At 56.5% G+C, this 48,090-nt stretch carries 50 protein-coding genes; 25 read left to right on the forward strand and 25 right to left on the reverse strand.

Annotation, left to right across the window (positions count from 1 at the left end):
- Positions 1–65: 65 nt before the first annotated feature.
- Entirely contained in the window at positions 66–755 is a 690-nt protein-coding gene (locus KGB03_RS19380) for a GNAT family N-acetyltransferase (protein ID WP_192410681.1), read from the reverse strand.
- A gap of 84 nt (positions 756–839) precedes the next feature.
- Positions 840–1,409 carry a YceI family protein gene (locus tag KGB03_RS19385; protein ID WP_223528330.1) on the reverse strand — a complete coding sequence of 190 codons (570 nt, stop codon included), beginning with the start codon at positions 1,407–1,409 and terminating at the stop codon, positions 840–842.
- A 206-nt stretch (positions 1,410–1,615) separates the two neighbouring features.
- Here KGB03_RS19385 and KGB03_RS19390 point away from each other — a divergent pair, with 206 nt between their 5' ends.
- Entirely contained in the window at positions 1,616–2,371 is a 756-nt protein-coding gene (locus KGB03_RS19390) for an SDR family oxidoreductase (RefSeq protein WP_223528333.1), read from the forward strand.
- Position 2,372: 1 nt separating this feature from the next.
- On the opposite strand, the gene KGB03_RS19395 is transcribed toward KGB03_RS19390, so the two are convergent.
- The 3 genes from KGB03_RS19395 to KGB03_RS19405 form a co-directional block, all read right to left on the reverse strand.
- Positions 2,373–3,056 carry a phosphoribosyltransferase gene (locus KGB03_RS19395; RefSeq protein WP_223528335.1) on the reverse strand — a complete coding sequence of 228 codons (684 nt, stop codon included), beginning with the start codon at positions 3,054–3,056 and terminating at the stop codon, positions 2,373–2,375.
- Between the two features lie 123 nt (positions 3,057–3,179).
- Positions 3,180–4,523 carry a sensor histidine kinase gene (locus tag KGB03_RS19400; RefSeq protein ID WP_223528338.1) on the reverse strand — a complete coding sequence of 448 codons (1,344 nt, stop codon included), beginning with the start codon at positions 4,521–4,523 and terminating at the stop codon, positions 3,180–3,182.
- Positions 4,520–5,179, reverse strand: a complete 660-nt coding sequence (locus tag KGB03_RS19405) for a response regulator transcription factor (RefSeq protein WP_218536144.1) — start codon at positions 5,177–5,179, stop codon at positions 4,520–4,522. Before KGB03_RS19405 ends, KGB03_RS19400 begins: the two co-directional genes overlap by 4 nt.
- Before the next feature lie 132 nt (positions 5,180–5,311).
- Between KGB03_RS19405 and KGB03_RS19410 the strand changes: the two genes are divergently transcribed.
- The 5 genes from KGB03_RS19410 to KGB03_RS19430 all read left to right on the forward strand — a co-directional run bounded on the left by KGB03_RS19410 (position 5,312) and on the right by KGB03_RS19430 (position 10,130).
- On the forward strand, positions 5,312–5,635 hold the full coding sequence (locus KGB03_RS19410; protein ID WP_223528341.1) for a PepSY domain-containing protein: 324 nt from the start codon (positions 5,312–5,314) through the stop codon (positions 5,633–5,635).
- Positions 5,636–5,727: 92 nt separating this feature from the next.
- Complete coding sequence (locus KGB03_RS19415) at positions 5,728–6,198, forward strand: DUF2271 domain-containing protein (RefSeq protein ID WP_218536140.1); 471 nt, start codon at positions 5,728–5,730, stop codon at positions 6,196–6,198.
- Positions 6,199–6,223: 25 nt separating this feature from the next.
- Positions 6,224–8,404, forward strand: a complete 2,181-nt coding sequence (locus KGB03_RS19420) for a PepSY domain-containing protein (RefSeq protein WP_223528344.1) — start codon at positions 6,224–6,226, stop codon at positions 8,402–8,404.
- Complete coding sequence (locus KGB03_RS19425; protein WP_223528348.1) at positions 8,388–9,359, forward strand: FAD:protein FMN transferase; 972 nt, start codon at positions 8,388–8,390, stop codon at positions 9,357–9,359. Before KGB03_RS19420 ends, KGB03_RS19425 begins: the two co-directional genes overlap by 17 nt.
- A 69-nt stretch (positions 9,360–9,428) precedes the next feature.
- Complete coding sequence (locus tag KGB03_RS19430; protein ID WP_223528350.1) at positions 9,429–10,130, forward strand: VIT family protein; 702 nt, start codon at positions 9,429–9,431, stop codon at positions 10,128–10,130.
- A gap of 38 nt (positions 10,131–10,168) precedes the next feature.
- Here KGB03_RS19430 and KGB03_RS19435 read toward each other — a convergent pair whose 3' ends face one another.
- Positions 10,169–11,527, reverse strand: coding sequence for an MATE family efflux transporter (locus tag KGB03_RS19435; protein WP_046046668.1), 1,359 nt, complete (start codon positions 11,525–11,527; stop codon positions 10,169–10,171).
- 197 nt (positions 11,528–11,724) lie between these two features.
- Here KGB03_RS19435 and KGB03_RS19440 point away from each other — a divergent pair, with 197 nt between their 5' ends.
- Entirely contained in the window at positions 11,725–11,961 is a 237-nt protein-coding gene (locus KGB03_RS19440; protein ID WP_192410669.1) for a hypothetical protein, read from the forward strand.
- A 199-nt stretch (positions 11,962–12,160) separates the two neighbouring features.
- Positions 12,161–13,480 carry a DUF5677 domain-containing protein gene (locus KGB03_RS31210; RefSeq protein WP_223528352.1) on the forward strand — a complete coding sequence of 440 codons (1,320 nt, stop codon included), beginning with the start codon at positions 12,161–12,163 and terminating at the stop codon, positions 13,478–13,480.
- A gap of 85 nt (positions 13,481–13,565) precedes the next feature.
- Here KGB03_RS31210 and KGB03_RS19450 read toward each other — a convergent pair whose 3' ends face one another.
- Positions 13,566–15,515: an AAA family ATPase gene (locus KGB03_RS19450; RefSeq protein WP_223528354.1), complete on the reverse strand. Its 1,950-nt coding sequence runs from the start codon at positions 15,513–15,515 to the stop codon at positions 13,566–13,568.
- A 794-nt stretch (positions 15,516–16,309) separates the two neighbouring features.
- Here KGB03_RS19450 and KGB03_RS19455 point away from each other — a divergent pair.
- The 3 genes from KGB03_RS19455 to KGB03_RS19465 all read left to right on the forward strand — a co-directional run bounded on the left by KGB03_RS19455 (position 16,310) and on the right by KGB03_RS19465 (position 17,776).
- Positions 16,310–16,582 carry a hypothetical protein gene (locus KGB03_RS19455; protein ID WP_008154643.1) on the forward strand — a complete coding sequence of 91 codons (273 nt, stop codon included), beginning with the start codon at positions 16,310–16,312 and terminating at the stop codon, positions 16,580–16,582.
- Positions 16,583–16,896: 314 nt separating this feature from the next.
- Positions 16,897–17,262, forward strand: coding sequence for an NIPSNAP family protein (locus KGB03_RS19460; protein WP_223528356.1), 366 nt, complete (start codon positions 16,897–16,899; stop codon positions 17,260–17,262).
- A gap of 82 nt (positions 17,263–17,344) precedes the next feature.
- Complete coding sequence (locus KGB03_RS19465) at positions 17,345–17,776, forward strand: hypothetical protein (protein ID WP_317851239.1); 432 nt, start codon at positions 17,345–17,347, stop codon at positions 17,774–17,776.
- 46 nt (positions 17,777–17,822) lie between these two features.
- On the opposite strand, the gene KGB03_RS19470 is transcribed toward KGB03_RS19465, so the two are convergent.
- Together KGB03_RS19470 and KGB03_RS19475 are read right to left on the reverse strand one after the other, a co-directional pair.
- The gene (locus KGB03_RS19470; protein ID WP_223528359.1) at positions 17,823–18,521 is read right to left on the reverse strand and encodes an ion channel; all 699 of its coding nucleotides are present in this window, start codon (positions 18,519–18,521) and stop codon (positions 17,823–17,825) included.
- Between the two features lie 143 nt (positions 18,522–18,664).
- Positions 18,665–19,519 carry a LysR substrate-binding domain-containing protein gene (locus tag KGB03_RS19475; RefSeq protein WP_223528362.1) on the reverse strand — a complete coding sequence of 285 codons (855 nt, stop codon included), beginning with the start codon at positions 19,517–19,519 and terminating at the stop codon, positions 18,665–18,667.
- Positions 19,520–19,625: 106 nt separating this feature from the next.
- On the opposite strand from KGB03_RS19475, the gene KGB03_RS19480 reads away from it, so the two are divergent.
- Positions 19,626–20,306 (forward strand): FMN-dependent NADH-azoreductase, encoded by a 681-nt coding sequence (locus KGB03_RS19480; protein WP_223528365.1) that lies wholly within the window; start codon positions 19,626–19,628, stop codon positions 20,304–20,306.
- 90 nt (positions 20,307–20,396) lie between these two features.
- Here the strand turns inward: KGB03_RS19480 and KGB03_RS19485 are convergent, their stop codons facing one another.
- The 4 genes from KGB03_RS19485 to KGB03_RS19500 form a co-directional block, all read right to left on the reverse strand.
- Positions 20,397–20,741, reverse strand: a complete 345-nt coding sequence (locus KGB03_RS19485) for a cupin domain-containing protein (RefSeq protein WP_223528367.1) — start codon at positions 20,739–20,741, stop codon at positions 20,397–20,399.
- A gap of 180 nt (positions 20,742–20,921) precedes the next feature.
- A complete protein-coding gene (locus tag KGB03_RS19490; protein ID WP_218536121.1) occupies positions 20,922–21,695 on the reverse strand; it encodes a nuclease-related domain-containing protein in 774 nt (257 codons plus the stop codon).
- A gap of 103 nt (positions 21,696–21,798) precedes the next feature.
- Positions 21,799–22,377: a hypothetical protein gene (locus KGB03_RS19495; protein ID WP_218536119.1), complete on the reverse strand. Its 579-nt coding sequence runs from the start codon at positions 22,375–22,377 to the stop codon at positions 21,799–21,801.
- A 203-nt stretch (positions 22,378–22,580) separates the two neighbouring features.
- Positions 22,581–23,150: a DJ-1/PfpI family protein gene (locus KGB03_RS19500; protein ID WP_218536116.1), complete on the reverse strand. Its 570-nt coding sequence runs from the start codon at positions 23,148–23,150 to the stop codon at positions 22,581–22,583.
- A 172-nt stretch (positions 23,151–23,322) separates the two neighbouring features.
- On the opposite strand from KGB03_RS19500, the gene sseB reads away from it, so the two are divergent.
- The 3 genes from sseB (at position 23,323) to KGB03_RS19515 (ending at position 25,224) form a co-directional block, all read left to right on the forward strand.
- Positions 23,323–24,255, forward strand: coding sequence for an enhanced serine sensitivity protein SseB (sseB, locus tag KGB03_RS19505; RefSeq protein WP_223528369.1), 933 nt, complete (start codon positions 23,323–23,325; stop codon positions 24,253–24,255).
- Positions 24,252–24,860 carry a hypothetical protein gene (locus KGB03_RS19510; RefSeq protein WP_223528371.1) on the forward strand — a complete coding sequence of 203 codons (609 nt, stop codon included), beginning with the start codon at positions 24,252–24,254 and terminating at the stop codon, positions 24,858–24,860. The genes sseB and KGB03_RS19510 overlap by 4 nt, the downstream gene beginning before the upstream one ends.
- Positions 24,861–24,924: 64 nt before the next feature.
- Positions 24,925–25,224 (forward strand): hypothetical protein, encoded by a 300-nt coding sequence (locus KGB03_RS19515; protein WP_218536112.1) that lies wholly within the window; start codon positions 24,925–24,927, stop codon positions 25,222–25,224.
- A gap of 66 nt (positions 25,225–25,290) precedes the next feature.
- On the opposite strand, the gene KGB03_RS19520 is transcribed toward KGB03_RS19515, so the two are convergent.
- Positions 25,291–26,211: a LysR family transcriptional regulator gene (locus KGB03_RS19520; protein WP_223528373.1), complete on the reverse strand. Its 921-nt coding sequence runs from the start codon at positions 26,209–26,211 to the stop codon at positions 25,291–25,293.
- Positions 26,212–26,716: 505 nt separating this feature from the next.
- Between KGB03_RS19520 and KGB03_RS19525 the strand changes: the two genes are divergently transcribed.
- The 6 genes from KGB03_RS19525 (at position 26,717) to KGB03_RS19550 (ending at position 31,516) form a co-directional block, all read left to right on the forward strand.
- The gene (locus tag KGB03_RS19525; RefSeq protein ID WP_218536110.1) at positions 26,717–27,112 is read left to right on the forward strand and encodes a nuclear transport factor 2 family protein; all 396 of its coding nucleotides are present in this window, start codon (positions 26,717–26,719) and stop codon (positions 27,110–27,112) included.
- Between the two features lie 51 nt (positions 27,113–27,163).
- Positions 27,164–27,631 (forward strand): nuclear transport factor 2 family protein, encoded by a 468-nt coding sequence (locus KGB03_RS19530; RefSeq protein ID WP_218536108.1) that lies wholly within the window; start codon positions 27,164–27,166, stop codon positions 27,629–27,631.
- A 435-nt stretch (positions 27,632–28,066) separates the two neighbouring features.
- On the forward strand, positions 28,067–28,342 hold the full coding sequence (locus tag KGB03_RS19535; protein WP_069900955.1) for a metal/formaldehyde-sensitive transcriptional repressor: 276 nt from the start codon (positions 28,067–28,069) through the stop codon (positions 28,340–28,342).
- 23 nt (positions 28,343–28,365) lie between these two features.
- On the forward strand, positions 28,366–29,283 hold the full coding sequence (gene dmeF, locus KGB03_RS19540; RefSeq protein WP_223528375.1) for a CDF family Co(II)/Ni(II) efflux transporter DmeF: 918 nt from the start codon (positions 28,366–28,368) through the stop codon (positions 29,281–29,283).
- A gap of 53 nt (positions 29,284–29,336) precedes the next feature.
- On the forward strand, positions 29,337–29,519 hold the full coding sequence (locus KGB03_RS19545; RefSeq protein WP_081757405.1) for a DUF1289 domain-containing protein: 183 nt from the start codon (positions 29,337–29,339) through the stop codon (positions 29,517–29,519).
- Positions 29,520–29,656: 137 nt separating this feature from the next.
- Positions 29,657–31,516, forward strand: a complete 1,860-nt coding sequence (locus KGB03_RS19550; RefSeq protein WP_223528377.1) for an ABC transporter ATP-binding protein — start codon at positions 29,657–29,659, stop codon at positions 31,514–31,516.
- 73 nt (positions 31,517–31,589) lie between these two features.
- On the opposite strand, the gene KGB03_RS19555 is transcribed toward KGB03_RS19550, so the two are convergent.
- From KGB03_RS19555 to KGB03_RS19580, 6 genes are all read right to left on the reverse strand, one after another.
- Positions 31,590–32,921, reverse strand: a complete 1,332-nt coding sequence (locus tag KGB03_RS19555; RefSeq protein WP_223528380.1) for an LLM class flavin-dependent oxidoreductase — start codon at positions 32,919–32,921, stop codon at positions 31,590–31,592.
- A 64-nt stretch (positions 32,922–32,985) separates the two neighbouring features.
- The gene (locus KGB03_RS19560) at positions 32,986–33,750 is read right to left on the reverse strand and encodes an ABC transporter ATP-binding protein (protein ID WP_223528384.1); all 765 of its coding nucleotides are present in this window, start codon (positions 33,748–33,750) and stop codon (positions 32,986–32,988) included.
- Positions 33,751–33,775: 25 nt separating this feature from the next.
- Positions 33,776–34,561 carry an ABC transporter permease gene (locus KGB03_RS19565; protein ID WP_223528387.1) on the reverse strand — a complete coding sequence of 262 codons (786 nt, stop codon included), beginning with the start codon at positions 34,559–34,561 and terminating at the stop codon, positions 33,776–33,778.
- Positions 34,558–35,463 carry an ABC transporter permease gene (locus KGB03_RS19570; protein WP_223528390.1) on the reverse strand — a complete coding sequence of 302 codons (906 nt, stop codon included), beginning with the start codon at positions 35,461–35,463 and terminating at the stop codon, positions 34,558–34,560. Before KGB03_RS19570 ends, KGB03_RS19565 begins: the two co-directional genes overlap by 4 nt.
- Positions 35,464–35,467: 4 nt before the next feature.
- The gene (locus tag KGB03_RS19575) at positions 35,468–36,574 is read right to left on the reverse strand and encodes an ABC transporter substrate-binding protein (protein ID WP_223528393.1); all 1,107 of its coding nucleotides are present in this window, start codon (positions 36,572–36,574) and stop codon (positions 35,468–35,470) included.
- 35 nt (positions 36,575–36,609) lie between these two features.
- Positions 36,610–37,521: a TauD/TfdA dioxygenase family protein gene (locus KGB03_RS19580; RefSeq protein ID WP_223528396.1), complete on the reverse strand. Its 912-nt coding sequence runs from the start codon at positions 37,519–37,521 to the stop codon at positions 36,610–36,612.
- Positions 37,522–37,760: 239 nt separating this feature from the next.
- On the opposite strand from KGB03_RS19580, the gene KGB03_RS19585 reads away from it, so the two are divergent.
- Positions 37,761–38,654, forward strand: coding sequence for a LysR family transcriptional regulator (locus tag KGB03_RS19585; RefSeq protein WP_218536087.1), 894 nt, complete (start codon positions 37,761–37,763; stop codon positions 38,652–38,654).
- Here the strand turns inward: KGB03_RS19585 and KGB03_RS19590 are convergent.
- The 3 genes from KGB03_RS19590 to KGB03_RS19600 form a co-directional block, all read right to left on the reverse strand.
- Entirely contained in the window at positions 38,642–39,817 is a 1,176-nt protein-coding gene (locus KGB03_RS19590; RefSeq protein ID WP_223528398.1) for a cupin domain-containing carboxymuconolactone decarboxylase family protein, read from the reverse strand. The genes KGB03_RS19585 and KGB03_RS19590 overlap by 13 nt on opposite strands.
- Positions 39,818–39,836: 19 nt before the next feature.
- On the reverse strand, positions 39,837–40,892 hold the full coding sequence (locus KGB03_RS19595; protein WP_223528402.1) for an alpha/beta hydrolase: 1,056 nt from the start codon (positions 40,890–40,892) through the stop codon (positions 39,837–39,839).
- 61 nt (positions 40,893–40,953) lie between these two features.
- On the reverse strand, positions 40,954–42,048 hold the full coding sequence (locus KGB03_RS19600; protein ID WP_223528404.1) for an alpha/beta hydrolase: 1,095 nt from the start codon (positions 42,046–42,048) through the stop codon (positions 40,954–40,956).
- A gap of 433 nt (positions 42,049–42,481) precedes the next feature.
- On the opposite strand from KGB03_RS19600, the gene KGB03_RS19605 reads away from it, so the two are divergent.
- Complete coding sequence (locus KGB03_RS19605; protein WP_223528406.1) at positions 42,482–43,495, forward strand: acyltransferase family protein; 1,014 nt, start codon at positions 42,482–42,484, stop codon at positions 43,493–43,495.
- Positions 43,496–43,533: 38 nt separating this feature from the next.
- Here KGB03_RS19605 and KGB03_RS19610 read toward each other — a convergent pair whose 3' ends face one another.
- Positions 43,534–44,823, reverse strand: a complete 1,290-nt coding sequence (locus KGB03_RS19610) for an NAD(P)/FAD-dependent oxidoreductase (protein WP_223528408.1) — start codon at positions 44,821–44,823, stop codon at positions 43,534–43,536.
- Between the two features lie 189 nt (positions 44,824–45,012).
- Between KGB03_RS19610 and KGB03_RS19615 the strand changes: the two genes are divergently transcribed.
- Both KGB03_RS19615 and chrA read left to right on the forward strand, forming a co-directional pair.
- Positions 45,013–45,957, forward strand: a complete 945-nt coding sequence (locus KGB03_RS19615; protein ID WP_223528411.1) for a chromate resistance protein ChrB domain-containing protein — start codon at positions 45,013–45,015, stop codon at positions 45,955–45,957.
- Positions 45,950–47,308, forward strand: a complete 1,359-nt coding sequence (gene chrA / locus KGB03_RS19620; protein WP_218536074.1) for a chromate efflux transporter — start codon at positions 45,950–45,952, stop codon at positions 47,306–47,308. Before KGB03_RS19615 ends, chrA begins: the two co-directional genes overlap by 8 nt.
- Before the next feature lie 418 nt (positions 47,309–47,726).
- On the opposite strand, the gene KGB03_RS19625 is transcribed toward chrA, so the two are convergent.
- Positions 47,727–48,090, reverse strand: a 364-nt coding sequence (locus KGB03_RS19625) for a hypothetical protein (protein WP_223528413.1), incomplete at its 5' end; no start/stop codon positions are given.

Raw genomic sequence — 48,090 nt, forward strand, 5'->3', positions numbered from 1 at the left:
CGGCGGGCCAGTCGATATTGATGTTGAATGATCAAACGCCTTCGCGAGCAAGCCCGCTCCCACAGTTAACCGAGTTCACCCAGGCGCTCGCGGACAAATTCATTGGCTTTGCGCGTCATCTGGTCCAGATGCCGGTCACGCTGTTTTTCCGCATCGAGCATCGCGCGCTTGCCGTGTTTTTGCAGCAGGTACGTATGAATCTGCCGCACCTCGAGCGAGCTGTAGATCGGCGCCACGTCCAGCAGAGCCATCAAGCCGTCGCTGCCGTGATCGCGGGTGTTCATCAGCACTTGAGTCGCGCGCACGCCCACCACCTGAAACCCCATGGCCTCAAAATACGGCACCTTGGCCACCGCGCACGTCAGTTCGGCATGCGGGTAGCGGCCGACCATTTCCTGCAGCATCCGCCGGGCAATACCTTGGCGCCGATGGCTGGCACTCACCGCCATATACGCGACACCGCATGCATCGGGATCGTCCTTGACCGGCAGGTACAGCAGGAAGCCGATGACCTTCTCCGGATCGTCTTCGTCGGTCGCGACGAGCAACTCCACCGCAATCCCTTTCGCCCCGTTCAACGCCTCCAGATAGAGGTGAACCTCGTAGCCGATCGCGTACTGGTACACGTTGTACAACAGGTTGCTCGGCGCGATAGCGACCATGCTGATGTCGGTCAGGTAATCGACCACCATCTGCAGGATCTGGCTATTGATGTGCTCGGGGCACGGGGTTTTGAAATGGGTGATCTGGGGCATTCGTGGCTCTGACTCTGGGGCGGACGTGAAGAGTGTGTTCGCGGGCGTGCCTATCATAACCGACGCCACGCACGCTTGGCCGAGTTACCGCTGCGGCGCAACCATCCGAAACCGGATATTGATCTTGTCCGAGACAACACTGTCGGCCCATTCGCCTTCGCCGATTTTGAAGTCGCTGCGCTTGAGGGTTAACTGGCCATCGAAAATCCCGATGGCGTTCTCGGCCTTCAAGAGCACCGGTACCTCCACTTCATGGGTGATGCCCCTGAGCGTGAGTTTGCCGGTGATCGAGTAACGGTTGTTGCCCAGCACTTTCACGCCGGTCGATTCAAACGTCGCCACTGGATACGTTGCCGTGTCGAACCAGGCTGGTTTTTGCAGTTCGCTGTTGGCGTCGCTGCTTCCGGCGTCGATGCTGTCGAGCTGGATGGTGAGCGCGGCCCGGCCTGCCGACGGGTGCGCCGTGTCGAAATCAAGCGTGGCCTCGAACTTGTGGAACGTACCGTACACCCGCGAAGAGAACTGTTTATACGTGAAGGAAATCGTACTGGCGGTTTCATTGACCCGCGTGTATTCGACCGCCTGGACACAAGGCAACGCGCCGAATGCAAGGGCGGCCACCAGCACGGCGCAGGTCGGGAATCGGTGTTTCATGGGACTCTCCGGTTGGGCTCCCGTCATGAGCTGAGGTGCCGCACACGTGAGCCAGCGATAGGTGGACTAAAGCAAACAAACGCCGTTAATTCCACCGGCGGCTCAGACTTCCGACCACCTGTCGGCCCACGCCAATGGCCGCCCCGATAGGACCGCTGCCAGGGTGTTTAATGACAGTCCCAACACACCGCATCGGGAGACCGGCCATGAAATTCGTCATCATCGGAGGAAGCGGGCTGATCGGCAGCAAAGTCTGCAAGAACCTACAGGATCTGGGGCATGAAGTCATATCAGCGTCACCGAGTTCCGGCATCAACGTCATCACCGGCGAAGGCCTGGCGGGCGCGCTCAAGGGCGCCGACGTGGTGGTCGACGTGGCCAACTCCCCCTCATTCGAGGATCACGCGGCGTTGCATTTCTTTGAGACCGCCGGGCATAACCTGTTCGCTGCCGAGAAGCTAGCCGGCACCAAACACCATGTTGCCCTGTCCGTCGTGGGCACCGAACGGATGCTCGACAGTGGTTACTTCCGGGCCAAAATGGCCCAGGAAAAACTCATCAAGGCCTCGGGTGTTCCCTACACCATCCTGCGGGCCACGCAGTTCTTCGAATTCATTGGTGCCATTGCTTACTCAGGTCGCGAGGACGGCAACACCATCCATTTATCCTCCGCCGCCCTGCAACCGGTGGCCTCGGTGGATGTCGCGGCCGCACTGACGGCTATCGCTCAAAAAACGCCGATCAATCAGACCGTGGAAGTAGCCGGGCCGGATCGCCGCCCCATTGTCGAGTTCGTGAGTGAGTACCTGAAACACACCAACGACCCGCGCGAAGCCGTCCCGGATGACACGGTTCCTTACTTCGGCGCCCCGATCAATGACAAGTCCCTCACGCCCGGCGATAACCCTATTGTTGGAGCGACCCGGTTTGAAGACTGGCTAGAGATCGCGCATCCCTCTTGAGTCACCAGTGCTGAGCGGCGCAGGACTCTCGCTGCCACGCCCGCTGCAACAGCTTGATGACCTCGGCATCCGAGGTCTGGGTAAAGTCCATGTACCAACGGCTGATCGACATCAGCCAGTCGGGAATGATCGGGCATATCAGCTCATCCACCTCACTGCGCAGCGCTTCCGCCGTCTCAATCGGCGCCACCGGCACGGCGACGACGATGCGAGACGGCGCTTGCGCACGCACCGCGTGGATCGCCGCCAGCATCGAGGCGCCTGTCGCCAGGCCGTCGTCGATCAGGATCACCACCTGATCCTTGAGTTGCACAGGCGCGCGTGCTCCCCGGTAAACCTTCTCGCGGCGTAACAGCTCCCGGGTTTCCCGTGCGACCACGTCATCGAACGCGGCCGGGTCAATCGGGTGAACCCGCAGCGCGTGTTCATTGAGGATTTGGATGCCGCCGCTGGCGATGGCGCCCATGGCGAACTCTTGATGAGACGGAACGCCCAGCTTGCGCACCAGCATCAGGTCCAGACGAACGTCCAGTGCAGCGGCTACTTCATAAGCGACCGGCACACCGCCACGGGGCAAGGCGAGGATGATGACATCGGGGCGATGCGCGTACTTGAGCAGCGGTTCCACCAGACGTCGCCCGGCAGCGGCTCGGTCCTGCAGGAGGGTGGGCGATGAGGGACTCATTTGAAAACCTCCTCAGGCGATCACGCCTGTCGGTTCGCATCACACGGTCACTCATGGATTGTCGATCTGACGGTGGCTGACATCAAGCTTGGCCATAACGCTCCTGCCCTTTATCAAGTGCCCTCAGCCTTCGACATTCGCCGCGAGCGCAAACCAGATGCAGACTTCGAATCCATCCGTTCGACCTGTCGCCGGCGAGAGCAGCCGTATTCTCGCGTTGACACCCTGCACAATGGTTTTGGCAATCGCCAACCCCAATCCTGACCCGCTGGTTTCACTGTTACCCCGCACAAAGCGCTCGGTAAGGCGCCGCAACACCGGCTCGGGCACCGCCGGGCCACCATTGACCACCCGCAGCATCGCTTGGTCGGTGAGGCTGACTTCGACCGGTTGATCCGCCGCGCCGTACTTGAGCGCGTTCTCGATCAGGTTGCGCAACAGGATGGCGAAGGCGTCCGGATCAATCGCCGAATACACACTGGCCTGGGTTGGCAGGTGCAACTCGATCCGGTGCCCACTGTTGTGGTTCCACTCATCGACCACATGGGCCAGCAACGGAATGAGGTCCTGAGGCGTTTCGGACAACAGCCCCCCACCCTCGGCCTTGGCCAGTTGCATGAGTTTTTCCGAGAGCCGCGTCAGTTCGCGCAACGAGTTTTCGATTTTAGCCGCCCGTAATCGCAACGGGCCTTCGGGCGCTTCGTGATGCAAACGCTGGACCTGCGCCAGGGTCGCGGCCAGTGGCGTGCGCAGTTCATGGGCGCTGTTGGCCGTAAAGCTGCGCTCGGCCTCCAAAGCCTTGCGCAAGCGCTCCAGCAGATGATTGACCGCCTCGGCCAGCGGGCCGATTTCAGCTGGCAATCGCGCCACGTTGATCGGCGACAGATCACCCACGCCGCGCGCCTCCACGGCACGCCGATAGGCCAATACACTGCGCAGGCTGAGGCGTACAAACATCCAGGTGCCAAACAGGCTGATGGGAATCAGCGCCAGCAATGGCAACAACAAGGCAAGCAACGCTTCCCGCGCGGCTTCATGGCGATGTTTCAGAGGTTCGGCGATTTCGATGAACACCGTCTCACGCAGCGCACTGGCGCCGTACAGACGGTATTTTTTAGTGGTTGAAAAGCCTTCGACCGGTTGTTTGTTGAAGATCTTCGGGTTGGCGTCGTGGGACTGCATCAGGATCTCGCCCTTGGCATCGCGCACCAGATACGTCAGGTATTCATTGTGCATTTTCAGGGTGGCGACATGCTGCGCTTCACGGGGTTTTTCCCGGTTGCTGATTTCCAGCACGGCCAAGGGCAAGATGCGCTGCGCAGTCTCTTCCAGCGCACTGTCGAAGGCCTCGTTCAATTCATGTTGCACCACCAGCCAGGCGCCGACGGTCGCCGCCAGCCAAAGCAGGGTCGTGCCCAACGTCAACCCCAGGCCGAGACGTTTTTGCAGGCTTGACGGCGGCTTCATGCGGACATCAACCGATAGCCCATGCCGCGCACGGTTTCAATCAGGTCGCGCCCGAGTTTTTTACGCAGACGGCTGATATAGACCTCGATGGTATTGCTCTCGATTTCGGCACCGAAGGCATACAACCGTTCTTCCAGCTGCGACTTGGACAGCAACGCGCTGGGGCGCTGCACAAACGCCTCGAACAGCGCCCACTCCCGCGCGGTGAGATCCACCGTCGCACCGGCCCGCTGCACCGTACGGGCACTCATGTCGATCTGCAAATCACCGAGCTTGATCTGCGGATTGGGATTGCCGCTATAACGCCGAGCCACCGCCGCCACACGAGCCGAGAGCTCAAACAGGTCGAACGGTTTGACCAGGTAGTCGTCGGCGCCGGCATTGAGGCCAGCGATACGATCGGAAATCTGATCCTGGGCCGTCAGGATAATCACCGGGGTCACGTCCCCTGCCGAGCGTTGCTGACGCAAAAAATCCAGCCCACGACCGTCCGGGAGCATCAGGTCCAGCAGGATCAGGTCGTAAGGCGTGGTGCGCACGCTATTGCGCGCATGGTCCAGGCGCTGCACCCAATCGACTGCGTGGCCGTCATCGGCGATCTGTTCGCGCACCGCCTCCCCCAACCCTTGTGCGTCCTCGATCAATAAAACCCGCATCTGGCACCTCCTGTGATGGTTGTCGTGCAGCACCTTAAACGCCTTACCTGACATGAATCTGAAGATTCAGCTGGTTGTCAGGAATGCACCTTAGGGTATGCCACAGACGCCGACCTCGGCAGGAGACAGATCATGAAATCAGGTTTTATTGCCAATGCCGCGCTGTTGAGTCTGCTGCTCAGCGGTTACGCCCTGGCCGATGACGACTGCAGCGACCCGGTGAGCGACTGGCAACCACGCGAAACCTTGCGTCAGCAGGTAGAGCGGCAGTACGGCTGGAGCGTGCAGCGGATCAAGGTCGACGACGGTTGTTACGAGCTCAAGGGGTTAGACCGCAAAGGCAATGCCATCGAAGCCAGCTATTCACCGGCATCGCTGCGCCTGCACACACTCGAGATCCATTTCCGGGACGACGGCGATGCCAGGGACTACCTCGGCACTTCGCTCAGCGAATGACGCCTCACCTGTCGATGAGTTTTTCCTGCGCTTCAGGTTGCTGTCAGCAAGCAGGTCCAGGCTCTCGACCTAACGATCAAAAGGACACCGCCATGAAAAAGATCATCGCAGCAACTTGCCTCGTCGGCGCCATTGCCCTGCCGGGGCTGGCCCAGGCCCGTGAAGTGACCTTGACCACACAGCTCAAGGACTACAGCGGCAATGATGCCTACCTGGCGATCTACGTCACCGACGCCAATGGCCAATACCAGAAAACCCTCTGGGTGGCCGGCAAGAAGGCCAAGTACTACAAGCACCTGGGCGACTGGGCCCGTGGCAGCGGGATGAACCCGAGCGAGTTTGACGGGGTCAGCGGCGCCAGTGTCGGCAGTGGGCGCACGCTCAAAGTCAGCGTCGAACTGGCAGACACCCTGATTGATGCCGGGTATCAGATCCGCATCGACAGCGCCGTCGAGGACAAACGTGACGCCCGCGCCGATGTCAGCGTGCCCCTGACGTCCAAGGGCGCAGGCAAGCCGGCGACCGGCAGTACCTACGTCGACGCCTTTACTTACGATCTGTAGCACCCGCCATTACTGGAGGCTGAACATGCTTCGTCAGTTCCATTCCCTACCTGGCCTGATCGCCGCCCTGTTGGTCATGTTGTTGGCCATCAGCGGCGCGATCCTGTCTGTCGACCCGGCCCTGGAACGCCTGCACAGCACGTCCACTCCCGCCGGACAACTCAACGTCGGCCAACTGGCCGGGCGCGTTGCCAACCACTTCCCGGGCGTGGAGCAGATTCAGCGCTCAGCGTCCGGGACGGTGATCGTCTACTACAACCAGAACGGCCAGGCCGGGGCACAAAAGGTCGACCCACTGACCGGCCAAGGCCTCGCACCTTACGAGCCCTCCGCGTTCTCACGTTGGGTGAAAGAGCTGCACCGCTCGATGTTCCTTGGCACGCCGGGTCATGGAGTGTCGGGTGTCGGCGCGCTGTTCATGCTGATATTGTCGGTGTCCGGTGCGCTATTGCTGGCCCGGCGCCTGGGCGGCTGGCGCAACCTGCTGCGGCCACTGCGGGGCACCTTCAGCCAGCGCTGGCATGCTGAAGTCGGGCGACTGGCCTTGCTCGGGCTGCTGCTGTCGGCATTGACCGGGCTTTACATGTCCGCCACCACTTTTGGTTTTATCGCCGACGGCAGTCAAAATGAACCCGCCTTCCCCGCCCACGTCAGCGCCGGCCCGGCCTTGCCGGTGGCGAAGCTGCAAGCGTTGCAGGCTACCGACCTGAACGACCTGCGCGAGCTGGTCTACCCCAGCCCTAATAATGCGCAAGACGTGTTTTCCCTGCGCACGGCCCAGGGCGACGGCTACGTGGATCAGGCCAGCGGCGCTTTGCTGTCCTATCAAGCCCACGACTCGATGCACAACCTCTACGAATTGATCTATCAGCTGCACACCGGCGAAGGCCTCTGGTGGCTGGGCCTGCCGCTGGGGCTCTGCGCCCTCTGCGTGCCGTTGATGAGCGTGACCGGCATCCTGTTGTGGTGGCGCCGCCGCAAGGCTGGCCCGAACATCCGCCACAACAGCCCTGCCCACTCAGCCGACAGCGTGATTCTGGTGGGCAGTGAAAACAACAGCACCTGGGGTTTCGCCAACACCTTGCATGAAGCCTTGCACCAGAGTGGTCATAAGGTGCATAGCGCGGCGATGAATGAATGGGTCGGCGATTACCGCAATGCCCAATGGGTGTTCATCCTCACCGCGACCCACGGTGACGGCGATGCGCCGGCCTCGGCTTCGCAGTTCCTGGCGCGGCTGGGCAAAACCGGCCTCAAGCCCGGCCTGCCCTTTGCGGTGCTGGGCCTGGGCGACCGCCAGTTTGCGCAGTTCTGTCAGTACGCCCATCAGGTGCAAGACGCACTGTTGCAGGCCGGTGGCTCGCCGTTACTGGGCCTCGAAACCATCAACCGCCAGTCCTCTCAGGAATTTGCGCGCTGGGGCCACGCGTTGGGCGAAGTGTTGGGGCAGGACCTGACGCTGGTTCACACCCCGCAGCAGCCGCGTACCCATCAATTGCAGCTGACAGAGCGGATTGCCTATGGCGAACAGGTGAATGCGCCGACCCACATACTGCGCTTCAAAGCCGACGGCGAGTTGCCGGGCTTTCTGGCCGGTGACCTGGTCGGGATTCTGCCCCCGGGCAGCCCGATCCCGCGTTTCTACTCGCTGGCCAGCGGTTCGCAGGATGGCGTGCTGGAGATCTGCGTGCGTAAACACAACGGCGGCATGTGCTCGGAATTCCTTCATGGCCTGGACATCGGCGCGCAGATCGACGCCTTTATCCAGCCCAACCCGCAATTTCGTCCGGCATCGGGCACGCACCCGGTGATCCTGATCGGCGCCGGTACCGGCATCGGTCCCCTGGCCGGTTTTATCCGCAACAACAAGGCCCGACACCCGATGCACTTGTATTGGGGCGGACGCAACCCGGCCTCGGATTTCCTCTATGAACCGGAGCTCAACCAATACCTGTCGGACCGACGCCTCACAGCACTGCGCGCCGCCTTCTCTCAGGTTCAGGACCGCAGCTACGTACAAGACCGGCTGATCAGCGATGCCCTGGCCTTGCGCCGACTGATTGAAAAAGGTGCCCAGGTGCTGGTGTGTGGCAGCCGCGAAATGGCCAAAGGCGTGATGCAGGCCCTCGATGAAGTGTTGGCACCTCTCAACCTGAGTGTGCTGACGCTCAAAGCACAAGGACGCTACCGTGAAGACGTCTACTGAGTTGCAGCGCTATAGCCTGAACGGCGAAACCATGGGCACCCGCTACACCGCCCTGTTTTATGCCGGGGCCGGGATCGATACCGACGACGTTGGCCATCGCCTGGCGCGCGCCGTGGCCCGGGTGGACCAGCAAATGTCCACCTGGAAACCCGACTCGGACCTCAACCGTCTCAACGCCGCCCCCGAGCAGGAATGGGTGGCCGTGCCCAAGGAACTGGCCACGGTGCTGTCTGCTGCACTGCGCGTCAGTCAGCAATCCGGCGGCGCTTTCGACATCGCTGTCGGTGATCTGGTTAACGCCTGGGGATTCGGCCCCGAGGAACAGACAGTCACCGAGCAAGCGATCGGCACGATTGCGCCCGGCGCCCGGCTGTCAGCCAGCGCCGCGTTGGTGGTTGACCCGCAACGCAATCAGGTGCGCAAGTGCATGCCGCTGAACCTTGATTTGAGTGGCATCGCCAAAGGGTTTGGCGTGGATGAACTGGCGCGTTGCCTGGAGGGTTTGGGCATTACCCGCTACCTGGTCGGCATCGATGGCGAGATGCGCGCCCGGGGCGTCAAGCCTGACGGCCAGTGCTGGGTCGTGGCCCTGGAAAAGCCCAACCGGGGCGTGCGTGAAGTCATGGGCGTGATGGAACTTGGCGATGCCGCTATCGCGACCTCCGGGGACTATCGACATTGGGTGGACGTGGCCGGTCAGTCCTATGCTCATACGATGAACCCGGCCACCGGCGCGCCGCTGTGCAACCCGCTCGCCGCCGTCACCGTGGTGGCGGCCTCGTGCATGCTCGCCGATGCCTGGGCCACGGCGCTGATGGTCCTGGGCGAAACCGAGGGCCCGCGCCTGGCTCAGGAGCGCGGGATGGACGCGTTATTCGTGCTGCGCGAGGGTGAACAGTTCAAAGAAATATCCATTGTCGGCGGCCAGTTGCAGGCGCAGATTGAAACCCGCTGACGCCATTTGCCGGACCGCTCGAAACCCGCCCGATTTAAACCGCCCAATGACAGGGAGTCCCGTTAAACAATGAAATTCATGCACCGGCACACCGAGGCACACCGAAGCGATCGTATCGGCTGGCTGCGCGCCGCCGTCCTGGGCGCCAACGACGGGATTGTCTCTACCGCCAGCCTGCTGATCGGCGTCGCGGCCGCCAACGCCAGCCACGCCACGTTGCTGGTCACCGGTATGGCAGGGTTGATGGCCGGTGCCATGTCCATGGCCGCTGGCGAGTACATTTCCGTACACTCCCAGGCCGACACCGAGCGCGCCGATCTGTCCCGCGAACGGGCAGAACTGGCGAGCGACCCGAAAGCCGAACACATCGAACTGGCCAACATCTACATGCATCGCGGCGTATCACCCGAACTGGCGCATCAAGTGGCCGATCAATTGATGGCCCATGACGCATTAGGCTCTCACGCCCGGGACGAGCTGGGCATCAGCGCCACCCTCACCGCCAAACCCTTGCAGGCCGCCCTGGCCTCCGCCGCCAGTTTCGTGGTGGGTGCCGCGTTGCCTCTGGCGGTGACGTTTGTCGCGCCGGAGCAAAGCGTGGTGCCCTGGATTTCGGGCATGTCATTGGTGTTTCTCGGGACGTTGGGCGCCATTGCCGCCAAGGCAGGCGGGGCCAAGGTCCTGACCGGCGCCTGGCGGGTGACATTCTGGGGGGCTCTGGCCATGGGGATTACGGCACTGGTGGGGCACTTGTTTGGCGCAGTGGTCTAGCGGGGGCGCCCTGCAAAAACAAAGGGGCGCCCGTGCCCCTAGACCAACCGCTCGATCTTCTGATGCTGCCAGACCATTTTGTAATACGCCGTCTGCAACACCAGCATCCCCAGATACGCCACCGGAAACGCCATCCACACTCCCTGCAACCCGAAGTGCCCGTCCAGCACATACGCCACCGGCAATTGCACCCCGACCACACAAAAAATCGAAATCGCCATCGGCACCAGTACCGAGCCGCTGGCGCGCATGATGCCGCCGACAATCGCCTGGAAGCCGAACACCAACAGACTCCACAGCATGATGTGCAACAGATGCTCCGCCTTCGCCCGGGTGGAATCATCCGTGAGGAACAACCCCAGCAACCAGTGCGACAACAGATAACCCAACACCACCAAACCACCGGTCAGGCACACATTGATCAACAGCCCCGTGCGCAGAATCGGCCCCATCCGCTCAAGCCGCCCTGCCCCAATCGCCTGAGCACCGAGGATCGACGCCGTGATCGCAATCGACAGCGCCGGAAACTGCACGTAATTGACGATCTGCGTCACCGCCCCATACGCCGCCGTCGCCTGCGAACCGTGCTGATTCACCAGCGCCAGAATCACCAACTCCGACACCGACAACACCACCATCTGCAACCCGGTCGGCAACCCGATGCGCAACACCTTGCCAAGAATCACCAGGTCCAGCCGCATCGCCGCAAACATCTCCCGATCCGGCGCCAACGGATGCCCCTTGCGAATCAACCGCCACGCCAGCCACCCCATCGCCGACAAATTACCCGCCAACCCCGCATACGCCGCACTCTGAATCCCCATCATCGGCAACCCGAACCAACCCCGAATCAACGCCGGCGTCAGCGCCAACCCGATACACGTCGACACCACCAACGCAATCAGCGGCGACACCGTATCGCTCACCCCGCGCAGCAGTTGGGTAAAGAGCACGTAAACCAGCAGCGACGGCATGATCCACATCATCACGTGGGCGTAGGACACGGCGTCGTCGATAACGTCGGCCGGTGTGCCCAAACCTTCCAGGGCTGGCCTTGCGAATACGCTGCCGAGTACTGCCGCTGTCAGGCCGATCATTGCGCCTAACAACAAGGTTGTGCCGGCGATGGTTTTCACCAGATGCGGCTCACGCGCGCCCCAGGCCTGGCCGATGAGCACGCCAGCACCCGCGCCGAGGCCGATGACCAGGGCGATGAAGAAGAAGACGATGGGGAACATGCCGGACACGGCGGCCAGGGCTTGGGTGCCGAGCATTTGGCCGATATAGATGCTGTTGATGGTGCCCGACATGGATTGGAGGAAATTGGAGAGGACCATGGGGGCGAGGAAAAGGAGGTAGGTTTTCCAGAGGGGGTGTTGGGTGGCAGGGGTTTGCATTGAGGGTCCGTCTCGGGGTGGGCTCGTGTTTTGGAAATTCTACGCTAGGGGACTGGGCACCACCCGATTCGATTTCGAAGATTTTGGTAGCGTGAGTAATGTCTGGTTTCGGCCAAAAGCAGACATCGGGGTAGCGCAATTCGACGCACGCCCACAGACTACTCATCAATCCATAACGCAGTTAAGGCAGTTTATTGATGCCCTCACCACTCGACACAACCATTTCCATTCCCCTTTCGCCGGACGAAGCGGTCGTGCTGTTTGAGTTTATCCGTCGTTTCAGTGATACCGATAATTTGGCAATTGAAGACAAAGCTGAGCAAAGGGCCCTATGGAACCTATGCTGCGTATTTGAAAAACACCTGAACCTTCCAATGGAAGGCAACTACGCAGAGATATTGCGTATGGCACGAGACAGGCTCAGGGATGAATGAATGGCAGCAGCGGGTCGTTTTCTGCCCCTCATGACGGGCAAGAATCGGCCAAAATCGGACGTTGGTTTTCTACTAAATTCATCCTCCACTAACAGTGGACTCGTTACCGGCTTTGTCGTCATCATGAAGGGTGACTAGCCCCTGTCTACTTGCGTACGGGGGGACAATGAAATGTTCTTATTTGAAACGGAAGTCGACAGTGAAAAAGCCGTGTGGAATACAGGAACAATTGGATAAGGCTATGGAGCAAACCGTAGCACCCGAAAATGTTTTGCCGATGGCTATGTCTAAGTCGGTTATGCGGCTGGGTTTGGCCTGCGACGAGTCCGACTTGAAAGCGTTGATAAATGCGCTTAGTAATGCCGAAGATGGCAGCATTAAAATTGATTTAGATATCCCATGCTCGTTCGGCAAGACAGGAGAAGAAATACAGGCCACGATTACCTGCCTTATAGAGGATCTAAAAGACACAATTAAGGAGGTCGGAGCGCAAATAACTGAAGCTTTACCACAGGCTGTCCAAGTTACATTGGAGAAGATGGCCGATTTAATCGGAATGGAGCTACTCACCCAAGCGATGGAGCACACTGAATATCTTAATAAAACACAGGAGTTGCGCGCTAGCACAGTTGAAAAGCTTTGGGGGAAAGCCGTAGATCAGTTAAATATGCTAAGACATCTAGTGGTAGAGTGGGACGGGACTGCATCTGAAATTAAGAGTGGGCCGTACGCCAATCCGAACACTGCACTCGCGTTGAATAGAGTAGTTTTACGAGTATATAGCGTAGTCGGTGAAGTCATAGCGCTTGCACGAGCTGGGTATGCCGATGGTGCATTAGCGAGGTGGCGATCAATTCACGAAATTTGTATTGTTGCGATTTTTTTGAGCAAACAATCTGATAAGTGTGCGCAAATGTACTTGGCACACAGCATAATTGACGAGTTGAGACTGGTTGAGTCAGGTTGTAGTGAGGGTACAAATGGGGCTAAGAATAAAGCGGATGAAAAATATTTAAGTTCGCTAAAAAATCAGAAGCGGCAACTGGTAAAAATTTTTGGCCCATCCTTTGCCAAAGATTTGGGATGGGCAGCGGTAGAACTAGGTCGAGCAAGAGTCACCTTTCGAGAGTTGGAAGATTTTGTTGAAATGGGGATGCTGAGGCAAGGCTATCAGTACGCTAATAGTGCGACTCACGGAGGCGCACTAGCAGCTCTAACAAGAATTAGTTTGGGGATGAATGTCGAGTATAGTGACGAGATCTCACCTGCCTTCGGATGCGAAGTAGCTATGGGCTACGTCGCGGGGTCTCTATCAACATTGATTGCAGAACTTTGCGTAGAAACAGAAAGCGCCGATCTTTTAATTATGAATATGGTTATTCAAAATTTTTCTTCGGATGTTCGTGAACACATCAAGAATTCAAAAAAGAAACTCTCTCGGATTACTCCTCGAGTTAGGTTTCAGCTTCAGCAATCGGAAAAATCTCTCTTCAATGCTAGAAGAGGGAAGAGAAATTGAGAGTAAAAACGAAAAGGGGACGGGTTTGTTTTCCCAGGACAAAAAATAAACCTGTCCCTTTTTCTGCTCACAGGTATCCGTAAAGCTAACCTCTTGGTTTATTAGCGCGAGTCTTTCTAATAATTGGAAACAAGAAGTCAGTTAGCTCATTCATCCACGATGGAGTATTCAACACATCCGCAATCTCAGCATATTTGAGAGCAAACTTAACTTTAAATCTAGGTAAGTTGAATAATTCTTCCATACTGCGTTGCTCAGTTGTCCGCAAATCGAACGCCAACGCCGCAGGCCAGTCTTCATGATCATGATTTATCGCCTCCAAGAGAGGCCCGACGTAGTCCCCAAAGTCTGGATCACTCTCGAAGCTTCTAAGTGTGGTTATAAAATCACTGGGTATTAGTGTGTCCTCAATAACCGTTGGAGGATGATATTCAGTATTATTTGTTGATTTCAGCATTGTTCTGCTTTCATCGATGTCATTATGTATGCGCTTGATTTGAATTTGCTTTATCGATTCGCTAGCATCATATTTTTCAAATGCCTTATCAGTGTCTAGCAGTAAAAAAACTTTACCCTTAATGTCGTCTCGATGGTCATCAAGAGCCATCTCCAAGTATCTAAATATTTTCTTAACGTGCTTAGAACCACCAACTGGCAGAATAAATAATTTTTTTCTCGATAAATAAAAGTCGAGATAAATCTTGTCTGCCGAGCCTTCGCAAACTATCCACCTATAGTCATTGCCTGTTATAGAAGCTATCATTGACTGAACGAGATCGTTTAATCCTTTAAGCTCTATGTCCGAAGGTAGCTTTCCTTGCGTCGTTTTTCTAAGCTTTGCAATGTCCTCCCTGAAGCATCGCAAATCAATCATTATTAGTTCGCTTTCAAGCTTAGGGCAGTAAATGGCGACACCGTCAGATACAATCGGCATGAATCCGTACCAATGGGTAGTGACAATTGTCTGGACCCGAGCTTGAGAGATGTCTTTCAATTTTTCGAATTGTTCAAAGCACGCGGAAACATGCAGGGAAAGCTCGGGCTCATCTATAGCAAATATAACATGATGCTCCCTGGTTGCCTCAGTCTCTAAAAGAAACGCTCTTGCAATATCGATCAGAGCTTGTCTTTTTTCTCCAGAACTTAGATTGTTTACTGGAACACTATCTTTCCCCACCGTTTTCGTAAGAATTTTACTATCAAAGAAAGCTTCTATGATTTTTTCTGTTAAGTGCGATTGGTTGAATAGGTTCTGTTTTTTTGCAGGTTTTTTGTATTCGTAATTTTCAAGTGTATTGGAGATTTCTGCTAGGAACGCATTGAGCTTCTGGTTGATGTCGGTGACTGTCGCTTTTTTTACTATATTTCTGACTATCTCCTCAATTTTTGTTCCTAGAAGTGCTTGGACTGTTTTGCTTTCTATCTTTGTGTATTCTTTGAAATTGATCTCGGATGGAACGTATATGTATTGGTATGTTGTTTGCACATAGTAAAATAGGGCATCTTCAAACCCTGTCCAATATGGATCATCTTTAAGAGTCCCAAATTCTTCCAGAGATTCAAATATTGAAAAATACGAGCCGGGCGCTGCACCCGCCGCTGTTTTAATCAGCCCTAAAGGTAGAAGGTAATGACTATGAGCTCCGTAACCACCACTCAGTAAAACATCTCTATTGGAACAGAATTCGCTAACAGGTTTCGGCGATGAATTAAATTCTTGCGGGGTTGCCGACCATGCCATTTCATTTATTTTCTCAAGAAAATCGTCATGTTCCTCGTACTCGAAGTCAAATGAACCCTTTTTTATAAGAAAAATAGGACAAATGTACGGTTCCCTCTCGGGATACCCTTTCGTCAAACTGTGATTCAGATTCCATTCTGTTGAATTAAAGAAACTATCAAGCGCCTCTAGAACAGAACTCTTACCTGAGCCATTTTCGCCAACTATTGCTGAAAACATACTGCCGTTAGAAAGAGGTATGTAATTTATATTTTGGTATGTTTTGTAATTTCTTAATAACAGCCCTACGATCACATGCTTCTCCTTGTAAATGCGCCGTGTCAGCATGCTAGCAGATTGCCTCAGTAAAGCATTTTTTATAAAGGCGCCTCTAAGAGCGTTGCGTGTCCTGGCCAATGCCAATCATTGTCGTTGGGCTGCGGAAGAGGCTTCGATGGATCCTGGTCCTCCGGTCTGCATCGGCATACCACTAGCCAGAAAACCGGTCCTAGCTGTTTTTTTTGAAGCGGTTTTACATGCGCGAGGGTGTTAGAGATAAAACTCTCAACAATCAAAATCCGCGACGCCGAGAATGGGTGCATTTTGGTCATCCGCTGAAATGCTGTGATGACTGTCTAAAATGGTCGATTTCTGCCTATCACGAAGGGCGGCAATCCACATTCGATGAACAATCGTCAGGTACGTAGTAACTTGATATCGCCAAAGCAGGCCTGAGTCGAACGTCCCCTAATGGCCGATAGCAGTCGCTTACGGATGCGTTGTAACGGTCCTAGGACCACCATAAAAATTCCTACATAAACCTCGGAATCCGTAACCTTCCCCGCCGTTCCGACGAAGCTTATAGTTCGTCGCGTCGCCTAAATGGCGAATCGGGTTTGGCGACCTGATCGATCGGTATGCAAAAGCGGTGTGCTTTAATGCAGACGCTTTTGCATGCCCGCAAAGCTGTTTTTATGGCAGCTGTGCGCGGGAGACCTTCGGGTCTGCCGGTTTCCCGATCCCGGTTCGCCAACCTGCGTACAGCTGCCACCCATTCGTTTGGCGACGATTGAGGGGCAGTCACCTTTGATTTGATCGGAGTTTCATCTATGGAAAGATACATGCCCCTCACCGGAATCGACCTGATCCCGGCCTCCCTGCTCATCGACACCCAAGCCCCACTCGACGTCCTGCAAGCCATGGCTGATTACCGCATCCGCACAGTCACGCAGGTGCTGGAAAACATCGCCTACCGCGGCGAACTCGGTTGCGACACGGTGGTGCTGTCGGACTTCTCCAAACTGCTGGCCATTCCGTTACGCGACGGCTGTGACTTGATGGACGTGATCGGTCGACGCTTACGGGCGGAGGTGAAGGAGTAAGTAGAAACGGGCGCCTCACGATCAGTTAAGCCGCAATGCTATTTGTAGCAGCTGGCGAAGCCTGCGTTCGGTTCGGGCCTGCGTTCGGGCGAAGCAGTCGTGAAATCTGAGTTTGCGGTCTTCCTGAAACACCGCATTGTCTGATTTCACGACTGCTTCGCAGCCGAACGCAGGCTTCGCCAGCTGCTACGGATTGTGTCGTTCCTTAACTGATCGGAGGATAAAAGGTGACACCCATTAGCCGGTCTCCCGCCTAATAAACTAAGCTGGGATGTACGGATGCTCACGTTGAAACCCCACATGGAAGACTAAGATTGACTCGAATTATTGAAATTCTGATGTACACCTTAAAGCCAGGATCGGGATTGGACTTTCATCAAATAATGCAGAATGTAAGTGTGCCGCTTCACCTGGAAGCTGGCATAGATGTCGTTTCTTATGGCGCCTCATTACATGATCGTGACAGCTATCACCTGATTCGCTCCTATGAAAGCGAGAGCCATCGCCAAGTATCTCAAGATGCTTTTTACGCAAGCACTGCCTGGAAACAGGGCCCGAGAGAAGACATTATCAGTCGGATTGAAATCAGTACAACGACCGTTATGGCGCTCGCTCAAGACGTGATTGATGCCATCAGAGCTTCTGTAGATCTATCTAGAGCCGAAGCTCGATCCGCGTAGCTGACATCGACAAAGGCAGACCCCCTAGCCTTAAACGCGGGGATCAGGAAGATGTGTTGGCCGGACGGTTACGGAGGAAAAAATGATGCGAAGGATTATCGCAACGGGGGCGCTCTTGCTGGCCTTGGGCGGGTGCGCGACATCACCTATGCGGGTTTCTGAAGCGCGGCCAGTGCCGGCCAGTGAGATGTACGCGATCAAAAGCCAGGGTACGCAAGATCCGGGACGCCTGACCATTTTCCGTGATGACGGGTTTGACGGTGCGGGATGTGATGTCGTGTTCTACATCGATGGTCAACGCGCAGCCAAGATAGGTCCCGGTCAAAAGGCATCTTTCGTTTTGCCTGCCGGGAAAGTGAATCTCGGTGCCGGGCTCGCCGAGTCTGGATTATGTGCGGGTGTCGCGATCAAAACTGTTGCGGCCAACATCAGGCCAAGGAAAGAAGTGATTTATCGAATCAACTGGGATACGCAGGGTTTCAATTTAGACCCCTACGTTGAGTATGGACATTGAGCCCCTGACAGACTGATGCCCGCAGATGGCTCAGACAAATCAAGAGTCACTTAGTCTGATTCGATGGATAAAGACCGGCAAGCCGCGCGATCACAACACCCACGTAAAAGACGCCTGAAAATTCTTCGACCATCACCAGGGAGCGGGCGTGGTTGGTCAACGGGAGAACATCACCGTAACCGGTGGTCGTGAGTGTCGTAAGGCTAAAATAGATAAGTTTGAAGAAAGTGCCGGGCTGTCCGAAGTCGAGGTGGTCAGGGCCGAATGAGCCAGCGCTGGATATCTCGAGCAAGGCAAAGACGAAGGACCAAACAAAGGCCAGCATGATGTAACCCGCAAGCGCGCCATGCAGCTTGTCGGCTGTAATTGGCCCGCGCATGAGAATGTAGCGAAGCACTCCGCTAAATGAGACAGCAAGAGACGCCACATAGGACATCCCGGCAAGTTCAAGAATCGCGATACTCTCAGCCCACAATGCCGTCCATTGAAGGCCAACCCCAAGTAACGCCAGACCCAGTTTCAGGATGAACCCCCGCCGAGTCTGCCTGGTGGCGAAAGCGCCCACCAGCAGCACGATTGAAAACAGAATGCCGAGCAACGTACGAGAAAACAGACCTTCCTCAAGAAAGGGAAACAGGAGGATCAATCCTAGTAAGAGCAGCAATAGATAAGTGCAGGGCCCTCGCCCTATTACCATCTGCGCTAAATCCTCTTCAGATTCGGCTTTATCTTGCGGATTGGCCATACCGGTTTCCCTGAGATTGAAATAGCGCTCGAGACCTAACCCGCACGGTTGAAATCTGACCTGGCGTTAGAGGCGTCGGCAGTGAAATTCTAGTCGCGAATGCAGGTGAGAGGAGACGTTCAAGCAGACACTTGAAACGACAATCAAGCCCTGCGCTTAGAGCAGTACTCCACAATCAGCTGAGTGACCGCCGCCACAATCGCCTGATCCGCGTCAGGCGAGGCGAACAGCCGACATTGCGCATCCGGCAATTCCGGCAACCCTTGTTCTGCCCCAATAACCGCCAAACCTTGCCCCAACTGACTGAGTGGCATGGGCGCTACCGCGAAGCCCGCCAGGGCCGCCGCCCGCAACCCGGCGGTGCTGCTGCACAACATCGCTGTGCGTTGGGCGATTCCCGCTTGCGCCAGCCTTGTCAGCGCGGCCTCGCGATAAGGGCACGGCTCGGGGAACAGGGCCAGCGGCAACGGCGTGGGTAACCGGGCGACGGGTTGCGCCGACCAGGCCCACACCAGCGGTTCTTGCCATAGCAACAGCCCCGCTTCGCTGGTTTCGCACAGCGAACCGATGACCACTTCCAGATACCCTTGCTTCATCAGCGCCAGCAACGTACCCGGAATGTTCACCTGCACCTCGATCTTCATCCCGGGGTACTGCGCTGCGAAATCCTGAACCGTGCGCAGCAATCGAGACTCGACAAAATCTTCGGACACGCCGATCCGCAACCGCCCGTGAAACGGCGTACGTGTCAGGTCGGTCCAGGCATCACGGTTCAGCGCGAGGATCGTGCGCGCATAAGAGACCAGGCGCTCGCCATCGGCCGTCAGTTGCTGGGAACGGGTGGTGCGCGTCAACAGGGGTTTACCAATCTGTTCTTCCAATCGCCGCACGTGGCCACTGACCGCCGACTGAGTCAGGTGCAACTTTTGGGCGGCACGGCTGAAGCCGTCTTCATCGACGACGGTGACAAATGTCTTGAGCAGCAGTGCATCAAACATAGTTTTATACGTGATCAATTGAGTGAGAATTTACGATTTATATTTCAAATTCAACTATGTTGCAATGCTCACACCTGCCCTGCCCCCTCATCATTCAAGGTGTGCCATGACGACTCTTCTTCATATTCAGTGTTCTCCACGCAAGCAGCGTTCGGCTTCCCTTGAAGTCGCCCGCAGCTTCATTGCGCGTTATCAAGCCAACACCCCGGACACCGAAATCATCACCCTCGACCTCTGGAACATGGCGCTGCCGGAATTCGATGATCTGGCCATGGAGGCCAAATACGCCGGGCTCAATGGCACGCCGTTGACCGCCGCACAACAAAACGCCTGGAACACGTTGAAAGCGTTGGCCAGTCACCTGCACCGCGCGGATGTACTGGTGATGTCCGTACCGCTTTGGAATTTCAGCATCCCGTACAAACTCAAGCACTTCATCGACCTGGTATCGCAGAAAGACATCCTGTTCAGCGTTGACCCGGAGCGCGGTCTGGAAGGCATGCTGCACAACACACTCGCCGTGGTGATGTACGCCCGCGGCCTGGATTTTTCGGCGCAGTCGAGCACACCGGCGGAGCGCTTCGACTTCCAGAAGCCCTACGTGGAAGCCTGGCTGAAATTTATCGGCGTCACGGATGTGCATTCGGTGATTGTGGAGAAAACCATCCTGGGGGAAGACGTTGATCGGCGTGCGCGTGAGGACGCGACTCAGCAGGCCAGGCGCCTGGCGGACAGTGTGTCGCTGACGCTTCAGGCCCCCCGGTTGCACATCGATTCCGCACGATAGGCTGCGGACCACGGACCACGAGGTCTGCGTCAATGGAGTGCAATCGCCTGATGCAGCAGGGGCGCCTGGTTCGGCCGGTGACGGAGGAGCTTACGCTTGCCGGACAATGTCGACCGAGATCTCCACCGCCGCAATCGTGCCTCTGTTCTCAAGCCAGTGCGTGGTGTTCCTGTCCTCGGGCCAGCCCACTCCCGGCCCATAATCCGTGGCGACTCCATTTCGATGGTCGGTGATCGTTCCTTGCAGAATGTAGACGGTGCCGGGTCTGTCGATATGGTTGTGAATCGGCCCGAAGACGCCTCCAGGCTCGATGGTCACCTTGCGCATTCTGAGTTGGCGCCCTGCCATACCCTCGATCTCGGGACCCAGGTCAATCGTTGCAAGTAACGTCACCGTAACGCCTTTGGTCTCAGGTGCCGCCTGTTCGTTGCTCATCGCACGCTCCCCTCTGTAGGTACAAGGCTTAACTAGAAGTAGAGACCCTAAAAGGGGTGATCAGGCGGGAGGCGACAAAGGGTCGATACGGGCCATTTGTGAGTGGCCGCTTTTGCCGGGGAACGGATGACCCGTCAGTTGCTTTCATTCGCGGCTTCACTGGACGAAGTGCCTGGAGGACTAATCAAAATCCTGTTTCGCTCGACATTTAGGGTAGGCGCTGCAGCCCCAGAATCGCTCTCCTGCTCTATCGCCTGTCTTACGGATACGAATTTCGAAAGCGCTTCCACAACGCGGGCAACGGCGTTTCGCGAAAGGGTCGTTTCTCTGTTTCAGGCGTTGTACATGCTCGTAGTGGGTAGCGAGCGTACTGTCCCTCTTCCCGCTCTCCAGCGCCTTCACCATTACACTCACCTGCGCTTCGTTAAACACAGGCTGCTGAAAGGACTTGATATAGCGGATGCAGCTGACGCCTTGAGTGACATTGTCCGGCATGACGGTCTTGAAGCTGCCGCCGCCGACGAAGGCGATTACAGAATGAATGTGCTCGGGCGGAACGCTGAGCAGCGCTTCTAGCGCCTTCAAGTGCTTGTAATTCTGCCGCAGCGGGTTCTGGAACCTGAAGCGATGCCGGAAGATCTGCTGTGTCCACTGGGCATGGCGCTCACCTCCAAAGATCCAGCCTCGCATGTTTTTGGTCTCCAGCACGAAAATGCCAAAAGGCGACAGGAACACATGATCAATCTGGGTAGTGCCATCGGGCGTATCCAGTGTGACGTTGTGCAACCGGCGGTAGACCTGGCCGTCCAACCCATAGTGGGCGAAGGTCCGCACCAGCAGCTCACCGAACCAGCCCTTGAACCAGGGGGTCTTGATGATGATGACTACGACCAACAATGGCAGCAGCCACTTCAGTAAGTCGAACAGTGGCTGGAGCATCACAAAAATATTCATCGCTCTCCTTTGCGTGGCGAAGGTATGTCAGGACGCCAGGCTACGCCTTCACCCTTTTGTTCCTTTCTAGCTTAGGCGAGGTAACTGGCGCCTGTTTTCGGCCTTAAGCATTGGGGCTTTGCACAAGCAAAGCCATTTTAGCTCGTGCCTCATCCATGGCTCTGGCCCAGCATTGCAGAGTTAGGCAATGCTTATTGATGGTTTCGTAGCTTTCCTCAAGGAAACCATCCGCCGCCTGGCAGCCTGATTCAGACCAGAGATCGAAATGCTCAATGAAGTGGTGGACTAGCTTATTGCGCAGGTCGACCAGTTCCTTGATGGCGACCTTCGTTGCCTCATAGTGCTCGGCTGGCATTTCCAACTGGTGTCGATAGCTGAGCCAGATCAGGTCACCGGCATCGGCTTGCGTCTGTGATTCTTCATTTTGGGGCGACTGGGTCAGAAAGCTTTCGGTCAGCATCCCGACCAACGCGCCCATGGTCTTTTTCTGGGCTCGTGCGATCTTCTGCTCACGGATGATCGGCAGCCGATCCGCGGGACCGCTCAACTCGCCATGCGCGACTATGGCTTTCAGCTGTCGTTCGTATTGTTGCAAGCGCAAAAGGCAGCGTCCGAGCTTGCGCTGCACTATAGGTTGAAGGTCAGGTACACCATCCGAGGGGATGGTAGTGATTTCACTCATGAACAACGACTCAGGCGTAAGTGGTAGAGCTGGAGCGATTCACTGCAATACGATTGCCCTGCGAGGAGAGTTTGCAACGCGTAAATCGGACGCTTTTCAAGCTCAGTGTAGTTGAGCCCATCTGCCAAGACTTTTTCAACAGAACGGCCATGAGCGGCCACTCGAACACATCACCTGATCGGCTGTTTTGTAGGACGAAGCGGTCACCGATGTTCCGCAGCCAACATTGACCTGAACTGAGAAATGATTTCCGAAGATAGCCCGGCACCTTCGAACACTGCGCAGGTGAAACTAACGGGTGCAGGGCCTGGAGCAGTGATGATGCGGTCTGCAACCACAGCTACCGGACTGTTTCGATAAAGCGTGCCCCCTTCATAACCTACGGCATTCTGTTTTAAGAAATCAGCGCTGTTTGAAGTATGAGGAACCGTGTCGAGAAGCCCGGCCCTGGCAAGTGCCAGCGTTCCCCCACAGATACCGGCAATTGTCGCTCCACTTGAACGACTGGCATGAAGAAAATCTCGCATATCCGGTGCTTCTGCACGTTCCCAGACCGTTCCTCCAATGATGACAACAACGTCCGGTTTCCAGTCCAGACATTGCTGCAAACTGCTATCAACCGTTACTGCCAATCCACCCTGCGAGCGGAACAGCCCCGTAGCAGAAGCGAAAAATCTGACATCGATCCCGTAAAACGGGGACGCAGTTCCAGCAATGAAAGCATATTCCCAGTCCGCAAAACCGGGTGTCAGTATCAATCCCACACGTGCCATCAGTCAGAATCCTCCATGAATGCCAATAACATATGGCGACAACAAACAGACATCAAGGCTGCTTCGGGTCGTTTGCTGCACCTTATGACAGGCAGCAATCGGCCAGAAGCAGCCCTTCGAGGCGAACCCGCATTTGGCTCTTCATTCCACCACTGATATGGACGAGCTCTCCTTGGAAACCGTTCAGGGTGACTCTCCGTATGCTTCAGATTTATTAGCCTCCTGTTCTTCCTGTTTTCACAGTTGCGTGAAAAACTGCGCGCTCTTTGCCGCTCACTTTTTGTCTGTTTTGATGGAACTGCCGATGGACATCATGGATACCAAGCAAGAAAACACCCTCGAAAAATCACTCAGGCTGGCGGCGGATGAACCGGCCCATCGACCTGACTTTTTCAAGACTCTGTTGAATTCCACTATCTACGTCCTTGGCACTGCCGGCGCTGGCGAAGGTCAAATCAACCTCGAGGCTGGTAGCAACACCAGCATCGCGCATTGGCAAAAGCCCGACGGCTCCGCTGTCATCCCGTTTTTTTCTTCGTTGCAAACACTACAAAGATCCATGGATAGCGAAGAGTCCTACATAGAGATCCCGGCCAGATCGCTGTTTGAAATCACACTGGGCACCCCTCTTTTCCTCAATCCAAAGTCTCCTTACGGGAAAGAGTTTTTCCCGGAGGAAGTGCGCCATCTGCTCTCCGACGAGATCGGCCAAAAGCCAGTGCAGCGCATGGTCGAAAAAGACACCAAAGTGCTGCTCGGACAGCCGTCGCAATATCCGTCGAAGATGGTCAATTCGCTCACACAATTACTCGCCAAACATCGCAACGTAAAGCGTGCGTTTCTGGCGTTGATGCATGACGTATCGTCTGATCAAAAGCCTCATCTGATCATTGGTATTGAAGCGGGCGGAGATATTGAACTGGTCATGCGCGAAGCCGGTAACGTTGCCGGGGATACCGCTCCGGATGGCGAACCCGTTGACCTCTATCGCGTTCACGAAGGGGAATCAGGCCTTAGCGATTACTTCCTAAAGCAAACAGCACCCTTCTATGAACGGAAGTCGGCAGGCTGGCTGCGTTCATTGTTTGGCTTTGGCAAAGCGTGACAGAGATCAACGCCGTGCTAACCGCAGAGCAGGCCTGCGAAATCGTGCTTGGCCTGTTTGACGGCGTCATGAGAGATGGCAAACCTGAGCATTTTGTCATTCAGTCATGTGAGCTTTCCGCCAACGGTGATTATTGGGTTATTCGCAGTAACAGTGAGGATTACGTCGTCCACGGAATGACGGAGTTCTGCTACGTTGGTGTTAACGCGCACTTGATCAACGTCATTACGGGCAAGCGTGAGACGGTCGTCAGTTGCATGAGTGTCGATGAGTATCTGCAAGACAAATACGACCTGGAGGCAGCGTCGGGCAACCAGTATGTACTGACCCCGGCAATTGACCGAGGCGACAAACCGGCGCTGGTCAATTTGCGTCGAAAACTGCAGTGCACCTACCCGCAAACCCTTGCGTTGCTGACGGACATACAACGACTTTGGCTCACAGGTAAACGCAGGCTTCTTGAAGACGCGCAGCGACTGCTTCTCGAACAAGGCATAACCACCCAAATCGAGTTAGTGCTTGATGCCGGCGACGCAGTCGCCATCGGCATCGAAACCTGGCACATCGAAGCGGTGTTGAGGGCTGTGCGCGAGAGGTTGTGCTGAGCCGACACCAAGGAGCAGTCATATAAAATGCCGTAACCCACCATCAATAGATGCGGCCGACGCCATGCCCCAGCCCACAAGTCACCTATTTGCTTATGTAAGGAAAATCAGCAATTTCCGGCCTGACGTTACCGCTATCGTGCTTTTCGGCCTGAAGGCCGAAGACAATGGCCTGGTGTATCTGGAGATACGCTTTAAGGACTACGGAAAACTCAAAATTGAAGGCGACCACTTGATGCTTGGATTGGATGAGGCACTAGAAAGCGCCGAGTTCGAGTACGGTATTTTGCCAAATGATTGGCGAGTAATGAGCGAGGCGGAAATTCAGCGAATCCCATTCTTTGTCGGTGGAACATGCGTTTAGTGATTTGACCGCTTTGGGTCGTTATCAGCCGGTCGCGACAGACTGAAATCGACCCTTAGCTGCCACTCACTTAAGGCTGCCATCATCGTTTCGTTGGGCCAAGCGCTGGTAGATAAACTCCACTGCTAGTCGGATTTTCGGGATCAGATAGCGGGATTGCAGGTAAAGCATGTAGATCCCGACCTCGGTCCGCGAGATCCCAACCGGCTGACTAAGGTCTACAGTGACCAATTCCCCCCGCTGCAGGTATTCGCGCAAGCTCCACTCAGGCAACAGCACCATCCCACGGTGCTTGCATGCCATGGCAGTCAAAGAGGCTACGTCATTGCTAATGAATGTTGGAACAATCCGAGGGGTTATCCAGTTCTTGCCATCAAAACCAAGCCATTTGAGGACACTCTTTGAGCCACGATACATGAGTGCCGAGTGGCCATTTAAGTCTTCTACCGTCCTTGGCGTGCCACGAGTTGCCAAGTATGTTGTAGAGGCAGCGAGGATGAAGATATTCGGGTCGAGTCGACGCGCTACCACCCGATTCTCTGGTTCAGAACCGGCTCGGAGAGCAATGTCGTATTTATCGCCACCGAGATCCTGTAGTTCGTCACTTAAATCCACGTCAAGGAGGACGTCTGGATAAATGTCGCTGAAATCCTGAAGCACAGGCAGCAGCTTCATCCGCCCGTAGCTTGGCGTACAACTGATGCGTAGCGTACCGCTGGGCCGGCTTGCTTGATCTTTCAAAAGCTCTTCGGCGGCAGCCAGCTGTGCCATCCCTGAACGAACCTGTGCCAGATACGTTTCTCCCACTTCGGTGAGGCTGACGCTTCGAGTCGTGCGATGGAGGAGCACCGCCCCGACAGAATTTTCAAGCTCCGCGATTCGCCGGGATATTGAGGAGGCTGGCACATCGAAAGCTCTGCCCGCTTCGGTGAAGCTTAAGGTATCAGCAACCTTGATGAAGTATTTGAGTGCGCGCAATTTGTCCATCAGTACGACCCTTTCCATCATTGTCTTTTCGACAAAATAGTTTTCTGATTATATCTATTTAAGGACTGCGCATGTTGCCTTAGCCTAGGAATCTCAAACGAGGTCAACCAGCAATGTGGGAAGTTACAAACCCGCTACATCTGGGCGGCCCAAACCGATAGCCAGCTTCCCTGACTATCCTTTTGGGTTTAGCAAAGGCAATGCCGGGGAAGAGCTCACTCTGGGGGCCGTGACGCCGAGCGTGGCGGGCGTCACTTGGTTACGGGGCGTCCTACCCCAAAAGGGGGACGAGCCCAAGTTGCTGCGCGACGTACAAGTTCCGTTGGATGAGATGTTAAACGGAGATTGTCTCAACGCGCTTACGAGCAGAGTAGCGCTTAGATAGTGGCGCGATAAGGGAAATACCACCTTTCAGTCGGGCCGCACTGAGCGCTCGGCTCAAGAATGCAAAACTATTTGATTGTTTATATTTTATATCCATTGAAATCATAGAGAAGGGCAGGCAATGAACCACGAAGAGCAGAATAAGCATTTCGTATTGGAAGCGTTTGAGACGCTGTTCAACAAGCGCGACTATACCGCAGCAGAACGCTTCTGGTCGCCCGACTACATCCAGCACAGTGCCTACATCGCACCAGGTCGTGAGGGCCTTTTTGAACTGGTTAAGGCAGCGCCCGCTGAGTTTCGCTACGAAAATGCACTGGCTGTGGCGTCGGGCGATTATGTAGTGCTTCATGGCCGTTTTTCAGGATTCGGCGCGCCAGTAAACTGGATTGTTGTCGACATAGTGCGGATCGAAAACGGCCAGCTCGCTGAGCATTGGGACGTAATTCAGGACGAAGCCACGCGCGACGGATCCAAGAGCGGACTACCCATGTTCGGTGATAGTTTTCCGAACTGATTCAATAGCGCCGTCCTACGCGCGCTCACTAATTTATCGAGTAAGTTTGCTATGACAGATGCAAAGACCCTACTGTTGGATTTACTTGCCGCAGCTCCTGATGGTAAGAAATGTGCCAAGCTGTTCGCTGAAGACGGAGTGCTGGAACTTCCATTCCTGCATTCGCTTGGTATCCCAAGCCGTCATCAGGGGCGGGAAGCCATCGCAAAATTTTACGATTTTGTCGGCGGCACCCTTTACCCTGGCTTCGGGTTCAAACCCGAAAACATCACTGTACTGATAGATACGGGGAATCAGGTGTACGCCGAGTATTTGACAGATGCTCGCGCGGCGGCCACTGGGCGTCTGATCCATCACCTGTTCGCGGGACGACTTGTCGCCGAGAACGGCAAAATCAAGCTGCTTCGCGAGTCCCTAAATACGGTGGCGGCCGCGCAGGCCCTTAACACCAATGGTGTTGCCGACCTAGCTTCGCCTGAAGCTGAGATTTTCTCGGTTCCGCCGGGATATAAAAGCTAGGTTGCCGGGGTAATCGGGGCTGTGATTTTCTTATTATCGAAGCCCCAGAGTCCCTAACGCTATTCCGATTTTTGACCCAGGTTGTGGTCGATCTGGGGTAACCCCCTGCCATTCACAAATGCTTTGCTCCTTCCTTGCTTGCATGGCGATTTTCTCCACAGATTTGGGTGCCATACAGTTTGCACTCTCATGGCTGGGGTGTTGGGTATGGGTTGATTACTACCTATTACAACTGGCCCTAGTGAGTCGATGTCGGCCAATCATAACAGGCAGTAATCTGCCAGGAGCGGACATTCCAGCTCCTCTGGCGTTACCCCTCACAATTGAAGCCTCTCTTTCCTGCCAAGGGTCGTAGATGATCTCTCCGCCTTCCAACCTTGCATAGGTATAGGGGGTATGCCTATCATGCGCGGCACATAGGTAGGGGGGGTATCCATGGGTCATATCGCAGCAAACAAAGACGATCTTCTCAAACGCGTAAAACGTATCGCCGGACAAATCCAGGCCGTTGAACGGGCATTGGAATCGGATCTCGATTGCGCCAAAACACTGCACCTTGTTGCCGCCACTCGCGGGGCTATCAACGGCTTGATGGAGGAAATCATCGAAGAGCATGCCCGGGAGCATGTTGCGAACCCTGCGCTCAGCGAAGAAGAGCGTAACAAAGGCGTCGAAGAGCTTCTTGAAGCCATTCGCCGTTACTCCAAGTGAACGCGTCCAGGGACACACTCAGGATGAGCAGCACCATCAACCACCACTCACATGACCATGTGTTCCTTGGCTCAGCGCACGACGAAAATGCCAAGCGTACGCTTTGGGTTGTGGCACTGACCGTTGTGATGATGATTGGCGAGATCACCGCCGGCTATATAACTGGCTCGATGGCGTTACTGGCCGATGGCTTTCATATGGCGACCCATGCCGGCGCATTGGGCATCGCGGCGGCCGCCTACGGATACGCAAAACGTCATGCTTTCAGCCAGCGCTACAGTTTCGGTACCGGAAAGGTTGGAGACTTGGGCGGGTTCGCCTCGGCGCTGATTCTCGGTATGGTCTCCCTGGGGATTGGCGTTGAGTCTGTCATGCGCCTCTTGCAGCCGACGGAAGTTCAGTTCGGCACCGCTACGCTCATCGCGATTGCCGGTTTGGTCGTCAACATTGTCAGCGCCCTTCTGCTGGGTCACGGGCACAGTCATGGGCACGATCATGATGATCATGGCCATGCCCATCACGGGAACGACAACAACTTGAAATCGGCCTACGTCCACGTCGTCGCGGACGCGCTGACTTCGGTTCTGGCCATTGCTGCGCTGCTCGCCGGCCGGTATCTGGGTTGGGTTTGGCTGGACCCGGTCATGGGCATCGTCGGCGCCATCGTTATCGCGCGTTGGGCATGGACCTTGATGGGGGTTACAGCAGGTGTATTGCTGGATCAGACCGATGCGCACGTTGCCGAGGAAATCCGCGAACTGGTCGAGAAACCGGGGGATGCCACCATCACGGACTTGCACGTCTGGCGTGTTGGACCGCAAGCGCATGCAGCCATCGTCAGCGTCCTGGGTGAGGCCACTGCTAGCGCCGACAGCATTCGTGAACGTCTCAAACCGGTTCACGAAGTCAGTCATCTGACGGTCGAGTTTCGACTGGCATGATTGCGCGCCTCAATCGCCTGACTCAATCACGTGTGGGCCAAAGGTAACTGACAATGGCTAAAGAAATCGAAAATCCCTGCATCTCCGTTTGCCAGCTGAGTGGTGATCTGTGTGTGAGTTGCGGACGAAGCAAGGAAGACATCAGAAAGTGGAAACGCATGAAGCGGCCTGAAAAAATGGCCGCTGTGCAAAGGGCGAATGTGCGCTTGAAAGGACTGAAGAAAACACACGGATAGTCACTCGCCCTGGCTGACCGCTTCGGGTCAAGAACGGCGCTCCGAGAGCGCCCCTCTTGGCCCCGCCAACCCACATAACCCTCAAAGCAACGTTTAAATGGCAGACTCTCCTTCACTTGATCGTTTCGGAGACCACCATGCTTCGCGCATTTGAACAAAGACTCGACCCCTTCCCGCCCGACGAAGTCCCTCCGCCACCCGAAGGTCTGGCTCGGTTCCTTTGGGCGTGCACACGGGGCGCCCGTGGCTATATTCTCGCGTTTGCGTTGCTCAGTGCCGGTGTGTCGATCTACGAAGCCTGGCTGTTTTCTTTCCTTGGTCAGGTCGTAGATCTGCTCTCGACCTGGCAAGCCGGTGGTGATGCGGCGGCGCAGGAAAGTCGCGTGTTGTGGGGCATGGGCATCGTCATGGTGGCGAGCATCGGGCTGGTGGCGTTGCGTACCATGGTGCAGCACCAGATATTGGCGATTAATCTGCCGTTGCGGCTGCGTTGGGACTTCCACCGCCTGATGCTGCGGCAAAGCCTTTCGTTCTTTTCCGATGAGTTCTCCGGCCGGGTCACCACCAAGGTGATGCAGACTGCGCTGGCCGTGCGCGACGTGCTGTTCACCCTTATCGAGATCGCACCCGGCATCGGGGTGTATTTCATCGCGATCATCGCGCTGGCCGGCGGCTTCGCACTGAAACTGATGCTGCCTTTCATTGCCTGGATCGTGTTGTTCGGGCTGGCCATGCTGTACTTCGTGCCCCGCTTGGGGAAGGTCGGACAGGAACAGGCCCATGCGCGTTCCTCGATGACCGGACGTATCTCTGACGCCTACACCAACATCACGACAGTGAAACTGTTCTCCCATTCCAATCGTGAAGCGCACTTCGCGCGCGCGGCCATGGAGGATTTCAAGCAGACCGGTTATCGCCAGATGCGCCTGGTCAGCCAATTCGAGATCGTTAACCAGGCGTTGGTGGTGGCGCTGATCATGGCAGCCGGCGGTTATGCACTTTGGCTGTGGCACCTGGGCGAAGTCGGCACCGGCGCCGTGGCGGCGATTACCGCCATGGCGTTGCGTATCAACGGCATGTCGCACTGGATCATGTGGCAAATGACTTCGCTGTTCGAGAGCATCGGCACCGTGCAGGATGGCATGACAACCCTGACCCGCGGCCCCAAGGTGCAGGATGCGCCGAACGCAGGCGTGCTGGTGACCTCCGGCGGCGCGGTAACCTTCGACAATGTGAGCTTCAACTACAGTGGCGAACGCCAGGTGCTCGATGGCTTGAGCCTGAACATTCGCCCGGGCGAAAAAATCGGCCTGGTCGGCCGCTCCGGCGCGGGCAAATCCACGCTCATCAACTTGCTGCTGCGCTTCTATGATGTCGACAGCGGGCAGATTCGCATTGATGGGCAAGACATTGCGCACGTGACACAAGACAGTCTGCGTAGCGCCATCGGCATGGTCACCCAGGATACTTCCCTGCTGCACCGCTCCATTCGCGACAACATCGCCTACGGCCGACCCGATGCCAGCGACGCACAAATCCGCAGTGCCGCGGCCAATGCCCAGGCCGATGAGTTCATCAGCCAACTGAGCGACCGGCAAGGTCACAGCGGCTACGACACCTTGGTGGGCGAGCGCGGCATCAAGCTGTCGGGCGGCCAGCGCCAGCGCGTCGCGATTGCCCGGGTGATGCTCAAGAACGCCCCGATCCTGCTACTTGACGAGGCTACCAGCGCGCTGGATTCGGAAGTCGAAGTGGCCATTCAGGAAAGCCTCGACGAAATGATGAAGGGCAAAACCGTCATCGCCATCGCCCATCGGCTGTCCACGATTGCGGCGATGGATCGACTGATTGTCATGGATGATGGACGCATTATCGAACAGGGCACCCACACCGAATTGCTCGCCAGGAACGGCCTCTATGCGCGGCTGTGGCACCATCAGAGTGGCGGGTTCCTGGGTGAGGACCTGGGGGTGACCGAGGTTATGGATCAGGAATGAGCGTGACCGGCCCAGGATGATCTGCAAGCGGCGGCTTTGAGTCCGGTTGCAGCCAGGCCGATCTGCCCCTCGCTCAGGCGGACTTCAGGGAAAAACGCGAAGCCGGGCGATTCAAGCCGTAATGCTCGCGCAGCGTACTACCCGAATATTCACTGCGGAACAGGCCACGCTTTCGCAGTATCGGCAGCACTTCATCGAGGAACACTTCAAAGCCTTCGGGGAATGCTGGCGGCATCACGTTGAAACCATCGGCGGCACCACGGCGGAACCACTGCTCGATCAAGTCTGCAATCTGCACCGGCGTACCGACCGGCACCCAATGCCCACGAGCACCCGCCAGGCGATTGATCAGTTGGCGCAGCGTCGGTTTCTCGCGGTCGACAATGTCGATGATCAATTTGAAACGGCTTGACTGGCTTTCGCTGCTGTCGAAGTTGATCAGGTGGCGCGGGAACGGCGTATCCAGATCCTGGCCGGTCAGGTCGACGCCCAACAGGCGGCGTAGCTGACCTAACGAGATGTGCGGCAGCACCAGTTCGTTGAGCTCCTCGAACTTGCGCTGGGCTTCGGCTTCGGTGCTACCGATGTAGGGGCTGATGCCCGGGAGAATTTTCAGCTGGCGAGGATCGCGCCCCGCCGCCTTCGCCCGAGCACGGATATCGTTGGCGAATTCAGTCGCGCTTTGCAGGGTCTGGTGCGCGGTGAAAATCGCTTCGGCATGCCTGGACGCGAAATCACGGCCATCTTCAGAAGACCCAGCCTGCACCTGCACCGGCCGCCCCTGTGGCGAGCGCGGAGAGTTGAACGGGCCCTTTACTTTGTAGTGGGTACCCACGTGGTTGATCGCATGCACCTTGTCACCATCGGCAAACACCCCGGCTGTCTTGTCCAGCACCAGCGCATCGTCCTCCCAGCTGTCCCACAGGTCACCGACCACCTGCACGAATTCTTCGGCCTGAGCGTAGCGGTCAGAGGCCGAGGGATGTTTATCCAGACCAAAATTGGCGGCTGCAGCGGCCATGGAAGTGGTCACGATGTTCCAGCCGGCGCGGCCCTTGCTGAGGTGGTCCAGCGCACTGAATGAGCGGGCCAGATTGTAGGGTTCGCTGTAGGTCGTGCTGGCCGTGGCGATCAGGCCTATGCGTTGGGTCACTGCGGCAATCGCTGCCAGCCAGGTGATGGGTTCGAAACGAATGCGCAACCCCTCATGCCCGCTTTCAGCCAGTGACGGCGAATCGGCGAAGAAAATCGCATCGAGTTTCTCGCGTTCAGCGCGCAGTGCCAGTTGCTGGTAATAGCCGATGTCCATGGACAATTCCGGCACCGACTGCGGGTGACGCCAGGCCGCTTCGTGATGGCCGTTCGGATAGATAAACAGATTGAGGCTGAGCTGGCGTTCGGACATTTCCCGTTCCCTGAAAAAATTGAGTGTGAACATCAAGCCTGCGCGCGACGTCAGGCGCGGAGTCTCAGTGCAGCTCGGCAAAATCGCTCAGCACATCGTCGCGCAGGGCAATGAAGCGGCTGTCACTGCGGTTGCGTGAACGCGGCAGATCGATGTCGAGGATGCGCCGGATGCGGCCGGGGTTGGGCTGCATCACCACCACGCGGTCACCCAGGAATACCGCCTCATCAACATCGTGCGTGACCAGGATCATGGTGATTTTTTCCTTGAGCCAGATGTTTTGCAGCTCGCCCTGCAGGCGCGCACGGGTCAAGGCATCGAGGGCACCGAGCGGTTCATCCAGTAGCAGCACGCTCGGGCGATTGACCAAACCGCGGGCGATGGCCACGCGTTGTGCCATGCCGCCGGATAGCTGATGAGGGTAGGCATCGATAAAGTCTTGCAGGCCGACCAGTTCAATGTGCTCGCGCACGGTGTCGCGTTTCTGCCCGGCGCTCAGGGGTGAGTTCTTGAGGCCGACAGCGACGTTCTGTTCCACATTGAGCCAGGGGAACAAGCGGTGATCCTGAAATACGATGCCACGTTCCAGGCCAGTGCCTTCGATGGGTTTGCCATCCAGCAGGATGCGCCCGTCGTATTCTTCGTCCAGTCCAAGAATCAGTCGCAACAGCGTGGATTTGCCGCAGCCGCTGGCACCGACGATGCTGATGAACTCCCCGGGAGCGATGTCGAGGTGGATGTTGTCGAGTACTTGCAATTGAGTCGAACTGCCCGGTCGGGAAGCGAAACGCTTGCTGATGTTTTCCAGGGTCAGGCTGTTGTTGAGCATGTTGCAATCCTTTTGAAAGTGCCAATCAACGAGGAGCGATGCCGTACAGGCGCTGCATTCGCTGCTCAAGTGTCCGGGCCAATGCGTTGAGGCCCCAGCCCACCAGGCCGATAACCACCATTCCAAATAACACCAGGTCCATCATGAAATGTTCGCTGCCATCAATCAGCGTGTTGCCGATCCCCTCCCCCGATACCAGCAGGTATTCGGCACCGATGGTCGCCAGCCAGGAATAGACCAGCGCCAGGTAAATCCCGGTAAAAATCGACGGCAAGGCGGCGGGAAGCATGACTCCGACGATGGTTTGCCAACGGGTGAAGCGGTATACCCGCGCCACTTCCAACAGGTTGGGTGGGACATTGCGTAAACCGTCGCAGGTATTCACCACCACCGGCACCAGCGCTGCCAGTGACAGGAACACCACCTTGGCCACATCGCCCAGGCCGAACCACACCGAGATCAACGGGATCCAGGCGAACAGAGAGATTTGTTTGAAGGTATTGAAACTCGGACCGACAAGACGCTGGAAATACCGCGACAGGCCCAGCAGGCAACCCAATACCAGGCCGAGCGTGGTACCGATAAAAAAACCACTGAGGTTACGCGCCAGGCTGGCAGAAATGGCCCGCCAGAATTTGCCCGAGGCAATTTGATCCCAGGCCGTGGTGGCGACTTTTTCCGGCGAAACGAGCAAGCCCGATTGGCTCCAGCCCTGGCTCGAAGCCAGCCACCACACGGCAATGGCGGCAATGGGCAAGACCCATCCTCGATATCGACGGCTGCGGCTACCGACCAACATGATCGCACTCATGACAGTCGCCCCCCGGCCGTTGGCCGACCGCGACTCAAGCGTTGTTCCAGGTAGTCGAAACCGCGGTCTATCAATAGGCCGAGAGCACCGACCACCACAACGGCCGCCATCACCAGGTCCAGTTGAAACAGCTGGCGCCCATAGACAATCAGGTAACCCAGCCCCTCACTCGATGCCACCAACTCAACCACGACCAGCGATAACCAGGCTTTGGTGAAACCCAGACGCAAACCCGTGAATAGCGTCGGAATAGCCGCCGGCAAGACGATGGCGGTGACGCTTTGCCGACGACTGAAGCCGTAGGCCCGGCCGACCTCCAACAGCCCTTTGGGCGCCTGGTGGAAAGCCTGCAACGTACACAGCGTGATCGGCACCATGGCCGCCTTGGCAATCAGCACATACTTGAGCGTCTCGCCGATGCCGAACAGCAGCAAGGCAAACGGCAACCAGCCCAGTACCGGTATTTGCACCAACGCGTTGAAGGTGGGTAACAGATAATCCTCTACCGTTCTGGACAGTCCCATGGCCAAGCCCAGCGCTATGCCGACGAATGCACCCAACGCAAATCCGACGACCACCCGTTGCAAGCTGGCGGAAGCGTTCAGCCACAGGTCACCGGAGGTGACCAGGTCCGACAGGGTTTGATAAACGTAGGCTGGCGGTGGCAGCACCTGCTCTGAAAGCCAACCGCGTTCCACCCCCAGGTACCATAAGCCGAACAACACCAGCGGCAGCAGCCAGGGCAAGGCTTTATCACCCAGATTGAAGGACCAGGCTGACGTGCGCCGCACCTCTACCTTGCGTACTGAACGAGCCGGTGACGGTGGCAAGCGTTTGACGTTGTCGCTCGGTAATGCCGGCGTCGCGTACGGCTCTAATCTGACGGTCTGTGCCCTGGCCATTTGCCTAGCTCCCTTGCTTGGTCGCGGCCGCTACTGCATTGCCAGCCGGCTGTTTGCCATCCGGACCGTAGGGCGTCCAGTAGTGTTCAAGCCCCTTGGTTTTCAGGGATTTTTGCAAGTAGCTCGTCTCGAACCAGCCATCGATGCTGACGGGGCGACGGATGAGTTTTTCTTCCTTGGCCTGGTCCGCCACGGCCTGATAGCGACCAAGCAAAAAGTTGTCGACCAGAGGCGAGGCTTTATCCCTGAGGCTTACGCCGGTGAAGTCGGCGCGGAGTGATTCTGCGGGTTCATTACTCTTGGCCCATTCAGTGAAGACAGCCTCACGATGGCTGTCATCCGAAGTCCATTTCGCCGCATCCACCAGCGTATCGACAACCTTTTGCACGTTGTCCGGATGTTCTTTCTCATAGGCCCCCCGAACCACCAGTGCAGTCTGCCGGGTGTAGCGCACATCCTGAGTGGGGTTGTCATAAACGATGTCGATCAGGCCTTGATCGCGAAGCTTGAACAATTCGCGGCCGCCGAAGGCGGCATCGACGCCATTGGATACCAATGCGGCCTGAGTGCTTCCGGTATCGAGGTTGATGACCTTGATATCGCGCTCGGTCAGACCATGCGCCGCCAAAAGATTGATCGTCACCAGGTGGCCGTTGGTTCCACGAAAGACCGCCACCTTTTTACCTTTCAGGTCTTCGATGCTTTTGACTTCAGAGCCCTTGGGAACGGCCAGGTAAAGGTTGGCACGTACACCCAGTGCGGCCAGCAGTTTGGTGTCCAGCCCATTGGAACGCCCGACGACTGCGGGCAGATCGCCCTGGTAGGCGAAATCAAGTTGCTGGTTCGACAAGGCTTCGTTTACCGCGGGGCCAGCCCCCTTGAAAAAGAACCATTGCACCTCGGTACCGGTTCCAGCGAAGGCCTTTTCCAGCAGTTGCTGATTGCGCACGATGCCCAAGGTCGAGCCACTGAACGTTACCGGGTCACCGCCGCCGGCCGTCGCGACACCAATGCGCAATACGTCGGCCTGCGCCAGGGGTATTGCAAGCAGCGCAGCCAGGACTGCAGCGATGCGACGTTTGTGAAACAGGGGGATACCTTTGAGTTCCATATAGAAACCTTCCTTGTGTCGATGAGACTCGTTTGTTACGCAGCGAGGTGTTTTTTATCGGCTTCGGTTTTCGGCGAGCGGGTCTCCGGGCTTGGCTTGAGCGCTTGGCTCAAGCGACCGTCAACGCCAACCGGCACATCACCGTCGATGGTGGTTCGGCGCACGATTCGTTGGGCATCGCCATAGTCGTTAATCGCGATGTGCTGCGTGGCGCGGTTGTCCCAGATCACCACGTCGCCCTCCTGCCAGCGCCAGCGCACGGTGTTGTCGACATGGGTAATACGGTCGTGGAACAAGCGAATAAGTTGTTTCGAATCGCTATGGCTGACGCCCTGAATCTGTTTGACAAAGTGCCCCAACAACAAACTTCTTTCGCCCGACTCTGGATGCACTCGAACCAAAGGGTGTTCGGTCTCATAGACTTCGGCGGTGAACTGTTCGCGATAACGTTTGATGCCCGACTCGTCCGTATTACGGGGCGCCGCGTAGTCATATACGTTGGTGTGCAACGCACGCAAACTGTCTGCCAGTTGTTTTAATGGCTCGGGCAAGTCGCTGTAAGCCGCTGCGGTATTGGCCCACACCGTGTCACCGCCATACGGTGGAATAACCACACCGCGCAAGATGGAAATCTTCGGATAATTAGCAACAAAGGTCACATCGGTGTGCCAGGAATTGGCTCGGGTTTCCTTGGCGTCCAGGTGCAGGATGGCGGCACTTTGCTCGGCGGAACGTACGGTCGGATGCGGTACCTGATCACCGAAACGCCGGGAAAAAGCTTCGTGCTCGGCGTCATCCAGATGTTGGTCGCGAAAGAACAGCACTTTATATTTCAGCAGCGCGTGGTTAATAACTTCGAATTGCTCAGCGCTGATGTTTCCACCCAATTTCACCCCTTCCAGTTGCGCACCGATTCGACCAGCAACGGGTTTGATTTGAATTGTCATCGAGCCACTTCCTGTCTCACGAGTTGTTGTGGGACCAATCATAAAGACATAAAAGCAGCTGTGACTAATCACCATTTATTCTAAAGATAGAAGATCGAGCCTATAACTAAGCCACTATAAAAATGAGTTAACAGATATAAGCGACCGGTTATTAGCTCATAACTTTTTATGTTGTGTTGCATCGACCATCTATCGCGCAGATGGCATAATCGCAGACGGTTTATTACAGGGGCGTATAAATGACCGTCGAAAGCTACGACCAACTCGCGATCTTCTCGGCCGTGGCCCAAGAGCGTAGTTTCACCCGCGCGGCGGCCAGGCTCGGCATGTCTCAACCGGCCTTGAGCCGGGCCATGCGCCAGCTGGAGGAGCGATTGGGGGTCAGGTTGCTTGCTCGCACCACTCGAAGTGTCTCCCCCACCGAAGCTGGCGAACATCTGCTGCGGGTTATCGCCCCCCGGTTTGAAGAAATCGACAGTGAACTGGCGTTGCTCAGCGAGTTCCGCGACAAACCGGCCGGCAAATTACGCATCACGGCAGGTGAGCACTCGGCGATCACGTTGTTGCATCCGGTGCTGGCGAAGCTGCTGCCCGATAATCCCGATCTGAATATCGAAATCATCGTCGACTATGGCCTTACCGACATCGTGGCGGAGGGTTTCGACGCCGGCGTACGGCTGGGCCAGCAAGTGGCCAAGGACATGATCGCCATGCGCATCGGCCCTGACATGCGCATGGCGGTGGTGGGCTCCCCGGCTTATTTCTCCCGATATCCAAGGCCGGTCATCCCGAGTGATCTCATGGTGCACAACTGCATCACCCTGCGTATGCCGACTTACGGCGGCCTGTTCCTCTGGGAGTTCGAAAAAGACGGGCAAGAGCTGAAAGTGCGGGTCGAAGGCCAACTGGTATTCAACAACATCGCCATGCGCCTGGAGGCGGCCCTTCAGGGACTGGGACTGGCCTATATGCCGGAGGACCTGGTGCTGGAGCATGTAGCGCAAGGTCGGTTGGTTCACGTGCTCAAAGACTGGTGCGAACCCTTCTCTGGCTACCACCTCTATTATCCGAGCCGGCGCCAGAGTTCACCGGCCTTCACCTTGCTGCGCGAAGCCCTGCGCTATTTGGGTTGATCAGCCTGGACGCGATCCAGCGCTTCACCGGCACGCTTGGCCGCAGCGGCATCACCTTGCTCAGCCAGCAGCTGAACCAGCTGACGTAACTGCGCTGCCGTCAGGCCGACCCGCAGGCTGGCAGCCATGTGCGAGCGCAGTTGCGACTCGACACCGGGAGTGACGGCCAAAGCAGCGACGGTGGCCAGCTCACGACTTTGCCAGTCCAGGTTATCGCGCTCGAAGATGTCGCCGAACAGATGCGCCTGCAAGTACTGGTTGATGACCGGAACGAAGTCGAACAACGGGCCCTGGACCGGCGCACCGGCGATTCGCGTCTGATTGGCTTTGCCCGCCGCCAGGAGTTCATCGCCGACAGGAATGACCCGACCGGGCTCACGCCCCGGATCGTCCTGAATGCCACGTTGCTTGCGTGCCTCGACCACGTTCATCAGCTCGCCAAGCGCATTGAGACTGCGTGGAAAACCGCTGTAGGCGTAGAGTTGCACCAGAATTTCCTTCGCCTCGCTGACCGTCAGGCCCGCATCCAGCCCCTGATTCAACGCGGCATTGAGCCCGGACATGTTGCTCGTGGCCATGGCGGCGGCCATCAACGGGATGGCCTGTTGCTTGGCGGACAGCGTCTCGGACACCGGTGGGGTCGCAGGCTCGGCTTTCGGTGCCACCGAACCTTGGGCGTTGTATTGCTCGTCGGTCACTTTCTCCAGCCATTGCACACTCTTGCCATCCACCGACCCCGTGACGGCGAGGTGCGTCATGGCGCTCGCCGGAGCGGCGCCATGCCAGTGCTTGACGCCCGGAGGACAGACGATGACGTCGCCGGGGTGGATTTCCTGTATCGGCTTGCCCCATTCCTGGACCCGCCCCACGCCAGAAGTCACGACCAATCGCTGTCCTGCGGGGTGGGTATGCCAGGCCGAGCGAGCGCCCGGTTCGAAACTGACATAAGCGCCGGAAGCATTAATCTCGTCCGTGACGGGAAACAAAGGATCGACGCGAACTCGCCCGGTGAAATAGTCCGCAGGTCCCGCAACCGCAGCCTGAGTGCCCGCCCGGTTGATCTGCTGCTCGGTCCGGCGGGATTCACTGGCATTGTCTGCACCGGCGGCGTCGGCGAAGGGGGCCGCGGCACACACCGCGATGCCTATCAAGGTGTTCTTCATGAGGACGTATCCCTTCAAGTCAGAGCGTTCTGGCGTAAAACGCGGTCAACTGGTCCATGGCGACGTCCACATACGCAGGCACCCAGTAGGTGTCGATATGGGTCGCGCCATCGATGGTGAACAGTGTTTTGTCCTGGGTGCCGGTGGCTTTGGCATAGGCTTGTTGCGACATGTACAGGCTGTCGGCCTTGCTGCCAGCGATCATCAGCAATGGCTGGTCGATCAGCTCGATCTGATCCGTGGCATCGAAGCTCATCAGGTCCATCAAGCTGCTCTGGGTATAACGGAAAGTCGAGTTAGGGTGAGCGTGGGTCTTGCCGTAGTACTCGAAGCCCTGTCGATACAGATCAAACGGCAGCTTGGCGATCTGTTCATCAGTCAGCCTGGCATCACCGACGTAGAGGACTTCTCCCCCCGCCGCTTCCTGGGCCCGGGCCGCCGACGCTTGCTGCAAGCGTTCCTGAATCGTCGACAGCTGCGAATCCTGGTAGCCATTACGGCGAACCAACCCAGAGTTGAACATGCTCAAGGTCGCAATTGACTGGAAGCGCTTGTCGGTTTGCGCCGCCGCCAATGAATAACCGCCACCGCCGCAAATACCGAGCAAGCCCAGGCGCTTGCTGTCGACGCCGGGATAGCGGGCAATGAAATCAGCCATGCCATGGATGTCTTCAATGCGATGCGTCGGTTTGTCCACATTGCGCGGCTCACCCCCACTGGCCCCTTGATACGCCGCATCCGCCGTGATCGTGATGTAGCCCTGATCCGCCAGACGCTGGGCATACAGGCCCGCGACCTGTTCCTTCACCCCACCATTGGGGTGCGCCACGACGACGACCGGGTATTTTTTCGCCGCATCATAGTTCGCCGGGGTGTATACGTTGGCGGCAATGTCCAGACCGTTGAGTTTGTAGGTGACCGGGTGGATGTTGACCTTGCCCGGTTCGTTCTTGGTCAGCGCGCCACCGTAGGTCAACGTGAATGGGTTCTGCTTGTAGTCCGCCGCCTCGGCTTCGACGCCCGACATTCCGATCATGGCAGCCATCAATGTGGCCTTCAGCGTAGTTCGCATCATTAGGCATACTCCTGACATTTCAAGTGTGTGAGAGGGCTGGCCGATATCGCCGCGCTCCTGGTCAATCCAGATTTTTTTCAGCGAGAAACTGCGAAACCAGATCAGCGATCTCGACGTTGTTCATGTCCGAAAAAGGAAAGTGACTATTGCCCTTGATACCGATCTCCGGCAGGTGTACGAGCCTGACGTCACCGCCATGGCGATTCACCGTATCGCGCCACAGGCGCGCCATCTCGAGCCGCGCGCGCCAGCTGTCCTGGGCCGGTAACCGAACCGGTTGGTCGGGGATGTTGTCGCCGTAGAAAATAACGATGGGGATGTTGGTCAGTGCTTTGAACTGTTCCGCCGATACGGCCTGACCCGAGAGCGTGTCGAACGCGCTGGCAATCGGTGCGGGCACTTCACCTTCTGGAAACACGAAGCTGCTGCCCGGTTCGAATGCCACGATGGCTCGCACGTTACGGCTCTTGATCGCCGTCAGCCAACCGGGGCCGCCGCCCTGAGAATGTGTGAACAAGATGGCCGGCCCGGTCTTTTCCAGCAGCGCGGAAACGCCATTGGAGACGACCTCAATGTCGTAAGGCCCGGTATTGGGCGTCATCGACCGAAAGAACTGCTCAAGGGCTGCCGGCCCACGAGGAAACTGGCTCTCCTTGAAACTTTCGGGCCACAGGCCGATGCGGAATTGGTTGAACCACAGCTGCTCGTCCGGCACCGGTTTGATCGTCGTTTCAACCAGGCTGCGTCCCGCATCGCCACGGCGCGGCTGGTCGATCAGGTACGTGGAGAATCTTCGCCGCAGGAAAATGTTCTGGAACCCTTCACGGCCGTCGGCCGTCGTCTCCCAGGACTTCGCGGACTGCCCCGCGCCATGCAGCATGAGAATCGGCAGCGGACGAGCGTCGACGGGAACCTGATAGAACGCATACACATGGTCGCCATGATAGGTCTGGCCATCAGGCATCAACGGTTTGTAGGGGTCGAAGGTTCCCGGTTGGGTGATCAATCCACCGCCGGCGATGAGGCTGCCCTGATCCTTGATGATCAGCGGGGCGTGATCGTCAGCGCTGACCAACGCACTGGCACCCAGTGCGAAACAAAGGCTGCCGGCCTTTGCAGCAGCGGGCATGTTTTGGCGGATGAATTTCTGAATCATGGCTTGCTCTCGATTTGAATTCGCCGAGAAGCAAATTACCTTTCAACGATTAATCGATAAACCGCGCTAATCACATAGCACTAATACCAAATTCACATAAGTACGATGCCTGTCCTTGGTAACAGACAACAATCGGTCAAAAACCGCCGGTCAGGGTATGTACCAAAAAGACGGCGATTCACTTAGCGCTATCAAGCAACGTCAAACAAGCAACGTCAAAAATCCAGTCAATTAGCGAACTCCTCACGCCTGGAATTTTTTCATGGCACGAAGTGTAAAGTGCAAAAGTTGTCCTAGACTACACACTTAAATGGTCTGATTTCATAAATGCTGCACCGCTGTAACTACTGGGTTTTTATATGAATTCAGACATTTCAGACGCAGCACTGCCTTTATAGAATGCCCCCTATCGACCCAAGAGCGGGATGCCAATATGAATAGTAGTTCCGTAGCGGGCTCTCGATACAGCGTACTTGATGGATGGCGCGGCATAAGCATCTTGCTTGTCCTGGCGTGCCATCTGCTACCACTTAGCCCAAAGGCCTGGCAATTTAATGCCGCCGCAGGCGTAATGGGAATGGCTATATTTTTTACGCTATCAGGTTTCCTGATAACAAATTTTCTGCTCAATAACAGCAGCGTCGTTGATTTTTTAATCCGCAGAGTCTTTCGGATTGTGCCGCTCGCCTGGTTGTACATGCTCATTGCGTTACCTGTCATGAACAGCACTTCGGATGTCTACATCGCAAACTTTCTGTTCGTTGCCAACTGGCCGCCCATGTGGCTTGGCAGTGTAAACGGCCACCTATGGAGTTTGTGCATGGAGGTCCAGTTTTATTTCGCCATCGCTTTGCTGGTCGTTCTGATGAGAAACAAGTGGGTATTGATGATTCCTGCTCTCTGCATCGCCGTCACCATGTACCGGGTCATGAATGAAGTGCATGTCGCAATCAACACTTATTACCGCATTGATGAAATACTTTCCGGATGCATACTGGCACTGATATACAACAACAGACTGGGCAACATCCTTGACAAACTTCCGACACAAACATGGATCACGCAACTATTTTTATTACTCCTGTTTATCTTGTCCTGTCATCCTGACGCGGGCTTCATGAATTATTTCCGCCCCTATCTTGCCGCAGCAATGGTGGGGAGTACGTTACTCAATAGTCAGACACGCGCTGCCCAGCTTCTGAATAATCGCGCTCTATTTTATATCGCCACTATTTCGTACGCTCTCTACGTTGTTCATCCGCTGCTAATAGATACTTGGCTGGGTAGCGGAGACACCGTTATAAAATATTTGAAGCGCCCTTTGTTGTTCGCCGCCATTTTTATCACCGCGCATATCTCGACCTTCTATTATGAAAAATGGTGGATTGCTTTTGGTAAGAAACTTTCCAAGAAAGTCGCTAGCCAACCTGTTACATCGGCCGGTTGAATCCACCGTCGTTTGCGGGCCTTCACGATAGGCTGCCGTTACTTGTTAAGGCGCAGAGCGTCGAAAGCATCTCGCGCCTGGCAGGCGGTATAGGTCATTTGCGCGGCGACCAGACCGGCCAGACCAAAAGTACGGGTCAACCCGAACTTGGCGAAACCTTCGGGAATCGGAATGGACTTGGCGATTGCGTCAGCCAGAACCTCGCCCGCCACCGTCGTGGGCGCCATGCCATGACCACCAAAACCTACGGCGTGCCAGACGCCAGCATCATCTTGGCCAATCTGGGCCATTTGATGCCGGCCATAACTCATCAACCCGCCCCAGGAATACTGGATTTTTACACCTTCCAGCTGGGGATAGACGGTTAAAAGATCTGTTTTGAGCAGACTGGCGATCGCTTCCGGGCTCCGATTGAGCACCGAAATCCGCCCTCCCCACAGTAGCCTGCTGTCGCGAAGCGGCCGGTAATAATCAAACGCGAACCGCGTGTCGTAGACCGCTGATTCACAGTCAATAACATCGTTCAAACGGGCCCCGAGCGGTTCGGTTGCAACGACATAGGTGGCAATGGGTAGCACTGCACGTTCAACCGGGCGATAAACGCCGCGCGCGTATCCGCCACAGGAGAAAATGACATGCTCGGCATGCACTTCCCCGCCTTCGGTGTTCACAACATATTTCTTTCCACGCCTCTCGATGTTCAGGGCGGATGATTGCTCATGGATACGCACACCGAATTCAGCCACCGTGCGAGCAATGCCGTACACGTACTTGAGAGGGTGAAAGTGGAAAGCGTTGCGCTCCAACAGGCCGCCGAAATAGCGCTCCGTCTTGAGTAGCTCTTTCAACTGGCCTGGCGGCAGGTATTCCCAGTCAACCCCATAGACGTCCCTCATCAGTTTTCGCGGTGTTTCAAGTCTTGACGGGTCGTTGAACCAATTAGCCAGAATCACCCCCTGGTCAACCAGGTCACAATCGATAGCGTATTGTTTGATTCGATTACGGATCAACTCAACGGCATCAAGCGTCAACCGGTAAAGGCGTTGCGCCTCTTCAACGCCAAGGGTGGCGAGAAGGTCAGCGTTTCCCAGGCTGTAGCCTCCGAAGACGAAGCCGCCATTACGCCCCGAGGCACCATGGCCGATGCGATGAGATTCCAGAACAACGACGTCATTGATACCACGCTCCGCCAACCCGAGTGCGGTCGACAGGCCTGCCAGGCCACCACCGAGGATGCACACTTTAGTATCGACACGACCCGATTGGGCGGGATAGGGGGTGATGTCGGCCGTGGTTTCATAATAGGTTTGCTGGTAATCAGTGCTCATAAATTTATGTGGCCTCGACGGCGTTTTTATTCAATCGCCTGGTTGCAATAGAAAGTCCTGGACGTAGGGCACAAGTCACCGCCCCCTTGCACCGATAGAAACGGAGCGTAGACGCAGAAAGGATGGCTTTCCAACCGCCAAAAACACCGTTAATGTAATAACTACTACAAAATAAATAGCACTCTCTACATGAAAAACTGGCTGACACTGATTCTCGCTTTACCCACCGCGAATGCCACCGAACGCATGCGAGCCTGGCGTGCTCTGAAAGCCTCAGGTGCGGTGGTTTTGCGCGATGGTGCCTATCTGTTGCCTGATACCGGTGTCTGTCGTGAAGCGCTGGCGTCTGTCGAACGCGACATTCTTTCTATCAATGGCACTGTTTACATCCTGCCTGTGGTCGATCCGCAGGGTGAGCGCTTTGTCGAGTTGTTCGACCGTAGTGATGACTACAGCAAGCTACGCGCAGAGATTGAAGCGTGCCGTGGGCAGCTCAATTCTGAAAACGCGTTGGCCATCACCAAACACATTCGCAAGTTGCGCAAAAACTACGATCAACTCTCCAACATCGATTATTTTCCAGGCAAGCCCAAGGAGCAGATTGATTCAGCGTTGCAGGAGCTTGAGACGGCTGCCAGCAGAGCGTTGTCTGCGGATGAACCCCATAGCCGCGACGAGCCGATAACGGCACTCAACCGTGGCGACTATCAACGTCGTGTCTGGGCAACGCGCAAGCGTCCGTGGGTTGACCGTCTGGCTTGTGCCTGGTTGATCAGGCGCTTCATTGATCCTCAAGCCCGGATCCTCTGGCTGAATACTCCACATGACTGTCCGGCAGACGCGCTGGGCTTTGACTTTGATGATGCGACCTTCAGTCATGTCGGCAATCGCGTGACCTTCGAAACCCTGCAAGCCCGTTTTGAGCTTCAAGAGCCCGGCCTGAACCGCATCGCGGCCTTGGTGCACTATCTCGATATCGGCGGCATTCAGCCTTTGGAGGCGGCCGGCATCGAGCGCGTGCTGGCAGGACTACGCGAAACCATTCCCCATGACGACCACTTGCTGGCTGCTGCGAGCGCCATCTTCGACGGCCTGCTCGCCGAGTTTGTGAAAGAGGAACAACCCAATGAGTAAGGTTTTGCCATCAACGGTTGAAGGGGATCTATCGAGGCCGGAGGCCGTCAGCTTGCGTGAAGCACTCTGGTTCTGGTTGAAGCTCGGCTTCATCAGTTTCGGCGGGCCCGCAGGACAGATTTCGATCATGCATCAGGAACTGGTAGAACGTCGGCGCTGGATCTCCGAACGACGCTTTCTCCATGCGCTCAACTATTGCATGTTGCTGCCTGGGCCAGAGGCTCAGCAATTGGCGACTTACATCGGCTGGCTGATGCATCGGACCTGGGGCGCAGTGATCGCCGGCGTGCTGTTTGTGCTGCCCTCACTGTTCATCCTGATCGCTTTATCGTGGATGTACATCGCGTTCGGCGAAGTGCCCGTGGTGGCTGGCCTCTTCTATGGGATCAAGCCCGCCGTGACGGCCATCGTGGTGCAGGCGGCACATAGAATCGGCTCTCGGGCGCTGAAGAATAATTGGCTGTGGGCGATAGCAGCCGCTTCATTTGCCGCGATCTTCGCGTTCAATGTTCCTTTCCCGCTGATCGTATTGGGGGCAGCGTTAATCGGCTATGTCGGAGGGCGTCTGGCACCTGAAAAGTTCAGAACCGGGGGCCATGGCGCTGCCAAAAAGTCCTACGGCCCAGCCTTGATCGATGACGACACTCCATCCCCGGAACATGCCAGGTTCAGCGGGTTCAAGCTGGCATCGCTCGCCCTGATTGGCGCCGTGCTCTGGGCTTTGCCGATGGGTATTTTGATTGTCCTCTTTGGTTGGGAAGGCACCCTGACCCAGATGGGCTGGTTCTTTACCAAGGCCGCGTTGCTGACTTTTGGCGGGGCCTATGCAGTCCTCCCGTATGTCTATCAAGGTGCGGTCGGTCACTATGGCTGGCTTACCCCGACCCAGATGATCGACGGTTTGGCACTGGGGGAAACCACACCAGGCCCGCTGATCATGGTGGTGGCCTTCGTCGGGTTTGTTGGAGCGTACGTCTCACAAGTGTTCGGCGCCGATCATGTATTTCTGGCCGGCGCTGTCGCAGCCACCCTGGTGACATGGTTCACTTTCCTGCCCTCGTTCCTGTTCATCCTTGCCGGGGGCCCACTGGTGGAATCGACTCACAACGAACTCAAATTCACGGCACCGCTTACCGCAATCACAGCGGCGGTGGTTGGAGTGATCCTCAATCTGGCATGTTTCTTCGGCTATCACGTGCTGTGGCCGCAAGGCTTCAGCGGCAACCTCGACTGGCCTTCTGCACTGATCGCCATTTTGGCGGCAATTGCCTTGTTCCGCTTCAAACGGGGCGTCATACAGGTGCTGATGGCTTGCGCGCTTGTCGGCCTGGCGGTGCATCTGCTGCGCTAGAGAGGTTGTGATCGGCCGACGCTTGCGGGCGCCGGCGGTGAAATAAACGAAAACGGGCGCCTTGTCGGGCGCCCGTTTTGTTTTGGGGTTCGTGCTGCAAGGCTTGGTCGCTTGCAGCCTGTCCACCCACTGCCGAACGATGCAGGGCATCGCAGCAAGCAGCTAAGCTTTATCAGGAAGCCTTCGCGAAACCCGGAAAAGTCAGGAGGCAAACAATGAGCAAACAACCTCAACCCCGGAGCCGCTCCAACCCCCAACCCAGATCTCGCCCGGTAGTGCCTGCCCTGCCGAGTAAGACAGGCACCCCGTCCGGGGGCTTACGCGGTAGCTACCCACCGAAGAAGTCCAATTGAGCTCAAGCGTGCGGCTGGCTGTGCCGCTGAGTCTGTTGTACTTCCCTATCAGCCGTTATGACTGATCAGTGCGACTTTTTCGATACCGATGTCCCGGCTTTGCTCAACCCTTTCGTGTTGTGATCGCCAGGCGTCGTGGCCGAGATTGCACTGGCTTTGGTCACACCGTGAGTATCTTTGGAATGGGCGATGCCTGAAGTCGCTTGGCCATGACCGCGATCACTATTACGATCATTGCCGTAGTGGTTTCCGCTTACACCATGGTCGCGAACAGCCTTGCCGGCATGATCACTGCTCAGGCCATCGCCGCGGCCGTTACTGTTAGCACCGCCGGAGTGATCTGAACCGCTGTGACCGCTGCCTATGCCGCCGCCGTGGCCGCCGCCGTTACCACCTCCGTTGCCTCCCCCATTACCACCACCGTTACCG

This window comes from Pseudomonas sp. BF-B-26 (genome assembly GCF_019956495.1).
Taxonomy (GTDB): Bacteria; Pseudomonadota; Gammaproteobacteria; order Pseudomonadales; family Pseudomonadaceae; genus Aquipseudomonas.

Excerpts from the sequence above, each read along its gene's own strand:
- KGB03_RS19580 (WP_223528396.1), bottom strand. The coding sequence starts at position 37,521 with ATGACAATTCAAATCAAACCCGTTGCTGGTCGAATCGGTGCGCAACTG.
- KGB03_RS19560 (WP_223528384.1), bottom strand. The coding sequence starts at position 33,750 with ATGCTCAACAACAGCCTGACCCTGGAAAACATCAGCAAGCGTTTCGCT.
- KGB03_RS19435 (WP_046046668.1), bottom strand. The coding sequence starts at position 11,527 with ATGCAAACCCCTGCCACCCAACACCCCCTCTGGAAAACCTACCTCCTT.
- KGB03_RS19600 (WP_223528404.1), bottom strand. The coding sequence starts at position 42,048 with ATGATTCAGAAATTCATCCGCCAAAACATGCCCGCTGCTGCAAAGGCC.
- KGB03_RS19475 (WP_223528362.1), bottom strand. The coding sequence starts at position 19,519 with ATGTTTGATGCACTGCTGCTCAAGACATTTGTCACCGTCGTCGATGAA.
- KGB03_RS19405 (WP_218536144.1), bottom strand. The coding sequence starts at position 5,179 with ATGCGGGTTTTATTGATCGAGGACGCACAAGGGTTGGGGGAGGCGGTG.
- KGB03_RS19465 (WP_317851239.1), top strand. The coding sequence starts at position 17,345 with ATGATGCGAAGGATTATCGCAACGGGGGCGCTCTTGCTGGCCTTGGGC.
- KGB03_RS19530 (WP_218536108.1), top strand. The coding sequence starts at position 27,164 with ATGACAGATGCAAAGACCCTACTGTTGGATTTACTTGCCGCAGCTCCT.
- KGB03_RS19485 (WP_223528367.1), bottom strand. The coding sequence starts at position 20,741 with ATGAGCAACGAACAGGCGGCACCTGAGACCAAAGGCGTTACGGTGACG.
- KGB03_RS19415 (WP_218536140.1), top strand. The coding sequence starts at position 5,728 with ATGAAAAAGATCATCGCAGCAACTTGCCTCGTCGGCGCCATTGCCCTG.
- KGB03_RS19380 (WP_192410681.1), bottom strand. The coding sequence starts at position 755 with ATGCCCCAGATCACCCATTTCAAAACCCCGTGCCCCGAGCACATCAAT.
- KGB03_RS19490 (WP_218536121.1), bottom strand. The coding sequence starts at position 21,695 with ATGAATATTTTTGTGATGCTCCAGCCACTGTTCGACTTACTGAAGTGG.
- KGB03_RS19390 (WP_223528333.1), top strand. The coding sequence starts at position 1,616 with ATGAAATTCGTCATCATCGGAGGAAGCGGGCTGATCGGCAGCAAAGTC.
- KGB03_RS19610 (WP_223528408.1), bottom strand. The coding sequence starts at position 44,823 with ATGAGCACTGATTACCAGCAAACCTATTATGAAACCACGGCCGACATC.
- KGB03_RS19570 (WP_223528390.1), bottom strand. The coding sequence starts at position 35,463 with ATGGCCAGGGCACAGACCGTCAGATTAGAGCCGTACGCGACGCCGGCA.
- KGB03_RS19470 (WP_223528359.1), bottom strand. The coding sequence starts at position 18,521 with ATGGCCAATCCGCAAGATAAAGCCGAATCTGAAGAGGATTTAGCGCAG.
- KGB03_RS19385 (WP_223528330.1), bottom strand. The coding sequence starts at position 1,409 with ATGAAACACCGATTCCCGACCTGCGCCGTGCTGGTGGCCGCCCTTGCA.
- KGB03_RS19480 (WP_223528365.1), top strand. The coding sequence starts at position 19,626 with ATGACGACTCTTCTTCATATTCAGTGTTCTCCACGCAAGCAGCGTTCG.
- KGB03_RS19575 (WP_223528393.1), bottom strand. The coding sequence starts at position 36,574 with ATGGAACTCAAAGGTATCCCCCTGTTTCACAAACGTCGCATCGCTGCA.
- KGB03_RS19400 (WP_223528338.1), bottom strand. The coding sequence starts at position 4,523 with ATGAAGCCGCCGTCAAGCCTGCAAAAACGTCTCGGCCTGGGGTTGACG.
- KGB03_RS19615 (WP_223528411.1), top strand. The coding sequence starts at position 45,013 with ATGAAAAACTGGCTGACACTGATTCTCGCTTTACCCACCGCGAATGCC.
- KGB03_RS19495 (WP_218536119.1), bottom strand. The coding sequence starts at position 22,377 with ATGAGTGAAATCACTACCATCCCCTCGGATGGTGTACCTGACCTTCAA.
- KGB03_RS19585 (WP_218536087.1), top strand. The coding sequence starts at position 37,761 with ATGACCGTCGAAAGCTACGACCAACTCGCGATCTTCTCGGCCGTGGCC.
- KGB03_RS19520 (WP_223528373.1), bottom strand. The coding sequence starts at position 26,211 with ATGGACAAATTGCGCGCACTCAAATACTTCATCAAGGTTGCTGATACC.
- KGB03_RS19420 (WP_223528344.1), top strand. The coding sequence starts at position 6,224 with ATGCTTCGTCAGTTCCATTCCCTACCTGGCCTGATCGCCGCCCTGTTG.
- KGB03_RS19565 (WP_223528387.1), bottom strand. The coding sequence starts at position 34,561 with ATGAGTGCGATCATGTTGGTCGGTAGCCGCAGCCGTCGATATCGAGGA.
- KGB03_RS19535 (WP_069900955.1), top strand. The coding sequence starts at position 28,067 with ATGGGTCATATCGCAGCAAACAAAGACGATCTTCTCAAACGCGTAAAA.
- KGB03_RS19455 (WP_008154643.1), top strand. The coding sequence starts at position 16,310 with ATGGAAAGATACATGCCCCTCACCGGAATCGACCTGATCCCGGCCTCC.
- KGB03_RS19395 (WP_223528335.1), bottom strand. The coding sequence starts at position 3,056 with ATGAGTCCCTCATCGCCCACCCTCCTGCAGGACCGAGCCGCTGCCGGG.
- KGB03_RS19525 (WP_218536110.1), top strand. The coding sequence starts at position 26,717 with ATGAACCACGAAGAGCAGAATAAGCATTTCGTATTGGAAGCGTTTGAG.
- chrA (WP_218536074.1), top strand. The coding sequence starts at position 45,950 with ATGAGTAAGGTTTTGCCATCAACGGTTGAAGGGGATCTATCGAGGCCG.
- KGB03_RS19550 (WP_223528377.1), top strand. The coding sequence starts at position 29,657 with ATGCTTCGCGCATTTGAACAAAGACTCGACCCCTTCCCGCCCGACGAA.
- KGB03_RS19545 (WP_081757405.1), top strand. The coding sequence starts at position 29,337 with ATGGCTAAAGAAATCGAAAATCCCTGCATCTCCGTTTGCCAGCTGAGT.
- dmeF (WP_223528375.1), top strand. The coding sequence starts at position 28,366 with ATGAGCAGCACCATCAACCACCACTCACATGACCATGTGTTCCTTGGC.
- KGB03_RS19430 (WP_223528350.1), top strand. The coding sequence starts at position 9,429 with ATGAAATTCATGCACCGGCACACCGAGGCACACCGAAGCGATCGTATC.
- KGB03_RS19590 (WP_223528398.1), bottom strand. The coding sequence starts at position 39,817 with ATGAAGAACACCTTGATAGGCATCGCGGTGTGTGCCGCGGCCCCCTTC.
- KGB03_RS19410 (WP_223528341.1), top strand. The coding sequence starts at position 5,312 with ATGAAATCAGGTTTTATTGCCAATGCCGCGCTGTTGAGTCTGCTGCTC.
- KGB03_RS19440 (WP_192410669.1), top strand. The coding sequence starts at position 11,725 with ATGCCCTCACCACTCGACACAACCATTTCCATTCCCCTTTCGCCGGAC.
- KGB03_RS19595 (WP_223528402.1), bottom strand. The coding sequence starts at position 40,892 with ATGATGCGAACTACGCTGAAGGCCACATTGATGGCTGCCATGATCGGA.
- KGB03_RS19500 (WP_218536116.1), bottom strand. The coding sequence starts at position 23,150 with ATGGCACGTGTGGGATTGATACTGACACCCGGTTTTGCGGACTGGGAA.
- KGB03_RS19605 (WP_223528406.1), top strand. The coding sequence starts at position 42,482 with ATGAATAGTAGTTCCGTAGCGGGCTCTCGATACAGCGTACTTGATGGA.
- KGB03_RS19555 (WP_223528380.1), bottom strand. The coding sequence starts at position 32,921 with ATGTCCGAACGCCAGCTCAGCCTCAATCTGTTTATCTATCCGAACGGC.
- KGB03_RS19515 (WP_218536112.1), top strand. The coding sequence starts at position 24,925 with ATGCCCCAGCCCACAAGTCACCTATTTGCTTATGTAAGGAAAATCAGC.